Here is a 51,368-nt window from a genome sequence, read left to right as displayed (position 1 = left end):
AGGTGGGGCTCCAGCAGGGGGTTCGGGCTGAGGAGGCAGGACAAGAAAAAACGAAGGGGATGGTGTTTTTCCAAAAAAACCCTCCCCCCGCTGTTCTGTCCGCCGGGAACTTCCGGGAGGCTACTTCCCGAGCAGCCGCACGTGGTCCGGCGTCAGCTCCGAGATCCGGCTGACGCCCAGCAGGGCCATGGTGCGGAGCATGTCCTTTTCGAGGATCTCGAGGGCCCGGTCCACGCCGGCCCGTCCGCCGGCCATCAGCCCGTAGAGGTAGGCGCGGCCGATCAGGGTGAAGTCGGCGCCCAGGGCCAGGGCCGCGATGATGTCCGCGCCGCTCATGATGCCGGTGTCCAGGATGATTGCCGCGTCGCTGTTGTCCGCCTTGAGCGCCGCCGAGACGTCCGGGAGCAGATGGAACGGGATCGGGGCGCGGTCCAGCTGGCGGCCGCCATGGTTGGAGAGCACCACGCCGTCGGCCCCGTGGTCCACGACCCTGCGGGCGTCCTCGACGGTCTGGATGCCTTTGACCACGAGCTTGCCCTTCCAGGTTGCGCGCAGCCAGTCGAGGTCCTCGAAGGTCAGGGTGGGGTCGAACATTGAGTTGATCAGGTCAGCGACCGTGCCGGTGTAGCGGGAGAGCGACGCGAAGGTCAGCGGCTCGTGGGTGAGGAAGTTGAACCACCACGCCGGCCGGTAGGAGGCGTCCAGCACGGTCTTGATCGTCAGGGCCGGCGGGATGGTCATGCCGTTGCGGACGTCGCGGAGCCGGGCCCCGGCGACGGCGGTGTCCACGGTGACCATAAGGGTGTCGTTGCCGGCCCGGGCAGCGCGTTCGATCAGCTCCAGCGAGCGGTCCCGGTCGGTCCACAGGTAGAGCTGGAACCAGTTCCGGCCATCCGGCGCGGCGGCGGCCACGTCCTCGATGGACGCCGTGCCCATTGTGGAGAGGGTGTACGGGATACCGGCGGCCGCGGCTGCCTGGGACCCGGCATATTCGCCCTCGGACTGCATCATCCGGGTGAACCCGGTCGGGGCGATGCCCACCGGAAGCCGGGAGGATTTGCCCAGGATGTCGGTGCTGAGGTCCACGCTGGAGACGTCGCGCAGGATGCCGGGCCGGAACTCAATGTCCAGGAACGCCTGGCGGGCGCGGTGCAGGGTGATCTCGGCTTCGGCGGCGCCGTCGGTGTAGTCGAACGGGGCCTGCGGGGTGCGGCGCTTGGCCATGTCCCGGAGATCCCAGATGGTGCTGGCGCGGCGCAACCGGGCGGCCCGGCTGAACTCGGGCTTCTTGAACTGCATCAGCGGCGCGAGGTCCGAGTACTTGGGGATGCGGCGCTTGAGCGCGGCGGGAATGCTTCCCGGCGCGGCGGCGGCTGCCGGGCGGCTCTCCGTGCCGGTGTCTTCAGCCTGGGTGGGCACCTCGGGGTTGCCGGGCTCGATCGTCTGCGTCATTGCTGCCTCCGGGCAGGTCTCGTGTTCCTGGATGGTGGGTCCCGCCTCAGCGGCACGGGGTGTGGTCCAACCACAGTCTAGGGTCTGTGGTCCAACCACATCAAGTAGGATGGGGCCATGCGTACCCACCAGCTTGTCCTGCAGTGGATTGAGGGCCAGCTGTCCGGCGGCCAGCTCGCACTCGGTGGAAGGCTGCCGGCCGAGCGCTCACTCGCCGAGCAGCTCGGCGTCTCCCGGACTTCTGTCCGCGAGGCCATCCGGGTCCTGGAGGCGATGGGAGTGCTGCGCGCCGGCGTGGGGTCGGGGCCCGACGCGGGAACCGTCGTCATCGCCGACCCGACCGCGGCCCTGGGGTCGGCCCTCCGGCTGCACGTCGCCACTTCGCACCTGCCCGTGAAGGACATCGTGGAGACCCGCGTGCTGCTGGAATCCTGGGCCGCTTCCCGGGCGCGTCCGGAGTCGCCCGCGCTGGCCGAAGCGGCCCGGCTGCTGGACGAAATGGACGGCTGCGCCGGAACCGAGGCGTTCCTGACCCTGGATGTCCGCTTCCATCTGGCCCTGGCGGACGCCGCGGGCAACGCCGTCGTCAGCGCCATGATGGGCTCACTCCGCGAGGCCATCCAGGACTACGCCGGCCGCCTCACCGGGAACCTGTCGGACTGGGACGCCACCGCGGCCCGGCTCCGAGCCGAACATCGCGGCATCCTGGCTGCCATCTCCAACCACGACGGCGGCCGCGCGGCCGTGCTGGTGGCGGAGCACATCGAGGGCTACTACGCGGAGGCGGGGCTGGGTTCCGGAGCCTGATCCACCGACTCCGCCGGACTCGTTGCGTGCCGGAATGTTACGCCGGACTTTGCCGTGAGAACCATCACCGGGCTATGGTCGGAGCATGATAAACCGTTGGTATGCGTATTTTTCGTTGGCTCTGGAGGGGCCCGCGTCTAACTGACACGCATCCAACCTTCCTTCAGAGCCAACAGGGCAGAGATCACTCTCTGCCCTTCGCCATTTCCCGGCGGGTTCTGATCAGGGCCCGCTCCGCATCCGGAACAGGACCCGCACATGAGCATCGCAGCAGCCCCCGAATCCCAGCAGTCCACCTCTAACCTGCGCGTCAGCGAGTTCACTCCGCTGCCGACACCGCGGGACATGCTCGCGGAGCTGCCCCTGGACACCCGCCTCGCCGAGGTCGTCGCCCGGGGCCGGGACGAGGTCCGCGCCGTCATGGACGGGGTCGATGACCGGCTGCTCGTCATCGTGGGCCCCTGCTCCATCCATGACCCCAAGGCCGGCCTCGAATACGCCCGCCGGCTCGTCAGCCAGGCCGAGCAGCACAAGGAGGACCTGCTGATCGTGATGCGGGCCTACTTCGAGAAGCCCCGCACCACGGTGGGCTGGAAGGGCCTGATCAACGACCCGCGGCTCGACGGCAGCCACGACATCGCGGCCGGGCTGGGCGCCGCACGACGCTTCCTGCAGCAGGTCACCGCGCTCGGGCTGCCCGCCGGCACCGAGTTCCTGGAACCCATCAGCCCGCAGTACATGGCGGACCTCGTCTCCTGGGGTGCCATCGGTGCCCGCACCACCGAAAGCCAGATCCACCGCCAGCTGGCGTCCGGGCTGTCCATGCCGATCGGGTTCAAGAACGGGACCGACGGCGATTTGCAGGTCGCGCTCGACGCCTGCAGCGCCGCCGGGGCAGCCCAGGCGTTCCTGGGTATCGACGGCGAGGGCCGGGCGGCGCTGGTCTCGACGGCCGGAAACCCGGACACGCACATCATCCTCCGGGGCGGCCGCAAGGGACCCAACTACTCCGCGCCCGACATCGAAGCCACCACCGCCAAGCTGGCCGCGAAGCAGCTCAACCCGCGGCTGATTGTTGACGCCAGCCACGCCAACAGCGGCAAGAGCCACCACCGGCAGGCCGAGGTCGCCCTCGAAATCGGTGCACAGCTGGAAAGCGGGGGTGCATCGGCCGGCGCCATCGCCGGGGTCATGCTGGAGAGCTTCCTCGTGGGCGGCGCGCAGAACCTGGACGTCGCCGAGCACGCCGCCGGGACGGACGAGCTCGTCTACGGCCAGAGCGTGACAGACGCCTGCATGGACTGGGACGTCACGGCATCGGTGCTGGCACAGCTGGCTGCCTCGGCCCGCATCCGCCGGACCCGAGGTTAGCGAAGACGCGCTTCGCGGGGAGGGAAGACCGGCCGCGCGGGGAAGGCAGACGGGCCGCACGGAGACTGTGGCTCGGCAGCGGAGAGGGAAGACGGTCCGCGCAGGGAGGGAAGACGGGCCGCGCGGAGCCGGTGGCCCGTCCGCACGGGGATGGAAGATGGGGCGCGCGGGGACGGTGGCCCGGCAGCGAAGAGTCACGCGTAGACAGTAGCCCGGCGGCGGAGAGGTGGGCGGAGTCTCATCATTTCCGCTCCGTGACCCTTGGAATCGCGGTCTGCCCTTTCACAGGGGCACCATCAGCCCCTACAGTATCTAGTACATGGTTGTTTGATGGCTCAGCATCGGCACACCGCCATGTCGTTCTGATGGGGCTGCCGTTCGCTTGAGTAAAGGAATAGGGAAATGTCTTCGGAGGCTAACTTCTCCAACGCACGCTTTTTGACCGTGGCCGAAGTCGCGGACGTCATGCGGGTGTCCAAAATGACCGTGTACCGCCTCGTTCATTCCGGCGAGATGCCGGCGGTCCGCTTCGGGCGCTCCTACCGGGTGCCGGAAACCGCCGTCGATCAGTACCTCAAGGGTGCGGTCGTCGACGGCAACACGGAAACAGGCTGAGCATCCAGCGTCTTCCAAGGCCGGAATAAGGACCCGCGGGCCCCGTAGGGCCCCTGAGGTCGTGGGGCGCCCCCGTTAGGCGGTACCCTGTTAAGGAACGTTTTACGTCATTGTAAGAACCTGTCAGTTGTACAGTCTGCTGCTTAGCCCGCGGACACTTTCCAACTGGTAGGTACTGCATCTAGCCGGTAAGGAACTTTCGTGGGTTCAGTTATTAAGAAGCGTCGCAAGCGTATGGCCAAGAAGAAGCACCGCAAGCTGCTTCGCAAGACGCGTCACCAGCGTCGCAATAAGAAGTAGAGATACTTCGAATCATGTGAATGCCCGTTGCCTTCCGGCAGCGGGCATTTTCTTTGCGTTTCCACGACCGGCCGATGACGCCATTCCTGGCGACGGTGCCGGACGCGAATGGGGACGGTCGGGTGGTGCGTTTCCGGAGGTGTGGTGCGTTTCCGGACGGACGACGCTTTCGGGCGGTGCTTTCGGACGGGCGACGCGCTTTCCGACAGGCGCTACGCGGATCCGCGTGGCGCTCGTCCGGAAGCGCAGCGGAAAGCCGAAAGTGCGGCGGAAGGTGGCGGGCCAGGGGTGGGGGTCGGGTGCATCCGCGCAGCGCTCGTCCGGACGCGCAGCGGATAGCCGGAAGCGCAGCGGAAAGCCCAAGGCGCAGCGGAAAGCCGTACGCGCCGGCGGTGAGGCTCAGATTTTGGGGCCGCGGAACCGGGAAGTGCCGCGCCACAGGCCGTAGATGGCCCCGCCGACAGTGGCGGCCTTGAGCCCCAGGGTGGCCGCGCGCCGTCCGGAGCGGAAGTCGTAGACCGGCCAGTTGTGTTCGCGGGCGTGGCGGCGGAGCCGGGCGTCGGGGTTGATGGCAACCGGGTGCCCCACCATGCTCAGCAGCGGGATGTCGTTGTGCGAGTCGCTGTACGCCCAGCACCGGGTCAGGTCCAGCCCCTCGGCCTCGGCCACCGCCCGTACGGCCACGGCTTTGGCGGGGCCGTGCAGGATCTCGCCGACCAGCCGGCCGGTGTAGGAGCCGTCCAGGATTTCGCCCACGGTGCCGAGGGCGCCGGTGAGGCCCAGCCTGGTCGAGATCACCGTGGCCACCTCGATGGGGGTCGCCGTCACGAGCCAGACCTTGCGGCCCACCCGGAGATGCTGTTCGGCCAGGGCTTTGGCCCCCGGCCAGATCCGGGATTCGATCATTTCGTCATAGACTTCTTCGCCGAGGGCCGCGACGTCCTCAACGGTGAAACCGGCGCCGAGTTTCAGGGCTGTGTCGCGGACGGCGTGGACATCATCGATGTTCTCGCCGCGCAGCACGAACATCAGCTGCTTCCAGGCGAATCCGGCTGCCTGGGGAATGGTGAACGCCCCGCGCTGGTACATCTTTCGGGCCACGTGGAACAGGCTGGCGCCCCGCATGAGCGTGTTGTCGACGTCGAAGAACGCGGCTTCACCGTGCTGCGGTGCCGCAACAGGCTGTGTGACCACAGCGACGAACTTCTCTTCGGACATGCCACGAGTCTAGTCAAAGCTGCAGCCCGTTCCTTGCGCGCGGGCCGCGGCGGCGCGGATGTGTCTGCCGCGTCGACGAGGAATGGGCGGCCGGGCTACCGTGGAGCCATGCCAAGCCCCGACGTCGTCCTCATCACCAAAGCCGATTGCCATCTCTGCTCGGCGGCGCGCGACGCCGTCGACCGCGTCACGCGGAGTCTTGGGATCGGCTGGCGGGAGCAGCCGGTGGACGACGACGTCGAACTGCGGGAACGCTTTGCGGAGGAAATTCCGGTCCTGCTGGTGGACGGTGTCCAGCGGGACTTCTGGAAAATTGACGAGGTCCGGCTGGAGCGGACGCTGCGGCGTGCACTGGGCGGGCAGGCCTGAAGCGCCGGTTACGCCTGCTTTGTTCGCTGAACCGCCGGGGCTCTAGAGTGGAAGTCACAACGCGACCTAATGGAGCAGATAGTGACTTCGCTGGATTCATCCCCGGGCGCGATGCCCGTGGGAGCAGGGGCTGCCGCCAAGCAGATTCCGCCTGCGGCCGTGGCCCGGCTGACCATTTATCTGCGCGCCCTCACGACCCTGCTCGCCGAGGGCGTTGACCGGGTCTCCTCCGAATCCCTGGCCGAGGCCTCCGGTGTGAGCTCCTCCACCCTGCGCAAGGATCTTTCCTACGTGGGCTCGTACGGGACGCGCGGCGTCGGCTACGAGGTGCAGTACCTCAATCAACATATTGCCGCGGCGCTGGGCCTGATGCGCGACTGGAAGGTCGCCATCGTCGGCGCCGGCAACCTGGGCAAAGCGCTGGCCCGCTATGGCGGGTTCGAATCGCGGGGCTTCGAAATTGTCGCGATTTTCGACGCCGACCAGATGGTGGTGGGCAGCGAGGTGGGCTGGCTGCGCGTCAGCGATGCCGCCGACCTCGATCCGGTGCTGCGGCGGACCGGCGCCAACATGGTGGTGCTGGCCCTGCCGGCCGCCGTGGCGCAGGATGTCTGCGACCGGGTGATTTCCGCCGGGGTGCGGAGCATTCTCAGCTTTGCGCCGGTCATGCTGCAGGTGCCGCCGGGGGTCAACCTGCGCAAGGTGGACATGGCCACCGAACTCCAGATCCTCGCCTACCACGCACAAAGGGCGCAGGATCCGGAAGATGCTGACTAGCGTTCAGTCAGCCCGTCCGGCTCCCGCGCCCTCTGCGCTGGTGAATGGCTGCTTAGTAAAATATGTTTGGCGTGCTCTGGTGCGGCCTGGTGTGGCGCGCAGGGTTAGGGCTTAGTACGGCTTGCCGGGCTGCCCGTAGGGGTTGGCGAACGGCTGCCGCTTGGTGAAGAACGGCGATGTTGCCGGCAGGTACAGCATCACGATGCCTGCGATGCCGAGGAGAACTGCCAGCGTGCCGAGGCTCAACGGCCAGAGACTAAGGATCGACAGGGCGGCGAAGACAGTGCCGAGGATCCGTGCCCAGTTCTTGCCCTTGCGGACGTTCAGGGCCACCAGAGCGTAGAGCCCGGCGCCGATCACGGCGAAGACCACGATGCTGCCGACCAGGAAACCCTTGATGTCTTCGAACCTGACTTCAGCGCCGCTCGCGGCCATCTGCTGTTCGAACTGGTCGCGCATGACGGGGGAGTCAATCATGCCGATCGCCAGCAGGAGGGACAGCACCCAGACCGCGCCGGCAGCGACGATGAGCCAGAAGGCCGTGTTGACGAGCTTCGGCGTGCCCGCCGCGCCAGTCATGGCCTGCGGCTGCTCCGAGGGGAACTGGCCGTAGGGCGACTGGCCGTAGGCGGGCTGGCCGTACTGCGGCTGGTTGTACTGGGGCGGGTTCTGGCCGTACTGCGGGGTGTTCTGGCCGTACTGCGGCGCCTGCGGGGCGTTCTGGCCGTACTGCGGCGCCTGCGGGGCGTTCTGGCCATACTGCGGCGCCTGCTGGCCGTACTGCGGTGAGGACGGGGGTTGGCCGTACTGGGGTGCGTTTTGGCCGTAGCGGGGTGCCGGCTGTTCGCCCGGCTCGGGTGCGTCAGGGTTCGACGGCGGGACTGGCGGGATGCTCATGGCTTTTCCTTTGCATGGCGGTCTGATTTCGGATACCGGAAACAGCTTCCTGCCCTGCCCCCAGCATGGTTTAGGTACACCGTACCGCGCGTCGTCGTTGGAGCGGATCATTCCGGAGAGGTATTCTCGCTGCGTGCCCGGTGTCCCTGACCGGGTTGCCTGGGCTGGAGTGTCTGGGGTGCCTGGCTTGGCGTCCTTGCCCGTGTTTGGGTGGCTCCCGTGCCCGACGCCGGGATGGCGGCTTGGGCGTCTGCCAGTGCCGGATCAGCTGCGGCCCCTAAGCGAGGCGAACCATGCCTGCGAGTTGGGCATCCACATCAGCACGACCGCCGCCAGGCTCACAATGAAGCTCGGCCAGCTGCCGCCGCCGCGCCCTTCAGCGGCGCTGGCGTTGAGAATGGCCAGCAGGAGGGATATCCCGGCAACGATTGTGAGGGCGAAGCGTGCCCACTCGCGCCCTTCCTTCATCTTCATGCTCAGAATGACCTGTGCCGCGGCGAGCGCGAGTGCGACCAGCACCAGCAAAAGCACGACAAACCCCAGGCCCGGAACGACCGCCAGGAGCACGAAGGAGCCGAAGAGGCCAACGACGCCGCCGAGCAGGCCCAACAGTCCGCCGATCAGCCAGATCCAGTAGGAGACTTTCAGCTCTGTCGGCATCCCGGTGACCGTAAACATTCCGGAGAATCCGCCGCGGGGCATGGCATCGTAGAGGTTCGCGGGCCGGTCCGTTGGCATCTCGAATCGGAACCCGCCCAGCGGCTTCCCCGGGACCTGGCTGCCCGTCGCCTGGTAGCCCTGTGGTGGCTGGTGGCCGGGCGGTGGCTGGTAACCCTGTGGTGGCTGGTAGCCGGGCGGCGTCTGGTTGTACTGCTGCTGAGGCGCCTGGTAACCCTGCGGCTGGCCGTGACCCGGCTGCTGCGGCCCGCCGTGGTAGCCCGTCGGCCCCTGGTACCCCGGGACCTGGTTCCCCTGGGTCGCAGGCGGCGTGACCTGGGGCGGCTCGGAACCTGCGGGCGGCACGTTGTCCGCCGTCGGGGGCTGGGCACCCGGCTGCTGCGGACGAGGGACCTCATTAGGGTTGCTCATGGCTCTCACTGTAGACCGCGGTTGTGCCGGTAACTAGGGAATCTGAGCGTGTTGCGACGCATGTCGGAACACCGCGAGATCCGGGCCATTTCGGCAGCGCGGAGGCGGCGTCGACGACCGGGGGCAGGCCCGCTGCGCGGCACGCCCCGGCGCACCCCGTTAAACGCAACACCCCGCTCCATCACAGGGATGAAGCGGGGTGCCGGCGGCTGGAAGCCGCGGGCCGGCACGGTTCTGGGGACCGGCCGGCCAAGTGTGTGGGAACTAGGCTGACGGAGCGATGAAGGCCAGTTCCAGGTTGACGGCAACCTTGTCGCTGACGAGCACGCCACCGGCGTCGAGGATTGCGTTCCAAGTCAGGCCGAAGTCCTTGCGGCTGATCGTGGTCTCGGCGGACAGGCCGGCGCGGGTCATGCCGAACGGGTCGACGGCAACGCCGTTGAATTCGGTCTCGAGGAACACCTCACGGGAAACGCCCTTGATGGTGAGCTCGCCCTGCAGTTCATAAGCGTCACCCTTGGGGACGATGCTGGACGAGACGAAGGAGATTTCCGGGAACTTCTCGACGTCGAAGAAGTCTTCGCCGCGGACGTGGCCGTCGCGGTTGGCGTCGCCGGAGTCGAAGCTGGCGGTCTTGATCGTGGCATTGACCTTGGAGTCCGCGACGTTCTCGGCGAGGTCCAGAGTGGCTTCGGCGTCCTTGAACTGGCCGCGGACCTTGCTGATGCCCGCGTGGCGGACGGTGAAGCCAATTTCGCTGTGCGAGTTGTCGAGGGTCCAGAGGCCGGTGGTGACGTTGGCGGGAAGAGCCATGGTGTTTCTCCTTGAGTCGGGTGGGTCGTGCAGTGCTCTCATCGTCGGCCGAGACTCCATTTATTGAAGTCTCAACTAACTGCTTCACCCAGTATAAACATGCATTTGCATCTTTTATTCCAACTCCGGGGAACATTTCTCCAAACTCTTGAGTTCTACGTCCTGTAGAAGATTTCGTCATTGCCCCTGCCCTTTGAGAAACTGGTACACATGCCCCAAGCCACTGTTCATTTGCTCCGCCACGGCGAGGTCCACAATCCCGACGGCGTCCTGTACGGCCGGCTGCCCGAGTTCCACCTCTCCGAGCTCGGTCAGGAAATGGCGCGGACGCTGGCGGAGCACTTCAGTGAGCGCACCAGGCAGGGTGCGAAGATCGTCCACCTCGTGGCCTCCCCGCTGACCCGCGCACAGGAAACGGCCCAGCCCATCGCCGAGGCCCTCAACCTTGCCATCACCACCGAGGCCCGGATCATCGAGGCCGAAAACTACTTCGAGGGACTCCACGTCGACAAGGCGGAGATCCTCAAGCCGAAGCACTGGCCCATGCTGCGCAACCCGTTCCGGCCGTCCTGGGGCGAGCCCTACAAGGAACAGGCCGCCCGGGTGATCGCCGCGGTGCAGGATGCCCGGCTGCGGGCCATCGAGCTCGGCGGCGACGGGGCCGAAGCGATCCTCGTCAGCCACCAGCTCCCAATCTGGGCCACCCGGCTCAGCGCCGAGGGCAAGCCCCTGTGGCATGATCCGCGCAAACGCGAGTGCACGCTCACCTCGATCACCTCCCTGGTGTTCGACGACGGCGGGAACCTCCTGCGGGTCGACTACACCGAGCCTGCCGCCGCCCTACTTCCCGGTGCGTCCAGCACCCCCGGAGCCTGAGCATGCGCCCAAACCCAGCAAACCCCGCAAGCCCAGCGGGCACTGTAAGCCCCGGCAGCGCGGCACCCCTGAGCCGCCGCAGCGTGCTGACCGCGGGCGGCGCCGCCCTCGCCGTCGTACTGGGTCTCTCCGGCTGCGCCCAGGAGGACGCGCTGGCCCAGCAGGCCAGAGCCGGCGACAACAAGAACTACGTGGCCGGCGACGGCTCGGTGACTGAATTCGCCGCCGCGGACCGCAAGAGCCCCGTAACCATCAAGGGCACGCTCTTCGACGGCACCGCGGTGACCGCCGAAGCCTTCCAGGGCCAGGTGACCGTGCTGAACTTCTGGTTCGCGGCCTGCGCGCCGTGCCGGGTCGAAGCGCCCTCATTGGAGGCCCTGCACCAGGAGTTCAAGAGCCAGGGCGTACAGTTCTTCGGCGTCAACCTCCGCGATGAGAAGGCCACAGCGGAAGCGTTCGACAAGACCTTCAACCTGACGTACCCGAGCTTCAACGACAAGGACGGCGCCGTGCTGCTGGCCGTTTCCGGCCTGGTTCCCCCGGGAGCCGTGCCCACCACGCTCGTGCTGGACAAGCAGGGCCGCGTGGCGTCCCGTGTCCTCGGTGAAATTCAAAAGGGCACCCTCAAGTCCCTCATCGCCGCCGCCGTGGCCGAGTAGCGGACAGGCCAGCGACCGTGAACAGCCCCTTTGCCGAAGCCATCCTGAACGGTTCGCTGCTGCTTGCCATCCCGGTGGCACTGCTCGCCGGCTTCGTCTCCTTCCTCTCGCCCTGCGTGCTGCCGCTGGTGCCGGGCTACCTGGGCTACGTCACGGGACTGACCGGCGTCGACCTCCAGAAGCAGAAGCGCGGCCGCATGCTGGCGGGCATCGGCCTGTTCGTACTCGGCTTCTCGGTCATTTTTGTGCTGCTGGGCGGGGCGTTCGGCCAGCTGGGGACGCTGATCACCGGCTCGCAGAACGCCTGGATCACCCAGTTGCTGGGCGTCCTGGTGATCATCATGGGCGTGGTGTTCATGGGCGGGTTCGGCTGGCTTCAGCGCGACGCCAAGATCCAGTCCAAGCCGCCGGCCGGGCTGTGGGGTGCACCGCTGCTGGGCATCACGTTCGGCCTCGGCTGGGCGCCCTGCATCGGCCCGACGTATTCCGCGGTCCAGTTGCTGAGCCTTTCCGGGGGATCCTCGGCGGCGAAGGGTGCGTTCCTGGCGTTTGTCTATAGCCTTGGGCTGGGCATCCCGTTCCTGCTGATCGCCCTGGCCGTGCGCCGCGGCATCGGCGTGATGTCCTTCTTCCGCAAGCACCGCCTCGCCATCCAGCGCATCGGCGGCGCGATCCTGGTGGGACTCGGCCTGCTGATGGCCAGCGGAGTCTGGGGGACCTGGGTGTCCGAATTGCAGTACTGGTTCCAAACCGATGTGAAATTGCCGATCTGATGAGCGAGCGAGTGAACGAGAAGAAGAAGTCCCCGACGTCCGCGAGCGAGTCCGGCGCAAAGCCGGACGGTAAGCCCGGCCGAAAAGCCGGCCGCAAAGCCGGCCGCAAGTCCGACGGAGCCAGCTCCGTCGCGGCCGCGAAGGGTGAGGCTGTCCTCCCGACGCTGGGCCCGATGGGCATGCTCCGCTGGGCCTGGACCCAGCTGACCAGCATGCGCACTGCGCTGTTCCTGCTGCTGATGCTGGCCGTGGCCGCCGTTCCCGGTTCGCTCTTCCCGCAGCGGCCCGCGAACCCCTCGATCGTCACGCAGTACATCAAGGACAACCCGAATTACGGCAAGATCCTCGACTCGCTCCAGCTCTACGATGTGTACTCCTCGGCGTGGTTCTCCGCCATCTACATCCTGCTGTTCATCTCGCTGATCGGCTGCGTGGTCCCGCGCGCCATCGCGCACTACAAGGCCATGCGCTCGCAGCCGCCGCGGACCCCCGCACGGCTGTCCCGGCTGCCCGAATACGGCACGCTCGTGATCCCCGCCGACGCCGGGATCCCGGCGTCGCGCGCCATCACCGACGCCGCCGGATTGCTGAAAAAACGCGGCTACCGCGTCGACGTCCGCGACCGCGACGGCGCCCGCCCCTCGATCGGTGCCGAACGCGGCTTCCTGCGCGAAGTCGGCAACCTCGTCTTCCACACCTCGCTGATCGGCGTGCTCGTGTCCGTCGCCGTCGGAGGGCTGTTCGGCTACAGCGGGCAGCGGATCCTCGTGGAGGGCGACACCTTCGTCAACACCCTTGTGGGCTACGACCAGTTCACCCCCGGCACCAACTTCCAGAGCGGCCAGCTGCAGCCGTACTCGGTCCAGCTGGACAAGTTCCAGATCACCTTCGACCGCGAGTCCCGGGGCAAGAACGGCCAGCCCATCGACTTCAAAGCCGACGTGACCACGAAGGAGACCCCGGACGCCCCCGCCAAAACCGAGGTGCTGAAGGTCAACGACCCGCTCACCCTCGGCGGGACCAGCATGTACCTCACGGGCAACGGCTACGCCCCGGTCGTGACCGTCCGCGACGGCGCCGGCAACATCGCCATGCAGGGCCCGGTTGTCGCCAAGCTCCAGGGCGACAACTACTACTCCTCAGCGGTGATCAAGGTCCCGGACGCCAAGCCCGAGCAGCTCGCCTTCGCCGGATTCTTCCTGCCCACAGCGTTCATCACCGATGAGGGCGTGTCCTTCAGCGGCGATCCCGAGCTGTTCAACCCGCAGCTGACCCTGAACTCGTACTACGGCGACCTGGGGCTCGACGACGGCGCCCCGCAGAACGTCTTCGAACTCGACGTGAAGAAGCTGACCCCGTTGAACGCCCGCAACCTCGACGCCGGCGGCATCGTCCTGACGCCGGGGACCACCCACACCCTGCCCGACGGCAAGGGCTCCATCAGCTTCGACGGCGTAAAGCGCTACATCGGCGTCGACATCCACCACAATCCGGGCCAGCTGTACGCCCTGATCTTCGCGCTTCTGGCGGTGGCCGGCCTGGTCACCTCGCTGTACGTGAACCGCCGCCGCGTCTGGGTCCGGACCGGAACCCACGCGGACGGCCGCACCATGGTCGAGTACGGGCTCCTGGCACGCGGCGAAGACCACCGGCTGGCCGGCGAAGCCGCGGCGGTCCGCAAACTCCTCGCGGGGGCCTGGGATCTCGACGACGGCTCCCAGTCGGCTCCCAGCGGGGGAGTGGATAATGACCGGGCGGATACCAAGCTGCCCGGCGCCGGTGCAAATGCCGGGGCCGGTGCCGGTGCAGATGCCGGGGCTGGTAGCGGGGCTGCTAGCGACACCGGTGCTGGTAGCAGCAGCGCTGAACAGGCCTCCCCGGACCACCCCGCAGCAGACTTCATCCAGTCCACAGCAGGCTCCTCCGAGTCAAAGAAGGATCAGTAATGCTCCCCATCAACGAAACTATGGGCCAGTACAGCGAGTTGTTCATGCTCCTCGCGGCCGGCACCTACACGGTGGCGTTCATCGCCTTCGCGTGGGACCTGGCCAAGAGCAGCAAGACGCTGCGCGCGGTGGACCTCAAGGCCGCCGGGCTCTCGGGAGCCGAGGCCGCCCGCGTCCCGGTGGCCGCCGGCGTCGGGGCCTCCTCGCTGGGTGTTTCCGGGGATGTTGACCGGGCCGACGCGGATGTGGCCGGGCCTATTGGCCGGGCCGAGCGCCCGACGTCGTCCGCGGCACGTGCCGGTACCGGGAACGCTGCCGGCATCGGCCAGACCGCCGATGGGGCAATGCGCTACTCGGCCGAGCGCCGCGCTCCCGCGAGGGTGGGCGTGGCCCTGACGGTGCTGGGTGTCGCCATCCACGCGGCCGGCGTCATCACGCGGGCCATCGGCGCTGGCCGGGTGCCGTGGGGCAACATGTATGAGTTCCTGACCACCGGCGCGTTCGTCGCCGTGGCCGTCTTCCTCCTGGTCCTGATCCGGCGCGACCTGCGCTTCCTGGGCACCTTCGTGGTCGGTCTCGCGATCATCATGCTCGTGGCTGCGTCCGTGGCTTACTGGACGCCGGTGGGCCACCTCGTTCCCGCGCTGCAGAGCTACTGGCTGATCATCCACGTCTCGATCGCCGTCCTGTCCTCCGCGCTGTTCACCCTGACCTTCGCGATGTCGGCCCTGCAGCTGGTCCAGTCGCACCGGCAGAAGGCCATCGCTGCCGGCGGTGCCGACAAGCTGGGCTTCATGCGACTGGTGCCGACCGCGTTGAGCCTCGAAAACCTCTCCTACCGGATCAACGCCATCGCGTTCGTCGGGTGGACCTTCACGCTGATGTTCGGCGCCATCTGGGCCGAGAAGGCGTGGGGCCGCTTCTGGGGCTGGGACACCAAGGAAGTCTGGACCTTCGTGATCTGGGTGGTCTACGCCGGCTACCTGCACGCCCGCGCCACCCGCGGCTGGACCGGAACCCGCGCGGCCTGGCTCTCCATCGTGGGCTACCTGTGCGTGGTCTTCAACTTCACGATTGTGAACCAGTTCTTCAACGGCCTGCACTCCTACTCGGGGCTGTAGCCCGCCCCGCTCCGGCACCGTCCCGGCACCGCCGCACTCCCGGCACCGCTCCGGATTCCCGCAGTCGCGCAGTCCGTTGATTCGTCCCAGATGGCCGCTAAGCCTCCCGCTTGGCGGCCATTTGCGTCGGATGGGGCGAGGGGTGGGGTGTGTGTTGTCTGGGTTGGGGCTTCCGCTTCATCGATTAGCCAAAGATGGCCGCTATGGAGGCCCGTTGGGCGGCCATTTGCGTCGGATGGGCGAGTGGTGGGGTGCGTGTTGTCTGGGTTGGGGGCTACGGCTTCATCGATTCGCCAAAGATGGCCGCTATGGAGGCCCGCTTGGCGGCCATTTGCGTCGGATGGGCGAGGGGTGGGGTGCGTGTTGTCTGGGTTGGGGCTTCCGCTCCATCGATTCGCCAAAGATGGCCGCTATGCAGGCCCGCTGGGCGGCCATTTGCGTCGGATGGGTGCGGAGGAAGTGGACGGATGTGTCCTAACCGCGCGTCATGCCGCCCGTCGGCTGCCTTCGGGCACTCGATACCAGGGCATGGATGAGCAGGGCAATGAACACCGCCGTGCAGAGGACTGCGCTGATCGCGAGCGTCGCCGTGATTCCGCTACCACTCGGGTGCAGGTCCGGCGCGATGTTCGCCGCGAGCACCGCGCCCGAGACGGCCGTGCCGAAAGAGCTGCCCACGGTGCGCAGGACCTGATTGAAGCTCACGGAACTGCCCAACTCTTCGGTGGCCACGCTGCGGGCGATCAGTGCCGGCATGGCCGCGTAGCTGGTTCCAATGCCGAAGCCGAACACCAGCATCCCGATCAGGATCTCCCAGAGTTCCGAGTGGGCAAACCAGAGCAACATCCCGGCCGCCGTCATCAGGCCGGCACCAATCGGCAGCAGCGTTGCCAGACGGATTCGGCGAGACAGCCGGCGAACCAGGCGGTTGGCGCTGAAGCTTCCCACTGACAGCGGGAACATTACAAAGCCGGCCCAGAACACGGGCAGCGCGATGCCGTAGCCGGTGGAGTCAGGGGCCTGGCCGATCAGGCTGGAAATTGAGAGTCCGATGTACATCGCGGCGCCCAGCCCGACGGCCGTGCTGTTGGCCAGCAACACTTCCCCGTTCCGGAGGACCCGCAGATTGATCAGTGGATGTTGTGTCCGCAGTTCCGTCCTCACCCAGGACGTCAGGACCACTGCCGCGACAACAAAGGCCCCGACGGCCCGCAGTGAGCCCCACCCCCAGTTCGGTCCCTCACTGATGGCCAGGAGCAGGGTGCCGAGGCCGAGGCCGAGCAAGGCCGCGCCGCGGTAATCGAACGGCGCCCGCGCAGCCTGGTCGTCGGGTCCTGGCGGCACCACGCGGAAGACCACCAGGATGGCCGTGACCACGAAGAAGGCGGCGAACCAGAACGCGAACCGGAAGTCGAAGAGTCCTGCGAGGATGCCGGTCAGTGGGTAGCCGATCCCGATCCCCGTTGAAACAGTAACTGAAAGGCTCGAGATGGAGAACCGTACTTTGTCGGCGTGGACGTAGCGGCGCGCGAGAGCGATCGTCACCGGGACGATCCCGTAAGTCAGGCCCTGCAGCGCCCGCCCGATCAGGAACACCGTGAAGTTTGGTGCCGCCGCGGCGATGACCGACCCGGCGAGGATGATCGACAGGGACCACAGCAGCAGGCGCTTCTTGTGCGGTCCGTCGCTGAGGCGGCCCATGATGGGAGTGGCGATGGCGCCGACCAGCAGGTTCAGGGTCAGCATCCACTGCGCCGTGCTGACCGACACCTCCATCTCCCGCGAGATCGTGGGGACTAGCAACATGCCCAGTGAGCTCACAATTGCCGTGGAGAGCGCCGCATAGATCAGGGCCGGTACCAGTCCGGAGCGAGCCGCCGGTTCAGTCAACGGATGCCTCGGAGCCAAGCTTGCGGAGCACGGGGATGACCGCCTCAAGTGTTTGCCGCTCTTCCGGCGTTAGCCGCTCCGTCATGGACCGGGTGATCCAGCCCTGCCCGGCGGAGGACTCCTGGGCAAGCTTTTGCCTCCCCGCGTCGGTGAGCTCGATCCAGATCCGGCGTCGGTCGTCTGCGTCTGGCACCCTGGCGACGAACTGGAACCGTTCGAGCTCTCGCGCGGCAAGCGAAATGGCCTGCGGACTGACCCGAACGACGGCGGCCAGCTCCGAAGTCGTCGCGCGCCCATGGTCCGCCAGATGCCGGAGCACGCCCAGTTTGCCTGCGGAGAGGGTCCGCTCGGCAGCCAGCCGCTGCAGCAACGGATGCAGCGCCTCGAAGAAGGAACGCGTCACCAGTTGGTCAATCGTTGGGTCGTGGGTCATCCGCCAATTATACAAGCTACTTGATCAAGTTACTTGCGCATATTGGGTTCGCGCGGCCTGAGCGGGTGCTACTTCACCTCCTCTTTGCCTTCGGATCCCTCGGTGCCGGTCGTACCGTGCTGTGGGCGTCCCCGCTGCCGGCGCCGTCGTGCAGGGGTCCAGCCGCCGGCAGTCAGCGCAGCGCGGACGCGCGTCACTGCAGTCGGCTCCCTTCCCGGGGTGATGGGAGTCAGATCCTTCTGGGTCAAGACGACGACGCGCCACCCGGCGTCCCTGGCAGTCTCGTCTCGGAAGATGTCGCTGCGACGCTGGGCAGGATCGGCATGATGGGCGCCGTCGTACTGGATGGCAACCCGCTCCTGCTCATAGGTCAGGTCCGGGTCCTGGATCCACCCGCCCGTCTCGTCGAAGATCGGGACATTGATTCCTGGTTCGGGCAGACCGTTGCGGGTCAGGAGCAACCGAAGTTCCGTCTCTTTGGGGGAGTCCGTGTTGGGGCGCATCAGTTCCCGCGCAGACATGGCGCGCCGGTATCCCGGTCTGCCTCGTTTTCCTGCAAGGAATGAATCCAGAGCATTGATCGTGGTCAGCGGGTTCCTCCGCCGCAGCAGGAAGTCCCCGGCAAACACCAAGTCATCGAGGCCCAGAACGCCGGCGAGATCGAACCAGGTCCGCAGCGGGGACGTGCAGCTCACCCGGACGCCGGTCACGATTTCGCCCGGCTCAAGTGCTTGTTCGTGGCCGACAACATTCTTATGCCGCACCGCCCGCTTGCCCGGAGGACTCGTCAGATGGATGACAGTCAGGTTTCCTAAGATCCCTGGCAGGGGGAATCCCCACAGCACGGCCGCGGAAAGATGGCTCACAACCGCGCCAGTGACAGTTGTCAGGGAATGCACGCGGTCCAGCAAGGTGTCGGCGGTGGTGGCCGGAGCGCGCACCCCGAAGCAGGGACTGACGAGATCGCGAACGCGGGTCCGGCGTCGGCTCAACCCGGCGGCGCGTGCCTGAGCCACGGTGAAGGGCTGGCTTCGGAGATGCGGGGGAAGCTCGCTGGGATGGTGCATATGAGCATTCTGCGCCCGTCAGGGTAAGGGGCTCGGAGGTTATCCACAGATCGGCCAGGCGGTGGAGGAGAAGTGGGCCGTGCCGGTGGCCTGCCAAGGCTGGGTTCAGTGCCCGATTCGACGAAGATGGCCGCTATGAGGCGAGGATAGAGGCCATTTGTGGCGAAGGAGCGCAGTCAGCCGGATATGTTCGGCCCGACACGGGGCCAAACGCTGGCGCTTGGATGTGGAGGGGCCGAGTGGGACCCGGGACGAGTGGGAACAGCACAACGGGAACGTGTGGGACCCGGGACGTGTGGGACCAGCACTACGGGAACGTGTGGGACCCGGGACGCGTGGGACCAGCACTACGGGAACGTGGCGCCTGGTGCCCAGGACAGGCTACGGCTCAGGACGCTCAAGGAACGCCAGAGGCGGGAGCGCTACTTGACCTCGTCGGTGCCCTGCGTGTCGCCGCTGCCGCGGGCTTCACCGGACCCGGAGTCGTGGGCTTCCGACGTGCCGTCGCCGTCGGCTTTGCGTTCCTTGGCGTCGAGTTCGTCCTTGAGCTTCCTGAGCCGGTCGGCTTCGGCCTGTTGGCGGCGCCGGAGTTCGAGGTTGCGCAGGAAGTCGGGGTCGTCGTCGGGCGCGAGGGTGTGGGTGTAAGTGGCCCGCGTCGGGGCGGCAGTGCCACGCGGCCGGCCGATGAGGAACCAGAGGATGGCCCCGATCACGGGGAGGACGATCTGCACCACAATCCAGGCCGGTTTGGAGATGCCCTTGGTCTGGCGCGGGTCGGTGCGGATCACGTCGACAAGTCCGTAGACAAATACGACGAGAACGGCGACGGTGACCACTACACGGAGCATGTAATCAGTCTAGCGTCAGGGGGACTCTCCGGGGTCTCCCGTTGAACCGGTCCAGGGCTGCCGATCGGAAGGGCGGTAGGGACACGCTCCGAGTGGCCACCGTTCGCGGGGGAACGAACACGCCCCAATAGTCCTGCTCCGGCCCCGGGGGTCCGGGTGCCGGAGGGGCGGCTAAACTTGGAGGGTGGCTTTCCTGAAATACTCCCTGATCCGTCTGGCGCTCTTCGCGCCGTTGTTCGCGCTGTTCGTCTACCTCCAGCTCGGATGGCTGCTGGCTGTCCTCTGCGCTGGCATGATGGCGTTCGCGATCAGCTTCCTTTTCTTCCAGAAGCAGCGCGACGCCGCCGCGGCGTCGCTGCAACGGCAGTTCTCTGGCAAAGCCAAGCCCAAGCGGAGCGCCGGGGAAATCGCCGACGCCGACGCCGAGGACCGGCTGGTTGACTCGAACCCGGACAGCACCGTCCATACGGACAGCCGCCCGAAGGACTCCTAAACCTCCGCCGGAGCGGGTGCACGATCGGACGCACGGCACGCGCACCGGCGAACCGGCCGCTGGCCGCCCGGGCAACTCATGGTTCGACGTCGGCCGCGTCGATTGCCTTGTCCGTGAGGATGGGCATCAGCGCGAGCAGCGCGAGAGTCACTACCCCCATGATGCCGAACATGACCTGCAGGCCCAGCCATTGGGCCAGCAGCCCGCCCGCGGCCGCGCCGATTGGCATGGTGCCCCAGGCCAGCAGTCGGTACGCGCTGTTGACCCGGCCCAGCAAGTGAGCGGGGGCGATGCGCTGGCGCAGGGACACGGTGATGATGTTCCACAGCATGATCAGCATGCCGCCCACAAAGAGGAGCGCGCCAAGGACATACGGGTTGTTGGTCAGGGCGGGCGCACCCACCAGCAGCGCGCTCCCGAGGATTGTGAGCGCCAGGGACTTCGAGCGGCCCAGCCTGGCCTCCGCCCATTCGGCGGCGTACGAGCCAACGAAGGCGCCGACGGCGGAGCTGGTCAAGAGCAGTCCGAAGCCCACCTCGGACAGTTTCATTTCTGAGGCCGGGCCTACGGCAAACAGCACCAACACCGCGAAGGCCGCGCTGGACGCGAAATTGAACACCCCGGTCATCACCGCGAGGGTGCGGAGGATTTTCTGATTCCAGAGGAACCGCAGCCCCTCAGCGATGTCGAAGCGCAGGGTTGTCTTCTGTTCCCGCTCGATGCGGAACGCCCCCGGGACGAGGAGCAGGCCACCGGCGGCCGCAAGCCATAGGGCCGCCGGAACGGCAAAGCCCGCAATGACGCCGACGGCCACCAGCAGGCCGCCCAGCGGGGGACCCACGAACTGGTTGGCGGTGAGTTCGACGGCGTACAGCCGGCCGTTGGCGCGCGAAAGCTGATCCCGGTGCACCACTTGGGGCAGAATCGACTGCGCTGAGGTGTCGTAGAGCGTTTCAGCCACACCCACCATCAACGCGATCACATACAGGGCCCAAATGGAGCCGAAGTCCAGCAGGAGGAGGACAACCAGCAAGGTGGGAAGCACTGCGCGGCTGAGGTTCGCCCCCAACATGAGCTTGCGCCGGTCCAGCCGGTCGGCCAGCGCTCCGGCAGTCAGTGCGAACAGAAGCCAGGGAAGCGTTGCTGCGACGGTTAGTCCCGCGATGAGCGTGGGGGACTGGGTGAGCTGAACGGCCAGCAGCGGCAGAGCGATCTTGAAGACGCCGTCCGCGAGGTTGGACAGCCCGGATGAGATCCACAGCTTCCAGTACGAGGCACCCAGCGGCAGGCGGTCCCTTTCCTTCACCTGCACGGTTTGATCGGTCATAGCTGGACCCTTCCACAGCGATTGAGGAAATTCAAGGGGATTGAATCTAGTACATCAGATCGTAGGATGGGTATATGCCGGACCCAGAGCAGACAGGCGCGGGCAGGAAGAAGCCCGCCGCAAGCGCCCGGGAGATCAAGGCGCTGGCCCATCCGCTGCGCTTACGGATCCTGCGCCTGTGCGGGCTCCACGAGCTGACCAACAAGCAACTCGCCGACCGGCTGGGCCAGGACCCCGGGACGATGCTCTACCACGTTCGGCAGTTGCTTTCCACGGGATTTCTTGAACCCGCTGAGATCCGCACGGGAGCGAGCGGTGCGCTCGAGAAGCCGTACCGTTCTACCGGGCGGTCCTGGAATCTGGACACTGCATTGGGTGAAGCCGGTCCGGACGGACCGATGGCCCCGCTCGAGGCGTTCCGGGAGGAGCTGACGGAAGCGGGGCCTGAGTCGCTCACCAGCCTCTCACGCTTCGTCCTGCACCTCTCCGAGGAAGACGCCGAGAACCTCATCTCCCGCATCGACGCCGTGCTGAGTGAATACACCGACAGTGACCGGCAGCGATCCGACCAGCCGGCCTACGGCGGCATCTTCGCCCTGCACCGGTCGTCAGACTAGCTCCTGGGGAAACGTCCCGGACCGCAGGACTGACGTTTCCACCGAACCAGAAGGCGGCTAGAACCCGTGGCTCACAACCAGGCCGACCGAGAACAGCACCGCGTAGCCGAGGTTGATCAGCCCGGTCTGTTTGAGCACCGGAATCAGGCTCTTGCGCCGCCGGCCCGAGATCATCAGCCAGGACGGCATCAGGCTGGCCGGGATCAGCAGCAGCACAATCAGCATCCAGGGCCGCCCCGGCGCGAGCACGATCGGCAGCAGGATCGCGACGGCCAGCATCAGCACGTAGCTTTCCCGGGCATGCTTGTCGCCGAGCCGCACGGCCAGGGTCTTCTTCCCGGCCTTCCGGTCGGTGGGGATGTCGCGGACGTTGTTGGCCATCAGCAGGGCGCAGGCGATCAGGCCGGTGCCGATCGCGCCGATGATCGCGGCGAGGCTGATCTGCCCGGCCTGCGTGAAAGTCGTGCCGAGCGTGGCCACGAGTCCGAAGAACACAAAGACGAACAGATCGCCCAGGCCGAGGTAGCCGTACGGGTTCTTCCCGCCGGTGTAGCCCCACGCCGCGAGGACACAGCCCACGCCCACCAGGATCAGCCACCACGCCTGCGAAAGGATGACCAGCGCCAGGCCGAACACCATCGCCAGCCCGAACGCGGCGAACGCCGCGTACTTGACGTGCTCCGGCTTCGCGGCGCCGGAGCCGACCAGCCGGAGCGGTCCGACCCGGTCCTCATCGGTGCCCCGGATGCCGTCCGAATAGTCGTTGGCGTAGTTCACGCCGACCTGCAGCAGCAGGGCCACCAGTGCGGCCAGCACGGCGTTGAAAGGCAGGAACGCGTCCAGCTCATACGCGGCCGCCGTACCGATCAGGACAGGCGCGATCGCGGCCGGCAGGGTGCGCAGTCGGGCGCCTTGGATCCATTGAGCGGCTGTAGCCACGTTTCAGTACCTCGTGTTGGTTTGGCGAAACCGGGAGTGCCCGGCTTCTCTATTTTCCCTGATGCAGCTCGGTGAGCCGAACCGTCATCAACAGGCGGTCAGGTTTCCCGTTCGGCAGCATCAGCAGCTCACCGGCGGCCAACACGGTCTTCGGCGCCAGGCTGCCCAGCACGGACGCCCAGGCGGCCCCGGCAGTGAAGCCCGCGAGGCCCGCCGGCGAGCTGTCCGCCACCGCCACGTACGCGGCGAGCGCCTGGCCCCACTCGGCGGAGGGGACGCCGGCGACAAAGGCGGCGCGGACGCCGTCGAGCCTTTCCAGCTCAGCCTGCACATGCGCGGCCGAGACCTTCATGCCGCCGGTGATCACGACGTCGTCGGCCCGGCCCAGGACGGTCAGCGACCCGTCGGCGTCGAGCTCGCCGAGGTCGTTGGTGCGGTACCAGCGGACGCCGCCGTCCTCCACAAACGTCTCCGCGCTGAGTTCCGGCGCGTCCAGATAGCCGGCGGCGATGGTGGCGCCGCCGAGCAGGATCCGCCCGTCCTCCGCCACCCGGACCTGGACGCCGTCGAGCGGGACGCCGTCGTAGACGCAGCCGCCGCAGGTCTCGGCCGAGCCGTAGGTGGTCACCACGCGCACACCGGCGTCCCGCGCCGCCGCGAGCAGCTCCGGCGCCGCCGGACCGCCGCCGAGCAGGATCCCGTTGAAGCGGCGGAGCGCGGCGAGGGTCTCGGCGGTGGGGGAGTCCAGCAGCCGCTGCAGCTGGGTGGGCACCAGCGAGGTGAAGCGCAGCTTGTCGGTGAGCTCCAGGGCCGCGGCGGTGAAGGCCTCGGGGGTGAAGCCGCCGCTGAGGTCCATCGCCCACGGCCGGGTGCCGGCGAACAGCGAGCGGACCAGCACCTGGACGCCGGCGACGTACTGCACGGGCAGGGCGAGCAGCCACTGGCCCTCGCCCTTGAGCGCCAGGGCGGTGGCCATCGAGGAGGCCGCGAGGGCGTCGAGGGTCAGCGCGGTCGCCTTCGGGGTGCCGGTGGAGCCGGAGGTCCGCACCACGACGGCGGCGCCCTCCACCCCGGGGGTCTCGACCAGCTGCACCACGGGGGAGCCGTCCGGTCCGGCGGAAAGTTCGACGGCGGGGCCCTCCCCGCGCAGGGCAGCGGCCAGCGCCGTGAGGGCAGGCTCGATGTTCACAGCTCCGGAAGTCATGAGGGCCGCCTTAGAAGTAGTACGGGAACTTGGACCAGTCCGGGTCGCGCTTTTCCAGGAACGCGTCCTTGCCTTCCACGGCCTCGTCCGTCATGTAGGCCAGCCGGGTGGCCTCGCCGGCGAAGACCTGCTGCCCCGCCAGCCCGTCGTCGGCGAGGTTGAAGGCGAACTTGAGCATCCGGATGGCCTGCGGGGACTGCCGGGCGATGTCCGCGGCGTATTCCAGCGCCACGTCCTCAAGCCGGTCGTGGTCCACGGCCTCGTTCACGGCACCGAGCCGAACCATGTCCTCCGCCGAGTATTCGCGGGCCAGGAAGAAGATCGCGCGGGCGGACTTCTGCCCGATCTGGCGGGCCAGCAGCGCGGAGCCGTAGCCGGCGTCGAAACTGCCCACCGTCGCGTCGGTCTGCTTGAACTTGCCGTGCTCGCGGGAGGCGATGGTCAGGTCCGCGACGACATGCAGGGAGTGCCCGCCGCCGGCCGCCCAGCCGTTCACGACGGCGATCACCACCTTGGGCATGGTGCGCATCAGCCGCTGGACCTCGAGGATGTGCAGCCGGCCGGCGCGGGCCGGGTCGATGGTCTCCTTGGTCTCCCCTTCGGCGTACCGGTAGCCGTCGCGGCCGCGGATCCGCTGGTCCCCGCCGGAGCAGAACGAGTGGCCGCCGTCCTTGGCGGAGGGGCCGTTGCCGGTGAGCAGCACGGTCGCCACGTCCGGGGTCATCCGGGCGTGGTCCATGGCCCGGTACAGCTCGTCCACGGTGCCGGGGCGGAAGGCGTTCCGCACCTCGGGCCGGTCGAAGGCGATCCGGACCGTGGGCAGGTCGCGGACCACGGTGCCGTCCGCGGAACGCTCTACCTGCCGGTGGTAGGTCATGTCCTGGAAGTCGTCGAAGCCGGTCACGGTGCGCCAGCGGGTCGGGTCAAAGACGTCGGATACCTTGGCGGGGATTTCGTTGCTCACAGTCCGAGTCTAGTAATGGCCTCAGCTGATGCAGAACTCGTTGCCTTCCGGGTCCGCCATGGTGTGCCAGGAATGCGGCCCCTGGCTGGCGGACCAGAGGAAGATCGCGCCGCGCGCCTCGAGGGCGGTGCGGGCCGCGTCCTTGTCCATGCCGGCGAGGTTGACGTCCCAGTGGATCCGGTTTTTGACGGTCTTGTTTTCCGGCACTGTCTGGAACAGAATCCGCTGGGCGGGCGGCCTGGCGGTGAGTTCCGCGGGCGGGCGGATGGCGGCGCCGGTGGCCCACACGAGGTTGCCGTTGTGCAGCTGGGTTTCGTCCTCGGTGGCGAAGCCCTGCTCGATCATGGAGCGGATGAAGTTCGCGTCCTGCGGCTCCACGGCCCACGCGAGGGTTTCGGCCCACCAATCGGCGAGTTCATGCGGATGCCGGCAGTCGACGACGATCTGGATGTTCAGTGTCATGGATAGAAACTACGACGTCGGCGCCGGCGGCGGTAGGGGGTGGCGCAAGGCATGGGTGGCGCAGGGGTGGGTGGCGCAAGGCATGGGTGGCAGGGGTGGCAGCATCGGTCGAGGCGGCACCACCCCCAAGCAACGCGGGGTCACCTAGCGCCCATGTCGGCCGCCGGAATGGGCCGTAACTGACCCCGCGTTGGGTTGTTGGGTGGGTGGGTCAGCCCTGGATCTGCTGGAGCTGTTCCATCAGTTCCGGCGGGATGGCGTAGATGAAGACGACCGCCAGCAGGTTCTTCGAGGAGTGCACGAGGTAGGAAAACATCACGTTCCGGCCGGTCCAGACATAGGCAAACACCAGGACCACGCCCATCGCCAGATACGGCATCAGCACCGGCAGGGTCAGCTCCTCCTGCCCGACGATGTGCAGCGCCGAGAACAACAGCACCGACAGCGCACAGCACACCCAGATGTTGACCCGCCGGCTCAGTTTGCCGATCAGCAGGTGGCGGAAGATGTACTCCTCCACAAACGGCCCCACGAACACCAGCAGGGGCACCATCAGCCAGGCCGGCACCTGTTGCATCAGCGCCTGCAGGCCGGCCTGGTTCGCGGACATCTGCACCGGGCCGGTGAGCGAGACGAGGACCGCGGTGAGGATCATCATGGCCACCACTGCGAGCGGGATCATGAGCACCGTGAACCAGGGCCGGGTGGCCAGAACCCTGAGGTCCCGGGCCGCGACGTGCCGGGCCGCGGCAAGGGCCAGGATGCCGATGCTGCCGTAGAAGATCAGGTTGACTGAGTAGGACGCCACCGCCGGGTTGGGCGAGAGTTGCAGCATCAGCGGGACCAGCAGTCCGCCGGCCAGCGCGAAGAAAGCGGCCACTGCCACATACAGGCCAGCCGTGATGAAATCGAGCCGCGAGAACCGGTAGAGTTCCGGCCGCGGTGCGGGAAGTGTGCGGAGAACGGTGCCCATGCCACCAGCCTAGCGCCGTGGCGGAACGCCGGTCTCCCGTACAATATTCGGTATGCCTAATAATCTATTTCGGTGCGCCAAAGTTGTCCCCCGAACCCGTGGCCTTCGGGCTGCCGGAGCCGCCGTCGTTCTTCTGCTCGGGCTGTCGCTGGCCGCGTGCGGCGGTGCCGCCTCGGGCGAGGGCTCGGGCCAGGGCCAGGGTGCGGGTTCCGGAGGCGGGAAGCCCGTCGTGCTGACCACCTTCACCGTGCTGGCCGATGTGGCGCAGAACGTAGCGGGGGACAAGCTTCAGGTCGAGTCCATCACCAAGGCCGGCGCCGAAATCCACGGCTACGAGCCCACGCCCGGGGACATCCGCAAGGCGTCCAAGGCGGACCTGATCCTGGACAACGGCCTGAACCTTGAAGCGTGGTTTGCCCAGTTCGTTGAGGGGCTGGACGTTCCGCATGCCGTGGTGAGCGAAGGTGTGGAGGTGCTGTCCATCAGCGAGGACTCCTACCAGGGCAAGCCGAATCCGCACGCGTGGATGTCGCCGGTGAACGTCCAGCTCTACGTGGACAACATGGTGAAGGCGTTCTCGAAGCTCGATCCGGACAACGCGGCGGCCTTCGAGGCGAACGGCGCGGCCTACAAGGCCCAGCTGCAGGCCGTGAAGGACGAGATGGTCCAGAAGCTCGCCACCGTGCCCGAGGCGCAGCGGGCGCTGGTGACCTGCGAGGGCGCCTTCTCCTACCTGGCGCGCGACGCCGGCCTGCGGGAGGTCTACATCTGGGCCGTCAACGCCGAACAGCAGGCCACCCCGCAGCAGATCACCAGGGCGATCGAATTCGTGAAAGCCAACAAGGTTCCCGCCGTCTTCTGCGAGTCCACGGTGTCGGACGCCCCGATGCGCCAGGTGGTGGAAGCCGCCGGTTCGAGCTTCGGCGGCGTGCTGTATGTGGATTCGCTCTCCGAAGCCGACGGACCGGTACCCACCTACCTGGACCTCATCAGGCACGACTCCAACCTCATCACCGCAGGCCTGACGGGAGCGGCATCATGAGCAATCCAGCCATTCTGGTGGAGAACGTCACCGTCCACTACGGCGAGGTCCTGGCGCTCGACGCCGCCTCGCTCACCGTTGAGGCGGCCCGGATCTGCGGGCTGGTGGGCATGAACGGCTCCGGCAAGTCCACGCTGTTCAAGGCGATCATGGGAATGGTCAAGCCCGACGCCGGCCGCGTCCTCATCAACGGTGAACCACCCGGCAAGGCACGCAAGCGGGGCGGCATCGGCTACGTCCCGCAGAGTGAAGACGTCGACTGGCAGTTTCCGTTGTCCGTCCGCGACGTCGTGATGATGGGCCGCTACGGGCACCAGGGCTTCACCCGCCGCCCGTCCAAGGCGGACCGCGACGCCGTCGACCTCGCCCTGGATCGGGTGGAACTGTCCGAGTTCGCCGGCCGGCAGATCGGCCAGCTCTCCGGCGGCCAGAAGAAGCGCGCGTTCGTGGCCCGGGGAATCGCCCAGGGAGCCACCATGATGCTCCTGGACGAGCCGTTCGCCGGCGTCGACAAGCGCTCCGAGGCGACGATCACGCGCCTGCTGAAGGAGCTCGCCTCCGACGGCTGCACCATCCTCGTCTCCACCCATGACCTGCACGCCCTGCCCCAGCTCTGCGACGAGGCCGTGCTCCTGATGCGCAAGGTCCTGATGCACGGCCCGCCCGAGGTCGTGCTGCAGCCGGAGCACCTGGCCATGGCGTTCGGCCTCGACGTCCTCAACCGGCAGCGTCCCGGGCGGGAGCCTGCCGGGCCCGGCCCTGCGAGCCCTGACCGTTCGAACCAGCCAGGAGGGCACTGAGCCATGGATTTCCTCGACCTCCTGCTGGAACCGCTGGGCTATGACTTTATGGTCCGCGCCATCATCACCACGGCGCTCGCCGCCATCGTCTGCGCCGTGCTGAGCTGCTGGCTGGTGCTGATCGGCTGGTCGCTGATGGGCGACGCCGTCTCCCACGCTGTGCTGCCGGGGGTGGTGCTCGCCTACATTGTCGGGGCTCCGTTTGCCCTCGGGGCGCTGGTGTTCGCGCTGATCGCTGTGACCCTGATCGGAGTGGTCCGCAACACCAGCCGGGTAAAGGAGGACGCGGCAATCGGCATCGTGTTCACCTCGCTGTTCGCCCTGGGCCTGGTGCTGATCTCCGTCACGCCGAGCCAGACCGACCTCAACCACATCATCTTCGGCAACCTGCTCGGCGTCAGCATCCCCGACCTCATCCAGGTCCTGGTCCTGGGGGTGGTCGCCTTTGCAGTTCTGATCCTCAAACGCCGCGACCTCACGCTCTACGCCTTCGACCCCGTCCACGCGCACGCGATCGGACTGTCCCCGAAGCGCCTCGGCGCGCTGCTGCTGGGCCTGCTCGCGCTGACCTCCGTGGTGGCGCTGCAAACCGTGGGCGTGGTGCTGGTGGTGGCCATGCTGATCATTCCCGGGGCCACCGCCTACCTGCTCACGGACCGGTTCTCCCGCATGCTGGTGATCGCCCCGGTCATCTCCGCGCTGTGTTCCATCGCCGGCATCTACCTCAGCTACTACCTGGACACCGCCTCCGGCGCCATGGTGGTCCTCACGCAGGGCGCCGCGTTCGCCGTCGTCTATCTGTTCAGCCCGCGGCAGGGTCTGATCGGCACGCGGCTGGCGAAGGCACGCCGCAAGAAGGCGGTCGCGCTCGCCGCCGCCTGAGCCCCCTGCCCGACGGCGGTGGCGCTCGCTGTCGTACGCCGACCGCCTGAGCCCCCTGCCATTTGAGCCCCCGACGACGGCGGTAGCGCTCGCCGCCGCCTGAGCCGCCTGCCCGACGGCGGTGGCGCTCGCTGTCGTACGCCGACCGCCCGCCCGACGGCGGCATTCGCCCAGTTCCTCAGTAGTGTCGACGGTGTCATACTTGACGACGCAGGCCGCCGACGGGCAGGCCCGCCACCTACCTGCAAGGACTCCTTGAGCGAACATCTCCGCCTTTCGGGCGTATCCCACGGTTACGGGGACCGCCAGCTCTTTGCCGACGTCGACCTTGCCATCACCGCCGGTGAGCATGTGGCGATCGTCGGCGAAAACGGCGCCGGAAAATCCACCCTGCTCCGGATTATGGCCGGGCTCGAGACCCCGGACGAGGGCACCGCCGTCAGCCAGGGCCGCGTCGGCTATCTCGCCCAGACGCTCGGCCTGCCTGATGCGTTCACTGTGAGCAACGCGATCGACGCCGCACTGGCATCCCTGCGCGACATGGAGGCCGAGCTGGACCGCCTCGAGGACGGACTCGCCAGCGCCGAAGCGGACGACCTGGAGCGCTACGGAAACCTGCAGACGCAGTACCAGCTCCGGGAAGGCTACGCCGCCGAATCCCGGGTGGAGGCGGCGCTGGACCGGCTTGGCCTGGGCGGGCTGGACCGGATGCGGACCCTGGGGTCGCTCTCCGGCGGGGAGCAGGAACGCGTGGCACTGGCCTGCGTGCTGGCCGACCCCGCGGACATCCTCCTGCTGGACGAACCCACCAACCACCTGGACGCCAGCGGCACGGCCTGGCTGGAGGCGCGGCTGGCGGCGCACCGCGGCACCGTGGTCGTGGTCTCCCACGACCGCGTCCTGTTGCGCAAAGTGGCCACAACCGTGATTGAAGTGGACGCCGAACGCCGGACGGTCAACCGGTATGGCAACGGCTACGAAGGCTACCTCCGGGAGAAAGCCGCCGAACGCCAGCGCTGGGCGCAGCAGTACCACGGCTGGCTGGATGCGATGGCTGCTGAACGGCTCCAGGCGGACACGGTCGCGGGGAAGATGGGCTACGCCCGCCAGCGCGACAACGACAAAATGGGCTTCGACTTCAAGGCCGGCACGTGGCAGAAGGCAGCCTCGAGCAAGGTCCGCAATGCCCAGGAACGGCTGCGCCGGCTGGAGGAAAGCCCCATCGACCGTCCGCCGGTGCCCCTGAAGCTGGCGACGGACCTCCGGGCCGACGTGGCGGCGGGGCCGGCCCTGGAAGCCCGGGGAGTGAGCGTGCCCGGGCGGCTGGAACCGACCGACCTCCGCGTGGAGGCCGGCCAGAAGATCCTCATTACCGGTCCCAATGGTGCGGGCAAGTCGACGCTGCTGGCCGTCCTCGCGGGCACGCTGGAACCGGCCACGGGCACCGTGGTGCGGCACGGCCGGATTGGCTACCTGCAGCAGGAGCTGGAGCTCCCGCAGCGCCCGGGGCTGCGTCTCCTGCCGGCCTTCGCCGCGGGCTTGGGCGGCAACATTGACGAGCACGCGGAAGCGCTGCTCCGTCTCGGGCTCTTCCGCACCAGCGAATTCCACGTCCCGGTGGGCAGCCTGTCCGCCGGACAACAGCGCCGGCTGGCACTCGCCCGGCTCCTGCTGGGCGGGTACGGCACGATGCTCGTCGATGAGCCCACCAACCACCTCGCGCCCGTGCTGGTGGAACAGCTGGAGTCGGCCCTCTCGGAGTTCACCGGGACGCTGGTCCTGGTCAGCCACGACCGCGCCCTGGGGGAGTGGTTCGACGCATGCGCCAAGCAAAGCGCAGCCGGGGCCCGCCCCGGGGCCGGGAACTGGCTCCGGTATGCCATGCGCGACGGCGCCCTGACCTAACGGGCGGGCCAACGGACCGCGCGGCGGGAGGCCAGCCCAGCAGACCGCCCAACAGGCGGATCCACCGGGTCTGCGACGGCCTTGGGCCGAAGATCGTTCGGCAATACGTCCCTGATGAAATTTTTAATTGGGCTTAAAGCCTCCCTGATGTTGCCCGCGTCACGTTCGGGCCCTTGGGACTAGTACGATTAACGAGCCGCGCGAACTTCGACACTTGTGAGGTTCGGTACATGGCTTGTTCCCCGCAAGGGCCTCAAGCCCGAATTTATGTACCTGAACCCTCGGTGCTTTCCCGGCCATACCTCGACCTACAAGGAATACAGCTGTGTCATCACCGACCCCCACAGAACTTAAGAGCCCGCCGGCACAACCCGCCGTCGTCGACTCGAACCTCAGCGCCGAGGGTTACGCAAAATCCCTGAGCGGACGCCAGGTCACCATGATCGCGATGGGTGGCGCCATCGGCGTCGGCCTCTTTATGGGTGCCGGCGGGCGGCTGGCGTCCACCGGCCCCGCGCTGATCTTCTCCTACGTGATCGCGGGCGTCATCGCCTACCTGCTGATGCGCGCCCTCGGCGAACTCATCATGTACCGCCAGACCTCGGGCTCCTTCGTCAGCTACGCCGGCGAAATGTTCGGCAAGAAGGGCGCGTACCTATCCGGCTGGATGTACTTCATCAACTGGGCCATGACCGGGATCGCCGAGCTCATCGCGATCGGACTGTACTTCCAGTTCTTCTTCCCCAACGTGCCGGTCGAACTGACCGCCATCGCGGCGCTGCTGCTCCTTGTGGGCGTGAACCTGATGAGCGTGAAGGCGTTCGGCGAATTCGAATTCTGGGCCTCCGTCCTCAAGGTCGCAGCCATCCTCATCTTCCTGGCCGTGGGCACCTTTATGGTGGTCACCAACGCCCAGGTCGGCAACGGCCACGCATCGGTCAACAACCTCTTCGCCGGCGAGGGCGGCATGTTCCCCAAGGGCGGCCTGGTGATGATCCTGGTGCTGAACGCCGTGATCTTCGCCTACAACGCGATCGAACTCGTGGGCATCACCGCCGGTGAAATGCAGAACCCGGCCAAGGAGGTCCCCAAGGCGATCCGCGCCGTCGTCTTCCGCATCGTGGTGTTCTACGTCGGCTCCGTGACTCTGCTGGCCATGCTGCTTCCCTCGGACCAGTACGTTGCCGGCACCTCGCCGTTCGTCACCGTGTTCGGCCAGATGGGCCTCAGCTGGATGGGCGACGTGATGAACATGATCGTCATCACCGCCGCGTTGTCCTCCTGCAACTCGGGCCTGTACTCGATCGGCCGGATCTTCCGCACCATGGCCAACAATGGACATGCTCCCCAGTGGCTGACCCGGATGTCCAAGAGCCACGTCCCGTACGCCGCCATCCTGGCCATCGGCGGCGTCTACCTCGTCGGCATCCTGCTCAACATCTGGCTGGGCGGCTCGCACGCGTTCGACCTCGCGCTGAACACCGCCTCCATCGGCGTGATCTTCACCTGGGGCGCCATCTTCGCCAGCCAGATCGCACTCCGGAAGATCAAGGGCAAAGTCTCCTCCCTGCCCATGCCCGGCGCGCCGTGGACCAGCTGGGCCGGCCTCATCGCCCTGCTGGCCATCACGGTCCTGATCGGCTTCGACACCATGACCAGCAAGACCGGTGAGGTCTTCCACCTCGGCCTCTGGACCCTGGCGACCATCCCGTTCTTCGCGCTGGTGCTCTGGCTCGGCTGGCAGAAGGTCAAGAACAACGAACCGAAGAGCGCGCTCTTCAGCTAAGTCAACAGAAGTACGACGACGGCGGCTGTCACCGCCCGGGGTCAGCACGAAAGGGGAGCGCCGAGGCGCTCCCCTTCTGTCATGCCTTCCCGCTACCGACGTGTCCGTCCACAAGCAGCGGAAGCCCCATACCCCCGCTACCAGTGTTACTGGAGTCTATGAATGAGGCTGAAGAAAACTTATGAGTAGGAAGTACTCGACTTTTAGGCCCGGGCTACTTGGATGAACCGCTTTAACCACGTGGGTGGTTCTCAAGGTTCCGCCGCGAAATGGTCCTCGAACCGCCGCCTGCCCGCTGCTGCCGGCGCGTCGGGCTAGCGGGCTTGTCCAAGGTGCCGGGCGAAGTGGTCCTCGATCCGCTGCCAGGCTTCTTCCGCGGCGGCGGGGTCCGGCTTGATGCCCATGACGCGGAAAAGCGGCCGGAGCGCGCGCGGGCCAACCTCGGCGTCGTCCATGAAGGCATGGCCGGCGCCTGCGAATTCCTTGACGTCGTTTTCGATGCCCAGCTTGTCCAGGACGGCTTCAAGCTTCGCCGCGGCTCCGGGGAGGGTGCGGTCGGCCTTGCCGAAGTTGCCCACGACGGGACATGCGCCAAGCAGGGCCTCTTCGGGGTTCTTGGGCAGCCCACCGTAATTCACGGCCGCCGCGTCGAATCCGTCCCTGGCGATCAGCAGGGCAAAGCCTCCGCCCATACAAAATCCGATGACGCCGATCTTGCCGTTGGTCCGCCCCGACCGCTCCAGCCAGGCCTGCGCAATGGACAGGTCCGTGAAGGCCTTGCCTTTGCCGGACGCGAGGGAGCGCATTGTGGAGACCACGCAGCGGCGCATACCGCCGTCGCTGAACAAGTCCACCGCCAGCGTCAGGTAGCCGGCCCGTGCAAGCCGGTCGGCCTGGCGCCGTGAAATGTCGTTGAGGCCGAACGCCTCGTGGATCAGCAGGACAGCCGGAAACGGGCCCGGTCCCTCAGGTTCGGCCAGGTAGCCGCGCAGGTTCCGCGATCCGGTGGCCGCCGGTGCGGGGCCTGCCGCACTGAGTGCCGCACTGAGTGCCGCACTGAGGTCGATGATCGTCATGGTGCGGGCCTTCCGTCGGCGGATGCTGTTCCCCGAGAATCTCACAAAACCGAGGGGAGTCGCCCTGAAAGGGCCGCCGCGCCGTCCTCCCACTCCGGCCGCCGCCCCAGTCCAATGGACTCCAGCGTGCGGCCGGCGCCGCGGCGGACGTGTTCGAGCCGGCCCCGCATCCGCTGACGTCGCAACCACCTCTGTTGCAGCCAGGTGGGTGGCACTCATTTTCGTCGCCTCGATTGGACGAAGATGGCCGCTATTCGCGGTGGAATGGCGGCCACTTGTGGCGAATCGGTGGGGCCGGGCGGTTGCCGGGGCGGTCGTTGGGCGGAGGTGCACCGATTGGACGAAGATGGCCGCTATTCGGGGTGGAATGGCGGCCACTTGTGGCGAATCGGTGGGCCCGCGCGCTCGGCGGGGCAGTGGTTGGGCGAAGGCGGTGGTCTGCGGGACGAAGACAGCATCCGCACCCACAAGAAAGCGGCGCCGGACATCCCCCAAAGGAATGTCCGACGCCGCCGTCCTGCTGAAGGACTAATCCTTCTTGAAGGTGTCCTTGACGTTCTCGCCGACCTTCTTGGCGTCGGCTACAACCTGGTCCTTCTGGCCCTCTGCGCGCAATTCGTCGTTGTTTGTCGCGTTTCCGGTGGCTTCCTTGGCCTTGCCGCCCAGGTGCTCCGCTTCGTTCTGAATCTTGTCTCCGATACCCATGGTGTGAACCACCTTTCGTTTCCGGTTGAAATTCAATGTTCACACACCATAACACAAAGCATGCTTACTAATTCAAGCCCATTTCGGGATCAATTGGGCAGCAGGGGTAAGCCCCGGTTCTGCTTGCCTGCAGATCCAGCGCGATCCGGTTCCATGACGTGGCGGATCCAAGCTGGTTCCCGCGTCACGTGCTTATTCAGATCGCAAGGGATTCGTGAGGGGATCCCGGGTGCGGTGTGCCCTTGGGTAGCGAGGGAATCCCGGGTGCAGTGGGCCTCCGGGTCGTAAGGGAACCACGAGGGATTCGAAGGGCCAATCCCGTGCCGGAGGATGAATTCTGCGGCCGCCCCGGGCTAGGCTCGATCCCATGGACCACACAACCAGCCTGACCCAGCACATCAACGCCCCGGCCGAGAAAGTGTGGGCGGTCATTTCCGACATCCCCGGTTCGGCCGGCACCCTCTCCGGGGTCGACGCGATCCAGATGCTGAGCGACGGCCCGTACGGTGAGGGGACGCGCTGGAAGGAAACCCGGACCATGATGGGCCGGTCCGAAACCGTGGAGATGTGGGTGGCGCAGGCCGACCCGCCGCGGGGCACCACGGTGAAGGCGCTCCAGGGCGGGGCCGACTACACCACACGTTTCACGCTGGCAGACCGCGACGGCGGCACCGATCTGACCCTGACCTTCGGCGCCGACCTGGTCAACCCCACCCGGTGGGGCAAGCTGGCGTTGGCGCTGTTCGGAAAACTGGGCATGCGCATCACCCGCAAGGCCCTCGCCAGGGATCTGGCCGATATCGCGGCGAAGGCCGAGTCGCTCTGATGGTGCGTGGCACCAAAGCGCCCAAAGTCACCCCGCCGCGGCTCAGCCCCGTCCGGCTGGATGATCTCAGGGACGACCCGTCCCCGGATTTCCAGTCGGGGGAGCGGTACGACGGCGTCCGGTACAGCCGGGCATCGGCCGACGGGCTGGAACTTGGCGGCACCGACTTCGCGGAATGCGACTTCCAGGGCGTGTCCTTCAACGAGACCCAGCTGCGCGGCGCCGGCTTCCGTGACTGCATCCTGGCTGAGGTCTACGCGCCCGTTTTTCGGGCGCCCCGGAGCACGCTGCGCGACGTCGAGATCGGCAACCCGCGCTGGGGTTCCGCGGAACTCTATGAAAGCGGCTGGCAGTCGGTGCGGATCGACGGCGGCAAGCTCGACTACGTGAACCTGCGCGGCTCCAAGCTCACGGACGTGCTGATCAGCGACTGCATCATCAACGAACTGGACTTGGGCTCCTGCGCGGCGACCCGCGTCGCGCTGAAGAACTGCACCGTCGGCACTCTCGACGTCGCGGGCGCCCGGCTGAAGGACTTCGACATCCGGGGCACCGACTTCCGCGCCATCAGCGGGCTGGAAAGCCTCGCCGGCCTCGTCATCGACGACTACCAGCTCGGCCTGCTGGCCCCGCTGATGGCGAGCCATCTCGGCGTCGTGGTCGCGTAATCCAGCGGGCCGGCGGTTGACCGCCTTGCCCCGCAGTGTAATCTTTATAGAACGAACGGTCAGTAAATTGGCGCGCCGGCGGGTCGACCGCAGACGCCGCGGCCGAAGAGAATTCTTTCGATGACAGCGACGTTTATCGCGTGAAGGGTGTACCCATGGCATCAGCAGCAGCAGGACCACAGGCATTTCTCGTAGGCGGTGCCCGCACGGCGGTGGGCCGTTACGGCGGGGCACTCTCCGCGGTCCGCCCCGATGACCTGGCTGCCCTGGTGGTCCGCGAAGCCGTGGCCCGTGCCGGGCTGGACCCGGAGAGCATCGACGAGGTGATCCTGGGCAACGCAAACGGCGCCGGCGAGGAAAACCGCAACGTCGCCCGGATGGCCACCGTCCTGGCCGGCCTGCCGCTGCATATCCCGGGCATCACCGTGAACCGGCTCTGCGCCTCCGGCCTGAGCGCCATCATCATGGCCAGCCAGATGATCAAGTCCGGTGCAGCGGACATCGTGATCGCCGGCGGCGTCGAATCCATGAGCCGCGCCCCCTGGGTCCAGGAAAAGCCGCAGACCGCCTTCGCGAAGCCCGGGCAGATCTTCGACACCTCCATCGGCTGGCGTTTCGTGAACCCGCTGTTCCAGAAGGGCGAGCTCTCCCGCGGCGGCAAAATGACCTACTCGATGCCGGAAACGGCCGAGGAAGTCGCCCGCGTGGACGGGATCAGCCGCGAGGACGCCGACGCGTTCGCGGTCCGCTCCCACGAACTCTCGCTCGCGGCCATCGCCGCCGGCCGCTTCGCCGACGAGATCGTCCCGGTCACGGTCAAGACCCGCAAGGGCGAAACCGTCGTCGACACCGACGAGGGCCCCCGCGCGGGCACCACCATGGACGTCCTGGCGGGCCTGCGCCCCGTGGTCGCCGGCGGCTCGGTCGTCACGGCCGGAAACTCCTCCACGCTCAACGACGGCGCCTCCGCGATCATCGTCGCGTCCGAAGCCGCCATCGAACGGCTCGGCCTCACGCCCCGGGCCCGGATCATCGACGGCGCCTCCGCCGGCTGCGAACCGGAAATCATGGGCATCGGCCCGGTCCCGGCCACCCAGAAGGTGCTCGCCCGGACCGGTCTGAGCGTCGGCGACCTCGGCGCCGTCGAACTCAACGAAGCCTTCGCTACCCAGTCGCTGGCGACCATGCGCCGGCTCGGCCTGGACCCCGAGATCGTCAACCGCGACGGCGGCGCGATCTCCCTGGGGCACCCGCTGGGTTCGTCGGGCTCACGGCTCGCCATCACCCTGCTGGGCCGGATGGAGCGCGAGGACGCCCGGATCGGCCTCGCGACCATGTGCATCGGCGTGGGCCAGGGCACCGCGATGCTGCTGGAACGCGTCTAGTGGCCGCCGCGACGGGTCTCAACCCGCAGGATTTCAGCACGCTCAAGGTCGAGGAGCGCGAGGACCGGCTGGTGGTGCTGCTGAACCGGCCCGAGGTCCGTAATGCGATCGACCAGCAGATGGTCGACGAGCTGCACGCCGTCTGCGCCGCGCTGGAGCAGACCCCGAAGGTGCTGATCATTGCCGGCACCGAGGGCATCTTCGCCTCCGGCGCGGACATCGGCCAGCTGCGCGAACGCCGCCGTGACGACGCGCTGCGGGGCATCAACTCCACAATCTTCGTCCGGATCGCCAAGCTTCCGATGCCGGTCATTGCGGCCCTCGACGGTTTCTGCCTGGGCGGCGGCGCCGAACTCGCGTACGCTGCGGACTTCCGGATCGGCACCCCCTCGGTGCGGATCGGCAACCCGGAAACCGGCCTGGGCATCCTGGCCGCCGCCGGTGCGAGCTGGCGCCTGAAGGAACTGGTGGGGGAGCCGGTGGCCAAGGAAATCCTGCTGGCCGGCACGGTGCTGCGCGCCGAGCGGGCCCTCGCGGTGAACCTGATCACCGAGATCCACGAGGCCCCCGAGCTGATGGCCGCGGCCCACGCCTTGGCCGATAGGATCGCCGGCCAGGACCCGCTCGCGGTCCGGATCACCAAGTCGGTGTTCCACGCGCCCGCCGAGGCACACCCGCTGATCGATGAGCTGGCGCAGGGAATCCTGTTCGAGTCCCAGGCCAAATTCGACCGCATGCAGTCATTCTTGGATAAAAAAACAGCTAAGAAGGCTGCCAAGAACTCAGCCCAGGCATCAGCCACGAAGTCCGAGCAGGATTCAGACCGGAAGAAGAACTGACCATGAGCAACTCCACACTCCCCGCGAACCTGCCCGCCAACGTCGGTGTCCTGGGCGGCGGCCGGATGGGGGCCGGCATCGCGCACGCCTTCCTGATCAACGGCGCCAACGTCCTCGTCGTCGAGCGCGACGAGGCAGCAGCCGAGGCCGCCCGCGAACGGGTGGAATCGGCGGCGGCCAAGAGCATCGAACGTGGCGCCACGGACGGCAACCTGGACGAAATGGTCTCCCGGCTCTCGGTGACGGTGGACTACGACGACTTCAAGGACCGCCAGCTGGTCATCGAGGCCGTCCCGGAAGACTGGGACCTGAAGGTCGCCTCGCTGCGCGGGATCGAGGAACGCCTGAACGCCGACGCGTACCTCGCGTCCAACACCTCGTCCATCTCGGTCAACGCACTGGCCCGCGAGCTGCAGCGCCCGGCGAACTTCCTGGGCCTGCACTTCTTCAACCCGGTCCCGGCGTCGACCCTGATCGAGGTCGTCCTCGGCGAGCACACCTCCGGGCCGCTGGCGCAGGCCGCCCGCGGCTGGGTGGACGCGCTGGGCAAGACCGCCGTCGTCGTCAATGACGCCCCCGGTTTCGCCTCCTCACGGCTCGGCGTCGCGATCGCGCTCGAGGCGATGCGGATGGTCGAGGAGGGTGTGGCGTCCGCGGAGGACATCGACAACGCCATGGTCCTGGGCTACAAGCACCCCACCGGACCGCTGCGGACCACGGACATCGTGGGACTGGACGTCCGCCTCGGCATCGCCGAATACCTCGCCTCGACGCTGGGGGAGCGCTTCGCGCCGCCGCAGATCCTGCGCGACAAGGTGGCCCGCGGCGAACTCGGACGCAAGTCCGGCAAGGGCTTTTTCGACTGGACCAGCTAGGCGCGGGGACTGCTCGGCGGACTGTTTGACGGCGGACTGCTCGACGGCGGCCCGGCCTCGACGGCGGCGCTGAGCGGGAACCGGCTCAGATCGTGCTCGTCCAGTCTTACGGCACGAGCACGATCTTTCCCGTCGCAGCCGTGGATTCGAGCAGCTCGTGGGCGCGACGGGCGTCGGACAACGGCAGCCGCGCCGCCACAACCGGGTGGATCTCACCGCGACGGAGCAACTCGAGCAGGGTGCCAAAGTCTTCCCTGAACCAGTCCTGATGGCGGATCCGCAGTTTCTGGACCCGGTAGGCCAGCACCCGCCGGCGGGGTGAGAGCAGACCCCAGAGTGCAACGGTGGTGGTGGCCGCGTACCACTCGATCCACCCCCGCCAGCTCTTGCGCCCGCGTTTGAGTGTGGAGTAGTGGCCGAACACGACGAGCCGGCCACCGGGCCGCAACGCGCGGAAGGAGCGAAGCGACAGGGTGCCACCGAGCCCGTCGAGTGCAACATCGACGCCGGCGCCGGTCAGTTCGCGCAGCCGTACGACGAAATCTTCGTTTTGGTAGTCGATCGCGACCGCACCGAGCCGTTCGACGGCGGCGCGGTCGCCGGCTGAGGCGGTGCCGTAGAGGCGGAGACCCGCCAGCGCACCGAGTTCGAGGACCGCAGTGCCTACCCTGCCGGCTGCACCGTGCACGAGCACAGTTTCCCCGCTCTTGGCCATCGCCACACGGTGAAGCAGTTGGTAGGCGGTCATGTAGGGAAAGACGAGGCTCACGACCTCTGCCGGGTCAAGGTCCTCAGGCACCTCGACCGCGTAGGCCTCGGGCACGCAGACGAGCTCCGCGTTGGCGCCCCATACAGTCAGCGCACCGACGCGGTCACCTTTCCGCAGCCTTGAGCAGCCCTTGCCGAGCTCGTCAACAACACCGACGAGTTCGTAGCCGGGCGTGAATGGCGGCTTCGGCACTCCGAAATACGTGCCCGCGCGCAGCAGGGAATCGGTGAATGACACGCCGGAAGCCAGGACCCTGACACGGACTTCCCCCGGACCCGGCCGGGGATCGTCAGCTTCCACCACTTTCAGGACCTCTGGTCCGCCGAAATGGTCGACGACAACACGTCTCATTGGCTCAGCCTACGCCGGCCGCTGTGTCCTGCGGCAGTGACTTTGGTCCGGTTTCTTGAGCGAAGGCCGCCCGCATTGTTCTCTGGCCCTAGGGTGCCGGATTGACTCAAAAGGCTCTCCCAGGACCTGCGTCTCACCGAGGATGGTTCCAGCGAGCAGGCGCCACCGCGCGCTTCCCCGGGTCCCGCGGGCCCCGTGGGCCTGGCTGACCGAGGAACAGCGCGGGTCGGCCCGTTAGGCTGCTGCCAACGAGTCCAGGGCCCGTTTCATGCCGTCCATGGCGGGGCGGGCGAGCGAGCGGAAGGCGGGCCGGACAAACGGTTTGGCCAGCTTGAGCCAACCCTTGAGCGTGAATTCCGCGGTGTAGTCCACCTTGGAGCCTGTCCCGGCCGCGGACACAACGATTGTGTCCACGGAGATGACCGACTTGTTCTCGCCGCGCAGCTTGATCCGGTGTGCCGTCAGCTCGACCACCTCGTAGGTCAGGGCCTGACGCTTGCCCCGGAACTCGGCTTCGGCATGATACCGATGCCCCACGGCCACCGGCCCCTCGGACAGCTTGTTCACCACAGGGGTCCCCGGGTCCCAGTCCGGAGTGTGCTCGAAGGCAGACAGGTAGTCGAATGCCTTGATGGGGTCAAGGTCGGAATGGACGGTGCCAGTAACGGTGATCATGCCCCCAGCCTAGCCAGATCGTCCATACTGGCACTGAACGCGGGCCGGGATTCCTCAGAGGATTCCGCCGGGGATTCCGCCGAGCCGCAGCGAAGGATCCCCCTACGATGGGCGGGTGAACATTCTTCGTCCCATCACCCTGACCGGCCAATACGTTGTCCTGGAACCGCTGAGCCCGGACCACCACGACGGACTCGTCGAGGCGGCCCGGGACGGCGAACTCTGGCAGCTCTGGTACACCAGCGTGCCCGCCCCGGAGCAGATGGCCGCGGAGATTCAGCGGCGCCTGTCCCTGCAGGAGAGCGGTTCGATGCTGCCCTTCACCACGCGGCTGATCAACCCCGCCACCGGCGGGCCGGGCCGCGTGATCGGGATGACCACCTACATGAACATCGACGCCGCCACGCCCCGGGTGGAGATCGGCTCCACCTGGAACGCGGCGTCCGTGCACGGCAGCGGCAGCAATCCGGACTCCAAGTTGCTGCTGCTGCGGCACGCCTTCGAAACGCTGGGCTGCCCTGCCGTCGAGTTCCGGACGCACTGGCTGAACCACCAGTCGCGCGAGGCGATCGCGCGGCTGGGCGCCAAGCAGGACGGGGTGCTCCGCAGCCATACCCGCAGCAGCGACGGCTCACTGCGGGACACCGTGGTGTACTCCATCCTGGAACACGAGTGGCCGATGGTCCGGAACGCCCTTGAGTTCAGGCTGGCAAAACTGCGCTAGGGTGCCGAATAAGCTCCGGCGTCGCTCAGTGCTGTGTCGTACGCCAGGTAGCCGTTGGCGTTCGGGTGGAAGCTGTCGGCGGTACCGGTGGCGCCGTTGATCCACGGCTCCTCCGAGTTGATGCCGTGGCCGGCGAAAGCGTCCTTGACGCCGACGTACTGGATTTCGGTGAACTCGGTATCGGTGGCCCTGACGGCGGCTTCGATGGATCCGTTCAGGCCCTCAGCCAGGGCAGCGGCCCGAACGATGAACGGGGTCATCGGATCGACCGGATTGAGGTTGAACGGGTCAAAAAGGTAGGGGTAGCCGGTCACCACAATCTTGGCGTTCGGCGCAGCCGCGTGCACGCTCTGAATCATCGCGGCCACCTCGCCGGCCAGCTGTCCGCTGCCGATCTTGGCCGCCGCGGTGGCGCTGGCTCGGGCGCAATCCGCAGCAAGGTTGGGATCGGCAGAACCGCAGCTGGTGACGATATCCCCAAACCCGAGGTTGTTGCCGCCGGCAGTGATGGTCACCAGCTCCGTTGTGCTGTTAAGTTGGAGAAGCTGGGTGGCAACGACTTCCTGCGTCGTCTTGCCGCTGCAGGCCGCATTGGTGACCAGCTTGATGGCCTTGGTGTCAGCCGCGAGTTCGGAGTAGGAGTTCTCACTGCGGTAACAAGTATCGTTCTTGTTCTTGTACGCTCCCGCGCCCTGACCCGCAGCGTAGGAGTCGCCGAGCGCGATGTACTTGGTCTTGTCCACGGCCTGCGCCGGGGCCGCTGCCAGACTGGCAGCCATTGCCAGCGTGGCGAGACCTGCAGCCACCGCCGTCTTGCGGCGACGAAGTTTCAAGATTCCCATGGTGTTCCCCTCAGTAGCACGTAGGTTCAGCGCCCCGCGCCGCGAGCTCGTGACACGTGAAATGGTGACCCAGTCCCGGCGGCAGGCAAACCCAAAAAGAGCCCGGCGGCTACCGGGTTCACCGTCACCCTACGCGGACGCGCCCGCCCCGCACCATGCCTATAGTCCCTATGTTGGGAACTTTTCCGTTGGTGGACTTTCGGAATTCTTCGCCCGTGGATCGGCGCCGGGGTGTGTGCTTAGCTGTCAAGATGACGATTCCTGCCGCGCGCCGAGACCAGGCCCAGGGGATGACTGACCCCGGAGCCGGGGACCCCGGAATGGTGTCCCCTGGAACCGTCGACCCCGGAAAGGTGAACGCAGGAACGGTGGCCCCCGGAACCGTCGACTGGGACGGGGCGGTCAACGCCTGGCAGGTGGCCGGCAGCGTGGTCCGGATGGGACGGCGCGAGTGGCTCACCGAGACGGGCTGGCAGCAGGCGTACGACGGCGGCATCCGGACAGTCATCGACCTCCGCAACCCGGACGAGATCCGCCGCCGCGAGACCGACCCCCGGGTGAGCCGCGAGACGCTGGCAGCGTTCGACGTCGTGCACGCCCCCACCGAGGACCCCGGAAACAGCGAGTTCCGCGAGCTCTGCGTGCCCTACCTGAACGATCCGGCGTCGTACCCGGACAATGCCCGGATCTTCCCCGAGAAGCTGGCCGCGGTGTTCCGGGCCGTGGCGGCGGCGCGCGGCGGGGTCGTGATCCATTGCTCCGCCGGCCGGGACCGGAGCGGGATGATCGCGGCCATGCTCCAGGACCTGGCCGGGGCGGGCGAGGATGCCATTGCCCGCGGCTATGAACGAGCCATGCGGGGCATCAACGAGCACCACCGGGTGTCGGGGATCCCGCATCCGCATGAGCGGCATCTGCCCGAGGAGGTTCTCGCGCCGCTGCTCGAAACGCGGGTGGAAAGCCTGCTGCGGTTTGTCCGGAGCGTAAGGACCCGGGATTTCTTACGGCACAATGGCGTAACGGACTGGGAGCTGACTTCCATTCTGGCCAAATTGGGGCGCTAGAGTGACCGGGTGAAGACTCCGAGGTATCAGCTGACAGTGCGGGCGGTGGCGGCTGCCGCCATCGCGCTCGCGGGATCGTTCTACGCCGTTCCTGCGATGGCCGAGGCCGGAGGAACCGACCCCGCCGCTGCGGCGTCGCCGTCGGCGTCGGTGCCGCCGTCGGCGTCGGTGCCGAGCCAGGCGGCCGCCAGCCTGGCAACCGCCAGCCCGATGGCCTCCGGCGCGGCAGCCTCCGTGGCTCCGGCTGTAGCTCCGGCAGGAGCTCCGGAAATCAGCGACGCCGGACTCGCCGAGGCCGTCCGGCGTGACTTGGGCATGACCCTCGAGGAATTCAACGCCGCAGGCCAGCTCGCCAGGACCGCGGCAGACGCCGTTCCTTCCCTGCGGGAGCTCCCCGGCTACGTCGGGATCAGCCTGCAGGACGGCAGGATTCTCGTCGAAGGCAGCGGCAACGAACTGCAGGCCAAGGTCGATGAACTCAACGGGTCCGGAACCGCAGCAGAGTTCCTGCTCGTGGCGCCGGCAGTCGCGCCTTCCGCTGATCCCTCCGCAACCCCATCGGCAACACCCTCCGCCGCCCCGTCGGCGGATCCCTCCGCTGCTCCCGCGAAAGTCCCCACCGCAGCGGAGCTGGTGGCCTCGAACACCGATCAGCTCTTCCAGGCCTATGTCCGCGAGGTCGGCCCGGCCGGACTGCAGGCCGTGGCCTACTCCGGCGGTCGCTTCATCATCCGCACCGGCGGGACGAACGTGGCGGAAGCCGACCTGTCGCAGGCCCAGGAGCTCCGGGCCGCGCTGGCGACGAAAGACTCGGCAATGGTTGCCGTCGACCAGCCAACAGCCCCCGCGTCTGCCCAAGGGAAGATCTCCCCGGCTGACTTCGTGGCCCGCTACGCTAACGTCCAACTTGAGCAGGGGTCACCGATCAAGACGGAAGAGGACCTCTTCGGCGGCCAGGGCATAGTCAACGATCTGAGCTCCGTGTGTTCGGCGGGCTTCGGCGCCTACGGACCCGCCGGTGAGCCCTTGGTGCTGACTGCGGGTCACTGCGCTTACGACGGTGCAGCTCGAGAGACATATATCGAAGACAGCTCATCGGCACCGGCCGCTGGAGCCGCGCCAGTCTGGCCGTTCGTTACCACCGGAACACTAGGCACCTTCGGGTTTAGCCAGTTCGGCGGGACTCAAAATTCATGGGTTCTGAACCCCACGTGGAATACCGGCGATCCTGGGGAACCCGGTAACGTCGGCACGGACATTGCCGTTATCAGCGGGATACGGCCGGATCTGACTGCTCAGCCGGCAGCTAGCAAATGGCGCGGAGACGCACCAGGCTATTCCACCGCAGACCCCATCAACCCGAGACCGACGGCCGTCAAGATCATCGGCATGGTTAGTCCGTTCCAGGGCCAGGACGTTTGTCTCTCAGGTCGGACAACTGGGTGGTCGTGCGGACGAGTCGACGAGGTTGGCATCTATGTTGTGGGCGGCATGACGTACGCCAACAATTCCAACGACGTTCGGGCCTTCAGCGGGTTTCGTTCCAATACGGTTGAGTCCAGCGGGGGAGATTCCGGCGGTCCGTGGATCAGCGGAAACTTCGCTGTGGGTACTCACTCGGCGGGCGAGAACAGGGGGGCAAGTGAAAGGTTCGCGGTCGCAACTACGCTTGCGGACTCGTTGACACACATCCCGACGGCCGTGCAGCTCCAGCTGTTCCTTAACAAGCCCGAGATCGTAGGCCCGGAGTACCGGACCTTCATGGCGGGCCAGCCCATCACCGGCCGCGTCCCGGCCGCCCCGGCTTCGGCCGTTGCCGCCAACTCGAAGGTGCGCATCACCGTTGACAAGCAGACGGTCGAGGTGGCGGTCGACGCCGCCGGCAACTGGGCTTACCCGGCGCCCGATACCTCCGGCCCGCTGAAGCTCACGGCCGAGACGGTGAACGGATTCAGCCGCTCCGGTGTAGCCTCCCTGGCCGTCAACATCACGAACCTGGACGCGCCGGTGATCACCACCCCTGCCGAAGGTGCGGCGCTGGAGTCCGTCACCCGCATCGACGGCACCGGAACCCCGGGGCTCACCGTGAAACTCACGGGCGACATCAGCGGCTCGGCAGTCGTCGAACCGGACGGCCAGTGGCGTATCACCGTCGAGGAGCCCGCACCGGGCCGCTACTCCTTCCGGGCGGTCCAGACGTCCCCCGGCGAGGCGGACAGCTCAGCGGTCACGCGGAGCTTCACGGTTGTGGCGCCGGTCGTTGTCCCGGCGGAGCCCGCCGAGCCGACGCCGACGATCGCACCGGCGGTGCCCGAGGTTCCGGCCGCCCTGACCCCAGTGCTTCCGGCAGGATCCGGCCAACTGCCGGACACCGGCGCCGGGTCACTGCTCCCGACGGCGGGGCTTGCCGGCGGAGTGATCCTTCTGGGCGGCGTCCTGCTGGCTGCCGCCCGGCGCCGAACGGTCTGATAACCAGCCGCCTGCCGCACTGCGCCCGGCAACTGGTCGGCTAACCAGCCGCCTGCCGCACTGCGCCCGGCAACTGGTCGGCTAACCAGCCGCCTGCCGCACTGCGCCCGGCAACCCGCTGGGCACCCCGTTGCCGCACGGGGGAACTTCACGGGCCCGCGGGGCCCGCGGAAGCCTCGGGTTCGCCGGAGCGTTGCGGGGGAGGCTGTAACGGAACAGCGACGCCGCAGCTCCGGGGCGACCTCGGCGAAACAGCTGCCGACGGCGGGGCTTGCCGGCGGAGCGATTCTCCCGGGCGCCGTCCTGCTGGCGGCCGCCGCCCGGCACCAAGCCACGCCGGGCACCCCGCTGCCGCACGGGGGAACTTGACGGGCCCGCGGGGCAGGCGGAAAGCCTCGGGGTCGCCGGAGCGTTGCGGGGGAGGCTGTAACGGAACAGCGACGCCGCAGCTCCGGGGCGACCTCAGCGAAACAGCTGCCGACGGCGGTGCCTGCCGGCGGCGCAATCCTGCCGGGCACCCTCCTGCTGGCGGCCGCCCGGCGTCGACCTATCATCTAACTAGCAGCGGATGACCGGCGTCAGAGGACGCCGGTCACCCGGTCCCCGGCAGCCGCCCCTACTGGAAGTCCGCCAGCCAGAGGTCCGGGCCGAACACCTCGTACTGGATGTCTTTCGCCGGCACGCCGCGGGCCACGAGCGCACTCCGGACCGACTTCAGGAACGGCAGCGGCCCGCAGAGGTAGTACTCGGCGTCCTCGGGGAGATCCGCCGCCCCGACCTCCATGAAGCCGGAGAACTCGGAGTCCGACGCTGTCCGGCCCTCGGCAGGATTGAGGTACCACGTCTTCAACGACCCGTCCGGGAAGCTGGCCAGATCCTCCCGGACCTGGCCCCGGAGCGGGAAGGCCGCCTCGCTGTCATCGGCGTGCAGCATCATCACCTGGCGCTGGGAGCCGGACTTGACGAGGTGCGAGAGCATGCCCGCCATCGGGGTGATCCCGATGCCCGCGCTGGCAAGGACCAGGGGCCGGTCCGTGTACTCGAGCACCACATCGCCGAAGGGCGCGGAGAGCACCACCTCGTCGCCCACCTGGACCTCGTTGTGCAGCAGGTTGGACATCTCGCCGTCGGGAGTCTCCAGCCCGTGGACCCGCTTCACCGCGAACTGCCGGTGCTGCCCGTCGTCGGCCTTGGTGAGGCTGTACTGCCGGGGCTGGTGCACGCCGTCGTGCATCCGCATCTTGATCGTGACGTACTGCCCGGGCAGGGACGGCTTGACCTCGCGCTCGTCCATCCGCTCGACGACGAACCTGACGACGTCGTCCGTCTCCTGGATCTTCTCGGCCACCCGCCAGGTCCGCCAGATCGTGTCGGGGCTGAGGTGCACCGCGTTGTACAGGCCCCGTTCCTTGTTGATGAGCATGTTCGCCATCAGCCAGTAGACCTCGTCCCACGCCGCGGCAACATCGGGCGTCACGGCGTCGCCGAGCACATCCACGATGGACCACATCAGGTGGTCATGGACAATCTGGTACTGGTCCGGGCTCAAACCCAGCGAAACGTGCTTGTGCGCGACCCGGGACAGGAGATGGTCCGGGACCTGGTCCACGTTGTCGACCAGCAGCCCGGCGAACGCCGCGATGGACCCCGCGAGGGCCTGCTGCTGGCGGCCGTCGGCCTGGTTCCCTCGGTTGAAGAGTCCGTCCAGCAGGTCCGGCCGCGCCTCGAACATGTGTTTGTAGAAGCGTTTGGCGATCTCCTCGATGTGCTCGCCGACCACAGGCAGCGTTGCCTTAATGACGGGGAGTGCGGTGTCTGAGAGCATGGTGGATCCCTTCCGTGCGACCGGCAAAACCAGTGGTGTCGGCTGAATCAGCACTTCCACGCTAACAGTCCGCCCCCGGGGCCCAGCGGGTCCATCGGCCCTACACCGGCGGGCGGGATGGGTGTACGCGACGGCCGGGTCCGGGGCTGCGCGAGGTCCGCCTGTTCGCGGTGCCCGCGGGAAACCTCGGGGTCGCCGGAGAGCTGCAGGGACGCGGTAACGTTACAGCGAACGTGCAGCGCTCCGGCGACCCCGGCGAAACTGGTGGCTTAGCCGCGGCTCTTGGCCAGCCCGCGACGAGGGCAAGCGGCTCAGTTCCGGCTCCGCGCCGGCTGTTGAGGCATCGGGCACACCTGCCGCCCCTCCCAAGCGCACCGTCCGCCACCCGGCCGCCGGCGACCACCCCGCCGGCGACCACCCCGCCGACCGCCGGTTGCCTCGTCCCCCGGTCAGGCCTTCCGGTCCAGCAGCAGGTTGGTGATCCGCAGGGTGCAGAGCCGCTCCCCGGCGGCGTTCGTGATCACCACGTCGTGGGTGGTCAGGGTGCCCCCGAGATGGATGGGCGTGGCCGTGATCGTGATGAGCCCTTCGCGGGCGGACTTGTGATGCGTGGCGGAGACATCAACGCCGACTGCCGTCTTGCCCAGGGTGCTGGCGTGGATGACCGCAGCCCAGGAGCCCACCGCCTCCCCGACAGCCAGCGACGCGCCGCCGTGCAGCAGCCCGAAGGACTGCCGGTTGCCCTCCACCGGCATCGTGGCGACGACCCGCTCCACGGATTCCTCGACGATCTTCACGCCCATCTTCTCGTCGAGCTCACCGAGGGTGATCTTCCACAGCTCGGTATTCCGGGGTTCCGGCGCCATAACGTTCTCCTCTGTGGCCGGAAATCCAAGGGCTCAGGCCGGATCGGGCCGCCGCAGCTAGTGTGCGTCAAGCCTCATTCATGTACTGTAGACATATTACCGAACGGACGGTCAGTAATGCTGGCCGTGTTGATCTTGCCCCCGTTGGAAGGACCCGTCAACGATGACCACCACTGCAACTGCTCCGGAACCCACAGTAGACACTGTCGAGATCGTTCCCAGCTTCATCAAGGATTCATGGTGGACGCCCGACGCCGCCTCCGCTGCCGGCGCTGCCTCCGTCCTGGACGCCAGCACCGGTGAACTTCTCGCCAAGGTGAGCACCGAGGGACTCGACCTCGCCGCCGTCGTGGACTACGGACGCACCACCGGCCAGGCCGAACTCGGCAAGCTGACCTTCCACCAGCGCGCACTGAAGCTCAAGGAGCTCGCGCAGTACCTCAACGGCCGCCGCGAGGAATTCTACGCGTTCTCGGCCCAGACCGGCGCGACCAAGATCGACTCGATGGTCGATATCGACGGCGGTATCGGCGTGCTCTTCACGTTCGGCTCCAAGGGCCGGCGCGAGCTCCCGAACTCGCAGGTGATCGTGGACGGCCCGATGGAGGTGCTGTCCAAGGACGGTTCCTTCGCCGGCGAACACATCTACACCCGCATCCCCGGCGTCGCCGTGCAGATCAACGCCTTCAACTTCCCGGTCTGGGGCATGCTCGAGAAGTTCGCCCCGGCCTTCATCGCCGGCGTGCCCACCATCGTCAAGCCCGCCACCCCCACCGGCTATGTCACCGCCGCCGTGGTCAAGGCGATCATCGAATCCGGCATCCTGCCCAAGGGTTCGCTGCAGCTGATTTCCGGCTCGGTCCGCACCATGCTGGACCACCTGGACTACCGCGACATGGTGGCCTTCACCGGCTCCGCGTCCACCGCCAACACGCTCAAGTCCCACGCCAACGTGGTCAAGGGCGGGGTCCGCTTCACCTCGGAAACCGACTCCCTGAACGCCTCGATCCTGGGCACCGACGCCGTCAAGGGCACCCCCGAATTCGACGCCTACGTCAAGTCCCTCGTCACCGAGATGACCTCCAAGGCCGGCCAGAAGTGCACCTCGATCCGCCGCGCCATCGTGCCGCAGGCGCTCGTGCAGGACGTCATCGCCGCCGTGGGGGAGCGGATCAAGGAGCGCATCGTCCTCGGTGACCCCCGCGCCGACGGCGTCAACATGGGCGCCCTGGCCTCCCTGGAGCAGCTCGCCGATGTGCGCGCGGCCGTCCAGACCATGCTCGACGCCGGCGGCGAACTCGCGTACGGCACGCTCGATTCGCCGAAGGTCACCAGCGCGGACGGGACGGTCGGCGTCGTCGAGGATGGCGCGTTTATGTCCCCCGTGCTGCTGAGCTGGGCCGATCCCGAGGCCGACGAGGTCCACTCGCTCGAGGCCTTCGGCCCGGTGTCCTCGGTAATCGGCTACACCGATCTGGCCGACGCCGTCCGCCTCGCCGCCCGCGGCGGCGGATCCCTCGTCGCCACGGTCTGCACCAACGATCCCGACGTGGCCCGCGAACTCGTCACCGGCATCGCCGCCCACCACGGCCGCGTGCACATGCTCAACCGTGAGGACGCCCGCAGCTCCACCGGCCACGGTTCACCGGTCCCGCACCTGGTCCACGGTGGTCCGGGCCGCGCCGGCGGCGGCGAGGAGCTCGGCGGCATCCGCTCCGTGCTGCACCACATGCAGCGCACCGCGATCCAGGGTTCACCGAACATGCTGACCGCCGTGACGGGCGTCTGGCACACCGGAGCCGACCGCAACTTCACGCTCGAGACCGAAGGCCAGCACCCGTTCCGGAAGCACCTGAGCACCCTGCGCATCGGCGACTCGATGCGCTCCGGGCTGCGCGAAGTGACCCTGGACGAGATCACGAAGTTCGCCAACTCCACCGGCGATACCTTCTACGCGCACACCAACCAGGCTGCCGCCGAGGCCAACCCGTTCTTCCCGGGCATCGTGGCACACGGCTACCTGCTGCTGGCCTGGGGCGCCGGACTGTTCGTGGAGCCCGCGCCGGGCCCGGTGCTGGCCAACTACGGCCTGGAAAGCCTGCGGTTCATCACCCCGGTGGCCGCTGGCGACTCCATCCGGGTCACCCTGACCGCCAAGAAGATCACCCCGCGCGAGACCGACGAATACGGCGAGGTGGCCTGGGACGCCGTCCTGAACAACCAGAACGACGAAATCGTAGCCACCTACGACGTCCTCACCCTCGTGGAGAAGTAGCCTTTTCCCACACCCGCGCCACGACCCCCGCCGAGGTGAGACTCGGCGCCTGCCCCACCCTCGCCGAGGTGAGATTTCGTGCCCATTGTGCCCGCTGACATGGGCATGAAATCTCACCTCGGCGCTTTAAGTTGCCGGTTCTTTCCACCCCGCACCGGCGTAAAATTTGCTTCGTAGGAGGTGGCGAAATGACCCTAGTTCTAAACAAAGCCACAACAGTCCTGCCAGTCGATGACGTCGAGCGCGCCCACCGCTTCTATGCGGATACCCTGGGCCTGCCGGTCCGCGGCAAGGCAGACGATGGAAGTGAACTATTTGGCAGCGACGGCGGCCCCATGCTGCAGTTGATGCCAGTCAGGGACGGAAAGCATTCCGATCACACGACCCTGAGTTTTGAAGTCTCCGAGATCGAGCGGACC

Annotated in this window: 50 protein-coding genes (1 of these 50 only partly in view); 28 read left to right on the top strand and 22 right to left on the bottom strand. The window is 67.4% G+C overall.

Annotated features, from left to right (window positions below):
* Window positions 1-120: 120 nt before the first annotated feature.
* Complete coding sequence (locus AC50YM_RS12040; protein ID WP_494957182.1) at window positions 121-1,452, bottom strand: alpha-hydroxy acid oxidase; 1,332 nt, start codon at window positions 1,450-1,452, stop codon at window positions 121-123.
* 117 nt (window positions 1,453-1,569) lie between these two features.
* On the opposite strand from AC50YM_RS12040, the gene AC50YM_RS12035 reads away from it, so the two are divergent.
* The 4 genes from AC50YM_RS12035 to AC50YM_RS12020 all read left to right on the top strand — a co-directional run bounded on the left by AC50YM_RS12035 (window position 1,570) and on the right by AC50YM_RS12020 (window position 4,545).
* The gene (locus AC50YM_RS12035) at window positions 1,570-2,259 is read left to right on the top strand and encodes a FadR/GntR family transcriptional regulator (RefSeq protein ID WP_494957181.1); all 690 of its coding nucleotides are present in this window, start codon (window positions 1,570-1,572) and stop codon (window positions 2,257-2,259) included.
* Window positions 2,260-2,517: 258 nt separating this feature from the next.
* The gene (locus AC50YM_RS12030) at window positions 2,518-3,630 is read left to right on the top strand and encodes a 3-deoxy-7-phosphoheptulonate synthase (RefSeq protein ID WP_494957180.1); all 1,113 of its coding nucleotides are present in this window, start codon (window positions 2,518-2,520) and stop codon (window positions 3,628-3,630) included.
* 402 nt (window positions 3,631-4,032) lie between these two features.
* Window positions 4,033-4,245: a helix-turn-helix domain-containing protein gene (locus AC50YM_RS12025; RefSeq protein WP_494893744.1), complete on the top strand. Its 213-nt coding sequence runs from the start codon at window positions 4,033-4,035 to the stop codon at window positions 4,243-4,245.
* Between the two features lie 201 nt (window positions 4,246-4,446).
* Window positions 4,447-4,545, top strand: coding sequence for a 30S ribosomal protein bS22 (locus AC50YM_RS12020; protein WP_003792170.1), 99 nt, complete (start codon window positions 4,447-4,449; stop codon window positions 4,543-4,545).
* A 399-nt stretch (window positions 4,546-4,944) separates the two neighbouring features.
* Here the strand turns inward: AC50YM_RS12020 and AC50YM_RS12015 are convergent, their stop codons facing one another.
* The gene (locus AC50YM_RS12015) at window positions 4,945-5,763 is read right to left on the bottom strand and encodes an HAD family hydrolase (RefSeq protein ID WP_494957179.1); all 819 of its coding nucleotides are present in this window, start codon (window positions 5,761-5,763) and stop codon (window positions 4,945-4,947) included.
* Between the two features lie 108 nt (window positions 5,764-5,871).
* Here AC50YM_RS12015 and AC50YM_RS12010 point away from each other — a divergent pair, with 108 nt between their 5' ends.
* Together AC50YM_RS12010 and AC50YM_RS12005 are read left to right on the top strand one after the other, a co-directional pair.
* On the top strand, window positions 5,872-6,132 hold the full coding sequence (locus tag AC50YM_RS12010; protein ID WP_494957178.1) for a glutaredoxin family protein: 261 nt from the start codon (window positions 5,872-5,874) through the stop codon (window positions 6,130-6,132).
* An 81-nt stretch (window positions 6,133-6,213) separates the two neighbouring features.
* Window positions 6,214-6,909 carry a redox-sensing transcriptional repressor Rex gene (locus AC50YM_RS12005; protein WP_494957177.1) on the top strand — a complete coding sequence of 232 codons (696 nt, stop codon included), beginning with the start codon at window positions 6,214-6,216 and terminating at the stop codon, window positions 6,907-6,909.
* Between the two features lie 111 nt (window positions 6,910-7,020).
* Here AC50YM_RS12005 and AC50YM_RS12000 read toward each other — a convergent pair whose 3' ends face one another.
* The 3 genes from AC50YM_RS12000 to AC50YM_RS11990 all read right to left on the bottom strand — a co-directional run bounded on the left by AC50YM_RS12000 (window position 7,021) and on the right by AC50YM_RS11990 (window position 9,708).
* Entirely contained in the window at window positions 7,021-7,806 is a 786-nt protein-coding gene (locus AC50YM_RS12000; protein WP_494957176.1) for a hypothetical protein, read from the bottom strand.
* Between the two features lie 264 nt (window positions 7,807-8,070).
* Window positions 8,071-8,895 carry a hypothetical protein gene (locus tag AC50YM_RS11995; RefSeq protein WP_494957175.1) on the bottom strand — a complete coding sequence of 275 codons (825 nt, stop codon included), beginning with the start codon at window positions 8,893-8,895 and terminating at the stop codon, window positions 8,071-8,073.
* A 264-nt stretch (window positions 8,896-9,159) separates the two neighbouring features.
* The gene (locus tag AC50YM_RS11990; RefSeq protein WP_494957174.1) at window positions 9,160-9,708 is read right to left on the bottom strand and encodes a YceI family protein; all 549 of its coding nucleotides are present in this window, start codon (window positions 9,706-9,708) and stop codon (window positions 9,160-9,162) included.
* 210 nt (window positions 9,709-9,918) lie between these two features.
* On the opposite strand from AC50YM_RS11990, the gene AC50YM_RS11985 reads away from it, so the two are divergent.
* From AC50YM_RS11985 to ccsB, 5 genes are read left to right on the top strand one after another with little or no spacing between them, the layout of a single operon-like run.
* On the top strand, window positions 9,919-10,584 hold the full coding sequence (locus tag AC50YM_RS11985) for a histidine phosphatase family protein (RefSeq protein ID WP_494957173.1): 666 nt from the start codon (window positions 9,919-9,921) through the stop codon (window positions 10,582-10,584).
* Between the two features lie 2 nt (window positions 10,585-10,586).
* The gene (locus tag AC50YM_RS11980; RefSeq protein ID WP_494957172.1) at window positions 10,587-11,243 is read left to right on the top strand and encodes a TlpA family protein disulfide reductase; all 657 of its coding nucleotides are present in this window, start codon (window positions 10,587-10,589) and stop codon (window positions 11,241-11,243) included.
* Between the two features lie 17 nt (window positions 11,244-11,260).
* A complete protein-coding gene (locus AC50YM_RS11975) occupies window positions 11,261-12,016 on the top strand; it encodes a cytochrome c biogenesis CcdA family protein (RefSeq protein ID WP_494957171.1) in 756 nt (251 codons plus the stop codon).
* The gene (gene resB, locus AC50YM_RS11970) at window positions 12,016-13,962 is read left to right on the top strand and encodes a cytochrome c biogenesis protein ResB (protein WP_494957170.1); all 1,947 of its coding nucleotides are present in this window, start codon (window positions 12,016-12,018) and stop codon (window positions 13,960-13,962) included. The genes AC50YM_RS11975 and resB overlap by 1 nt, the downstream gene beginning before the upstream one ends.
* On the top strand, window positions 13,962-15,083 hold the full coding sequence (gene ccsB, locus AC50YM_RS11965; RefSeq protein WP_494957169.1) for a c-type cytochrome biogenesis protein CcsB: 1,122 nt from the start codon (window positions 13,962-13,964) through the stop codon (window positions 15,081-15,083). Before resB ends, ccsB begins: the two co-directional genes overlap by 1 nt.
* Window positions 15,084-15,557: 474 nt before the next feature.
* Here the strand turns inward: ccsB and AC50YM_RS11960 are convergent, their stop codons facing one another.
* From AC50YM_RS11960 to AC50YM_RS11945, 4 genes are all read right to left on the bottom strand, one after another.
* Window positions 15,558-16,973 (bottom strand): MFS transporter, encoded by a 1,416-nt coding sequence (locus AC50YM_RS11960; RefSeq protein ID WP_494957168.1) that lies wholly within the window; start codon window positions 16,971-16,973, stop codon window positions 15,558-15,560.
* Window positions 16,966-17,406 (bottom strand): MarR family winged helix-turn-helix transcriptional regulator, encoded by a 441-nt coding sequence (locus AC50YM_RS11955; protein WP_494957167.1) that lies wholly within the window; start codon window positions 17,404-17,406, stop codon window positions 16,966-16,968. Before AC50YM_RS11955 ends, AC50YM_RS11960 begins: the two co-directional genes overlap by 8 nt.
* Before the next feature lie 68 nt (window positions 17,407-17,474).
* Window positions 17,475-18,473, bottom strand: coding sequence for a hypothetical protein (locus tag AC50YM_RS11950; protein ID WP_494957166.1), 999 nt, complete (start codon window positions 18,471-18,473; stop codon window positions 17,475-17,477).
* A 422-nt stretch (window positions 18,474-18,895) separates the two neighbouring features.
* Window positions 18,896-19,321 carry a PLD nuclease N-terminal domain-containing protein gene (locus AC50YM_RS11945; protein WP_494957165.1) on the bottom strand — a complete coding sequence of 142 codons (426 nt, stop codon included), beginning with the start codon at window positions 19,319-19,321 and terminating at the stop codon, window positions 18,896-18,898.
* 184 nt (window positions 19,322-19,505) lie between these two features.
* Between AC50YM_RS11945 and AC50YM_RS11940 the strand changes: the two genes are divergently transcribed.
* Window positions 19,506-19,814, top strand: coding sequence for a DUF4229 domain-containing protein (locus AC50YM_RS11940; RefSeq protein WP_494957164.1), 309 nt, complete (start codon window positions 19,506-19,508; stop codon window positions 19,812-19,814).
* 76 nt (window positions 19,815-19,890) lie between these two features.
* Here AC50YM_RS11940 and AC50YM_RS11935 read toward each other — a convergent pair whose 3' ends face one another.
* The gene (locus tag AC50YM_RS11935) at window positions 19,891-21,141 is read right to left on the bottom strand and encodes an MFS transporter (protein WP_494957163.1); all 1,251 of its coding nucleotides are present in this window, start codon (window positions 21,139-21,141) and stop codon (window positions 19,891-19,893) included.
* Window positions 21,142-21,215: 74 nt separating this feature from the next.
* Here AC50YM_RS11935 and AC50YM_RS11930 point away from each other — a divergent pair, with 74 nt between their 5' ends.
* Window positions 21,216-21,758 (top strand): ArsR/SmtB family transcription factor, encoded by a 543-nt coding sequence (locus AC50YM_RS11930; protein ID WP_494957162.1) that lies wholly within the window; start codon window positions 21,216-21,218, stop codon window positions 21,756-21,758.
* A gap of 57 nt (window positions 21,759-21,815) precedes the next feature.
* Here AC50YM_RS11930 and AC50YM_RS11925 read toward each other — a convergent pair whose 3' ends face one another.
* The 5 genes from AC50YM_RS11925 to AC50YM_RS11905 all read right to left on the bottom strand — a co-directional run bounded on the left by AC50YM_RS11925 (window position 21,816) and on the right by AC50YM_RS11905 (window position 26,300).
* A complete protein-coding gene (locus tag AC50YM_RS11925; protein WP_494957161.1) occupies window positions 21,816-22,697 on the bottom strand; it encodes a 1,4-dihydroxy-2-naphthoate polyprenyltransferase in 882 nt (293 codons plus the stop codon).
* A 49-nt stretch (window positions 22,698-22,746) separates the two neighbouring features.
* Window positions 22,747-23,901, bottom strand: coding sequence for an AMP-binding protein (locus AC50YM_RS11920; protein ID WP_494957160.1), 1,155 nt, complete (start codon window positions 23,899-23,901; stop codon window positions 22,747-22,749).
* A gap of 10 nt (window positions 23,902-23,911) precedes the next feature.
* Entirely contained in the window at window positions 23,912-24,865 is a 954-nt protein-coding gene (locus tag AC50YM_RS11915) for a 1,4-dihydroxy-2-naphthoyl-CoA synthase (protein WP_494957159.1), read from the bottom strand.
* Window positions 24,866-24,886: 21 nt separating this feature from the next.
* Complete coding sequence (locus AC50YM_RS11910) at window positions 24,887-25,327, bottom strand: VOC family protein (RefSeq protein WP_494957158.1); 441 nt, start codon at window positions 25,325-25,327, stop codon at window positions 24,887-24,889.
* Window positions 25,328-25,538: 211 nt separating this feature from the next.
* Complete coding sequence (locus AC50YM_RS11905) at window positions 25,539-26,300, bottom strand: CPBP family intramembrane glutamic endopeptidase (RefSeq protein ID WP_494957157.1); 762 nt, start codon at window positions 26,298-26,300, stop codon at window positions 25,539-25,541.
* Between the two features lie 52 nt (window positions 26,301-26,352).
* On the opposite strand from AC50YM_RS11905, the gene AC50YM_RS11900 reads away from it, so the two are divergent.
* The 5 genes from AC50YM_RS11900 to AC50YM_RS11880 all read left to right on the top strand — a co-directional run bounded on the left by AC50YM_RS11900 (window position 26,353) and on the right by AC50YM_RS11880 (window position 32,715).
* Window positions 26,353-27,342: a metal ABC transporter substrate-binding protein gene (locus AC50YM_RS11900; RefSeq protein ID WP_494957156.1), complete on the top strand. Its 990-nt coding sequence runs from the start codon at window positions 26,353-26,355 to the stop codon at window positions 27,340-27,342.
* On the top strand, window positions 27,339-28,142 hold the full coding sequence (locus AC50YM_RS11895) for a metal ABC transporter ATP-binding protein (RefSeq protein ID WP_494957155.1): 804 nt from the start codon (window positions 27,339-27,341) through the stop codon (window positions 28,140-28,142). Before AC50YM_RS11900 ends, AC50YM_RS11895 begins: the two co-directional genes overlap by 4 nt.
* Before the next feature lie 3 nt (window positions 28,143-28,145).
* Window positions 28,146-29,024 carry a metal ABC transporter permease gene (locus tag AC50YM_RS11890; protein ID WP_494957154.1) on the top strand — a complete coding sequence of 293 codons (879 nt, stop codon included), beginning with the start codon at window positions 28,146-28,148 and terminating at the stop codon, window positions 29,022-29,024.
* Window positions 29,025-29,279: 255 nt separating this feature from the next.
* The gene (locus AC50YM_RS11885) at window positions 29,280-30,929 is read left to right on the top strand and encodes an ABC-F family ATP-binding cassette domain-containing protein (protein ID WP_494957153.1); all 1,650 of its coding nucleotides are present in this window, start codon (window positions 29,280-29,282) and stop codon (window positions 30,927-30,929) included.
* 325 nt (window positions 30,930-31,254) lie between these two features.
* On the top strand, window positions 31,255-32,715 hold the full coding sequence (locus AC50YM_RS11880) for an amino acid permease (RefSeq protein WP_494957152.1): 1,461 nt from the start codon (window positions 31,255-31,257) through the stop codon (window positions 32,713-32,715).
* Between the two features lie 314 nt (window positions 32,716-33,029).
* Here the strand turns inward: AC50YM_RS11880 and AC50YM_RS11875 are convergent, their stop codons facing one another.
* Together AC50YM_RS11875 and AC50YM_RS11870 are read right to left on the bottom strand one after the other, a co-directional pair.
* The gene (locus AC50YM_RS11875; protein ID WP_494957151.1) at window positions 33,030-33,791 is read right to left on the bottom strand and encodes a dienelactone hydrolase family protein; all 762 of its coding nucleotides are present in this window, start codon (window positions 33,789-33,791) and stop codon (window positions 33,030-33,032) included.
* Between the two features lie 528 nt (window positions 33,792-34,319).
* Window positions 34,320-34,496: a CsbD family protein gene (locus AC50YM_RS11870; RefSeq protein WP_069949555.1), complete on the bottom strand. Its 177-nt coding sequence runs from the start codon at window positions 34,494-34,496 to the stop codon at window positions 34,320-34,322.
* A gap of 367 nt (window positions 34,497-34,863) precedes the next feature.
* Between AC50YM_RS11870 and AC50YM_RS11865 the strand changes: the two genes are divergently transcribed.
* The 5 genes from AC50YM_RS11865 to AC50YM_RS11845 all read left to right on the top strand — a co-directional run bounded on the left by AC50YM_RS11865 (window position 34,864) and on the right by AC50YM_RS11845 (window position 39,089).
* On the top strand, window positions 34,864-35,322 hold the full coding sequence (locus AC50YM_RS11865; RefSeq protein WP_494957150.1) for an SRPBCC family protein: 459 nt from the start codon (window positions 34,864-34,866) through the stop codon (window positions 35,320-35,322).
* Window positions 35,322-35,990 (top strand): pentapeptide repeat-containing protein, encoded by a 669-nt coding sequence (locus tag AC50YM_RS11860; protein WP_494957149.1) that lies wholly within the window; start codon window positions 35,322-35,324, stop codon window positions 35,988-35,990. Before AC50YM_RS11865 ends, AC50YM_RS11860 begins: the two co-directional genes overlap by 1 nt.
* A 155-nt stretch (window positions 35,991-36,145) precedes the next feature.
* A complete protein-coding gene (locus AC50YM_RS11855; protein WP_494893667.1) occupies window positions 36,146-37,375 on the top strand; it encodes a thiolase family protein in 1,230 nt (409 codons plus the stop codon).
* The gene (locus AC50YM_RS11850; protein WP_494957148.1) at window positions 37,375-38,214 is read left to right on the top strand and encodes an enoyl-CoA hydratase/isomerase family protein; all 840 of its coding nucleotides are present in this window, start codon (window positions 37,375-37,377) and stop codon (window positions 38,212-38,214) included. The genes AC50YM_RS11855 and AC50YM_RS11850 overlap by 1 nt, the downstream gene beginning before the upstream one ends.
* 2 nt (window positions 38,215-38,216) lie before the next feature.
* The gene (locus AC50YM_RS11845) at window positions 38,217-39,089 is read left to right on the top strand and encodes a 3-hydroxyacyl-CoA dehydrogenase family protein (RefSeq protein WP_494957147.1); all 873 of its coding nucleotides are present in this window, start codon (window positions 38,217-38,219) and stop codon (window positions 39,087-39,089) included.
* A gap of 106 nt (window positions 39,090-39,195) precedes the next feature.
* On the opposite strand, the gene AC50YM_RS11840 is transcribed toward AC50YM_RS11845, so the two are convergent.
* Window positions 39,196-40,209 (bottom strand): medium chain dehydrogenase/reductase family protein, encoded by a 1,014-nt coding sequence (locus tag AC50YM_RS11840; RefSeq protein WP_494957146.1) that lies wholly within the window; start codon window positions 40,207-40,209, stop codon window positions 39,196-39,198.
* A gap of 234 nt (window positions 40,210-40,443) precedes the next feature.
* The gene (locus AC50YM_RS11835; RefSeq protein ID WP_494957145.1) at window positions 40,444-40,884 is read right to left on the bottom strand and encodes an SRPBCC family protein; all 441 of its coding nucleotides are present in this window, start codon (window positions 40,882-40,884) and stop codon (window positions 40,444-40,446) included.
* 115 nt (window positions 40,885-40,999) lie between these two features.
* Between AC50YM_RS11835 and AC50YM_RS11830 the strand changes: the two genes are divergently transcribed.
* Window positions 41,000-41,608 carry a GNAT family N-acetyltransferase gene (locus AC50YM_RS11830; protein ID WP_494957144.1) on the top strand — a complete coding sequence of 203 codons (609 nt, stop codon included), beginning with the start codon at window positions 41,000-41,002 and terminating at the stop codon, window positions 41,606-41,608.
* Here AC50YM_RS11830 and AC50YM_RS11825 read toward each other — a convergent pair.
* Entirely contained in the window at window positions 41,605-42,450 is an 846-nt protein-coding gene (locus tag AC50YM_RS11825; RefSeq protein WP_494957143.1) for an SGNH/GDSL hydrolase family protein, read from the bottom strand. The two genes, AC50YM_RS11830 and AC50YM_RS11825, sit on opposite strands and share 4 nt — an antisense overlap.
* Before the next feature lie 290 nt (window positions 42,451-42,740).
* Between AC50YM_RS11825 and AC50YM_RS11820 the strand changes: the two genes are divergently transcribed.
* Both AC50YM_RS11820 and AC50YM_RS11815 read left to right on the top strand, forming a co-directional pair.
* Window positions 42,741-43,514 (top strand): tyrosine-protein phosphatase, encoded by a 774-nt coding sequence (locus AC50YM_RS11820; protein ID WP_494957142.1) that lies wholly within the window; start codon window positions 42,741-42,743, stop codon window positions 43,512-43,514.
* 9 nt (window positions 43,515-43,523) lie between these two features.
* Window positions 43,524-45,983, top strand: coding sequence for a S1 family peptidase (locus AC50YM_RS11815; RefSeq protein WP_494957141.1), 2,460 nt, complete (start codon window positions 43,524-43,526; stop codon window positions 45,981-45,983).
* Window positions 45,984-46,599: 616 nt separating this feature from the next.
* On the opposite strand, the gene AC50YM_RS11810 is transcribed toward AC50YM_RS11815, so the two are convergent.
* Together AC50YM_RS11810 and AC50YM_RS11805 are read right to left on the bottom strand one after the other, a co-directional pair.
* The gene (locus tag AC50YM_RS11810; RefSeq protein ID WP_494957140.1) at window positions 46,600-47,808 is read right to left on the bottom strand and encodes a globin domain-containing protein; all 1,209 of its coding nucleotides are present in this window, start codon (window positions 47,806-47,808) and stop codon (window positions 46,600-46,602) included.
* A 449-nt stretch (window positions 47,809-48,257) separates the two neighbouring features.
* Entirely contained in the window at window positions 48,258-48,674 is a 417-nt protein-coding gene (locus tag AC50YM_RS11805) for a PaaI family thioesterase (protein ID WP_494957139.1), read from the bottom strand.
* Between the two features lie 163 nt (window positions 48,675-48,837).
* Here AC50YM_RS11805 and paaZ point away from each other — a divergent pair, with 163 nt between their 5' ends.
* Window positions 48,838-50,949, top strand: coding sequence for a phenylacetic acid degradation bifunctional protein PaaZ (gene paaZ / locus AC50YM_RS11800; RefSeq protein WP_494957138.1), 2,112 nt, complete (start codon window positions 48,838-48,840; stop codon window positions 50,947-50,949).
* A gap of 188 nt (window positions 50,950-51,137) precedes the next feature.
* Window positions 51,138-51,368, top strand: partial view of a VOC family protein gene (locus tag AC50YM_RS11795; protein ID WP_494957137.1) — the 5' portion only. The gene runs 177 nt beyond the window's last position; the window shows 231 of its 408 coding nt (coding positions 1-231); the start codon lies at window positions 51,138-51,140; its stop codon lies off the right edge, out of view.

Source organism: Pseudarthrobacter sp. RHLT1-30-1, assembly GCF_059383415.1.
The sequence above is the reverse complement of the archived record's forward strand: the minus strand, read 5'-3'. Positions and strand labels throughout refer to the sequence as shown.

What these genes read in the sequence shown, in the direction of transcription:
- AC50YM_RS12040 (WP_494957182.1), bottom strand. Translation starts at nt 1,452, where the DNA reads ATGACGCAGACGATCGAGCCCGGCAACCCCGAGGTGCCCACCCAGGCT.
- AC50YM_RS12035 (WP_494957181.1), top strand. Translation starts at nt 1,570, where the DNA reads ATGCGTACCCACCAGCTTGTCCTGCAGTGGATTGAGGGCCAGCTGTCC.
- AC50YM_RS12030 (WP_494957180.1), top strand. Translation starts at nt 2,518, where the DNA reads ATGAGCATCGCAGCAGCCCCCGAATCCCAGCAGTCCACCTCTAACCTG.
- AC50YM_RS12025 (WP_494893744.1), top strand. Translation starts at nt 4,033, where the DNA reads ATGTCTTCGGAGGCTAACTTCTCCAACGCACGCTTTTTGACCGTGGCC.
- AC50YM_RS12015 (WP_494957179.1), bottom strand. Translation starts at nt 5,763, where the DNA reads ATGTCCGAAGAGAAGTTCGTCGCTGTGGTCACACAGCCTGTTGCGGCA.
- AC50YM_RS12010 (WP_494957178.1), top strand. Translation starts at nt 5,872, where the DNA reads ATGCCAAGCCCCGACGTCGTCCTCATCACCAAAGCCGATTGCCATCTC.
- AC50YM_RS12000 (WP_494957176.1), bottom strand. Translation starts at nt 7,806, where the DNA reads ATGAGCATCCCGCCAGTCCCGCCGTCGAACCCTGACGCACCCGAGCCG.
- AC50YM_RS11995 (WP_494957175.1), bottom strand. Translation starts at nt 8,895, where the DNA reads ATGAGCAACCCTAATGAGGTCCCTCGTCCGCAGCAGCCGGGTGCCCAG.
- AC50YM_RS11990 (WP_494957174.1), bottom strand. Translation starts at nt 9,708, where the DNA reads ATGGCTCTTCCCGCCAACGTCACCACCGGCCTCTGGACCCTCGACAAC.
- AC50YM_RS11985 (WP_494957173.1), top strand. Translation starts at nt 9,919, where the DNA reads ATGCCCCAAGCCACTGTTCATTTGCTCCGCCACGGCGAGGTCCACAAT.
- AC50YM_RS11980 (WP_494957172.1), top strand. Translation starts at nt 10,587, where the DNA reads ATGCGCCCAAACCCAGCAAACCCCGCAAGCCCAGCGGGCACTGTAAGC.
- resB (WP_494957170.1), top strand. Translation starts at nt 12,016, where the DNA reads ATGAGCGAGCGAGTGAACGAGAAGAAGAAGTCCCCGACGTCCGCGAGC.
- ccsB (WP_494957169.1), top strand. Translation starts at nt 13,962, where the DNA reads ATGCTCCCCATCAACGAAACTATGGGCCAGTACAGCGAGTTGTTCATG.
- AC50YM_RS11955 (WP_494957167.1), bottom strand. Translation starts at nt 17,406, where the DNA reads ATGACCCACGACCCAACGATTGACCAACTGGTGACGCGTTCCTTCTTC.
- AC50YM_RS11950 (WP_494957166.1), bottom strand. Translation starts at nt 18,473, where the DNA reads ATGCACCATCCCAGCGAGCTTCCCCCGCATCTCCGAAGCCAGCCCTTC.
- AC50YM_RS11945 (WP_494957165.1), bottom strand. Translation starts at nt 19,321, where the DNA reads ATGCTCCGTGTAGTGGTCACCGTCGCCGTTCTCGTCGTATTTGTCTAC.
- AC50YM_RS11935 (WP_494957163.1), bottom strand. Translation starts at nt 21,141, where the DNA reads ATGACCGATCAAACCGTGCAGGTGAAGGAAAGGGACCGCCTGCCGCTG.
- AC50YM_RS11930 (WP_494957162.1), top strand. Translation starts at nt 21,216, where the DNA reads ATGCCGGACCCAGAGCAGACAGGCGCGGGCAGGAAGAAGCCCGCCGCA.
- AC50YM_RS11920 (WP_494957160.1), bottom strand. Translation starts at nt 23,901, where the DNA reads ATGACTTCCGGAGCTGTGAACATCGAGCCTGCCCTCACGGCGCTGGCC.
- AC50YM_RS11910 (WP_494957158.1), bottom strand. Translation starts at nt 25,327, where the DNA reads ATGACACTGAACATCCAGATCGTCGTCGACTGCCGGCATCCGCATGAA.
- AC50YM_RS11905 (WP_494957157.1), bottom strand. Translation starts at nt 26,300, where the DNA reads ATGGGCACCGTTCTCCGCACACTTCCCGCACCGCGGCCGGAACTCTAC.
- AC50YM_RS11900 (WP_494957156.1), top strand. Translation starts at nt 26,353, where the DNA reads ATGCCTAATAATCTATTTCGGTGCGCCAAAGTTGTCCCCCGAACCCGT.
- AC50YM_RS11895 (WP_494957155.1), top strand. Translation starts at nt 27,339, where the DNA reads ATGAGCAATCCAGCCATTCTGGTGGAGAACGTCACCGTCCACTACGGC.
- AC50YM_RS11890 (WP_494957154.1), top strand. Translation starts at nt 28,146, where the DNA reads ATGGATTTCCTCGACCTCCTGCTGGAACCGCTGGGCTATGACTTTATG.
- AC50YM_RS11875 (WP_494957151.1), bottom strand. Translation starts at nt 33,791, where the DNA reads ATGACGATCATCGACCTCAGTGCGGCACTCAGTGCGGCACTCAGTGCG.
- AC50YM_RS11870 (WP_069949555.1), bottom strand. Translation starts at nt 34,496, where the DNA reads ATGGGTATCGGAGACAAGATTCAGAACGAAGCGGAGCACCTGGGCGGC.
- AC50YM_RS11865 (WP_494957150.1), top strand. Translation starts at nt 34,864, where the DNA reads ATGGACCACACAACCAGCCTGACCCAGCACATCAACGCCCCGGCCGAG.
- AC50YM_RS11860 (WP_494957149.1), top strand. Translation starts at nt 35,322, where the DNA reads ATGGTGCGTGGCACCAAAGCGCCCAAAGTCACCCCGCCGCGGCTCAGC.
- AC50YM_RS11855 (WP_494893667.1), top strand. Translation starts at nt 36,146, where the DNA reads ATGGCATCAGCAGCAGCAGGACCACAGGCATTTCTCGTAGGCGGTGCC.
- AC50YM_RS11845 (WP_494957147.1), top strand. Translation starts at nt 38,217, where the DNA reads ATGAGCAACTCCACACTCCCCGCGAACCTGCCCGCCAACGTCGGTGTC.
- AC50YM_RS11840 (WP_494957146.1), bottom strand. Translation starts at nt 40,209, where the DNA reads ATGAGACGTGTTGTCGTCGACCATTTCGGCGGACCAGAGGTCCTGAAA.
- AC50YM_RS11835 (WP_494957145.1), bottom strand. Translation starts at nt 40,884, where the DNA reads ATGATCACCGTTACTGGCACCGTCCATTCCGACCTTGACCCCATCAAG.
- AC50YM_RS11825 (WP_494957143.1), bottom strand. Translation starts at nt 42,450, where the DNA reads ATGGGAATCTTGAAACTTCGTCGCCGCAAGACGGCGGTGGCTGCAGGT.
- AC50YM_RS11820 (WP_494957142.1), top strand. Translation starts at nt 42,741, where the DNA reads ATGACTGACCCCGGAGCCGGGGACCCCGGAATGGTGTCCCCTGGAACC.
- AC50YM_RS11810 (WP_494957140.1), bottom strand. Translation starts at nt 47,808, where the DNA reads ATGCTCTCAGACACCGCACTCCCCGTCATTAAGGCAACGCTGCCTGTG.
- AC50YM_RS11805 (WP_494957139.1), bottom strand. Translation starts at nt 48,674, where the DNA reads ATGGCGCCGGAACCCCGGAATACCGAGCTGTGGAAGATCACCCTCGGT.
- paaZ (WP_494957138.1), top strand. Translation starts at nt 48,838, where the DNA reads ATGACCACCACTGCAACTGCTCCGGAACCCACAGTAGACACTGTCGAG.